A 57,671-nucleotide genomic window follows, 5' to 3' on the forward strand; every position below is an offset into this window, starting at 1 on the left:
TTCTTTTTGCAGCTCAGGCAGAGCTGATTATTCGAAGAATAAAAGTTCACCGCCATCCGATTCCGCATAGTCCCTCAACAAGGACTGAATCATTTCAGCAGCTTCCTTCAAACCTTCTTTTCCATTGTAACCGTTGACGATAGCAAGAATATGAGTCGTTCCGATATCCATCTTCGTACGTTCATGGTCGCTTGTAGGCGTTCCGATGCCGCCAAAAGAATCACGATAGACGGGCAGTCCTTCGATATTCAAGATTCCGCGTCCGATACCTTCGAAAGGTTCTTCCGCTTTGCCGATACCAAGTTCGAGATGCGTGCCTTGTATCTTATCGGCATCGAAACCGCCGATAGAGTGTCCTGTGCGGAGAGACACCAGATTGATAAGGTCTACCAACGTATCAATCTGATATAAAGGAATTCCACGCATCAGGCGGCGGCGCAAAGCCTCTGCCGACGGGCGGTAACGTCCCGGGTCTTTCCCGCAACGCTTGTAGGCTTCGCGGGTGGCCGCAATCACCGGCTGACGTTTAATGTCTTCCATTTGTGTGGTGGTAGTCAGTTGTCCGGTGAAAGCATTGATTTCCTTCCAAAGACCTTCGCAGTAAGCGGTGTTCTTCACTGCCGCATATACGGCTGCTCCGGCAAAAACCGGGCAGGCATTCTTTATTTCCTGAGATACTTTTATTTCAAACATAACTTGTCATAAACTAATTACCGGCGTCAAAAGAACAAGGGTTGCAGACATCGAATCTTACTTTCTAATCATGATTCCCGACAATATGCGACCGGAATTAATACCCAGCCTGCGTGCCGAAAAGAATTCATCATGATGAATATAGGTGCAAATACCCGCCACTTCAATCTGCCCGGCAGGAACTCCCGCATCAAGCAGTTCAATCCGGTTGGCTTCCCACAAGTCGATATGATATTTGCCTGTCTCCTTCTTTTTAATAGAGATGGCAGACATATCGAAGCCGTTTTCTTCAAAGATTTCATAAACCTCATTGCCCACTTCAAAGGATTCAAGCGAAATGCTCGGACCGATGCAGGCTACCAAATCTTCACCCCGCGTATCGAAATTCCGTTTCATAAGCCGCATCACATAGCTGACAATACGCTTCACTGTCCCTTTCCATCCGGCATGGACGGCGGCTACCACCCGGTGCTTTCTGTCGTACAGCAGTACAGGCACGCAATCCGCAGTCGTGACACAGATACAGAATCCGGGCACATCGGTAATCAATGCGTCCATTCCTGCCAAAAGAGCCCGTCTCGTTTCCAACGAATTATTCCTTAGAAAAGATTCATCGATTATCAGACTATCGCAACCATGTATCTGTTCCGGAATAAACAATTCCCTAATCTGATGTTCCATATGTTGGAATAGCACAAACTGATTGTGATTGACGTTCATACACGAGTCATTCGTATAAGGCGAGCAATTGAACGAGGCATACGTCCCTCCACTGATACCGCCATGACGTGTAGTGACGAAATGAGCTACTTCGGGGTACGCTTTCAGCAGCTCATACCCCATCAGCACCTTGTCTTTAGTGAGTGAAATCATTTATCTTCCCAATCTTCTTCTTCGTATTCATAGTCGAAATCATCGTCATCACTGTCAACATCGTCGTCATATTCATAGTCGATGTCTTCATCTTCGCCCATGTCCTTGAGTTCCTGTTGCAGGCGGGTCACGTCCTTCGGACGGTGAACGATTGCTTCTATCTTGTTACTTTCCTTGTTCAGCTCCGCCCACAGGATATCTTTCAACTCGGAGATTCCCAAACCGGAAACAGAAGATATGAATATATGAGGTATGCCTTCCGGCAATGTAGGTTCAATCTCGTCCATCAATTCCTGGTCGAGCATATCGCTCTTGGTGATAGCCAGCACACGTTGTTTGTCCAGCATTTCAGGATTGAAGGTACGCAGTTCGTTCAGCAGGATATCGTATTCTTTACGAATATCGTCGCTGTCTGCCGGAACCATGAACAGCAGTAATGAGTTACGTTCGATATGACGCAGGAAACGCAGTCCCAAGCCTTTACCCTGGCTGGCTCCCTCAATAATTCCCGGTATATCCGCCATCACGAAAGATTTTCCGCCGTGATAGGAAACGATACCTAAATTCGGTTCTAGAGTAGTAAACGGATAATCGGCTATTTTCGGTTTTGCCGCCGAAATGGAAGAAAGCAATGTAGACTTTCCCGCATTTGGGAAACCTACCAGGCCGACATCGGCAAGCAGCTTCAACTCCATGATAACGGTCATTTCCTGCATCGGTTCTCCCGGCTGTGCAAAACGCGGAGCCTGACGGGTTGCCGTTTTGAAATGGCTGTTACCCTGACCGCCGCGACCGCCTTTGAGCAAGATCACTTCCTGTCCGTCTTCCGTCACATCACAAAGATACTCTCCGGTTTCGGCATTATAGACCACCGTTCCGCAGGGTACTTCTATTATTTTATCCGCGCCGTCTTTTCCGAAGCTGCGTCCTTTACTTCCCGATTCGCCATGGCCTGCCATTGCGTGACGGTCATACTTCAGGTGAAGCAATGTCCAGTAGTTACGGTTACCGCGCAGGATGATATGACCTCCTCTTCCGCCATCGCCCCCGTCGGGCCCTCCGTTAGGACAATATTTCTCGCGCCTCATGTGCGTAGAGCCTCTTCCGCCCTTACCCGAGCGACAGTATATCTTTACGTAATCAACAAAATTCGATTCAGCCATATTCTTTTAGTAAGTTAAAATGGTCAGTAGCCAAAGCAAGATACCCCGGCCACTGGCCTATCTGTTTATTATTACAATTTGTCTACTGCTTCGCAGATTTCTGCAAAGATACCTTCCATAGTACCCAAACCGTTGATGTGCTGGTATTTCTCTTCGTTCTTGTACCAGTCAATCAGCGGGGCAGTCTGTGAATGATATACATGCAGACGTTTTTTAATAGTCTCTTCGTTGTCATCCGCACGGCCAGAGTCTTTGCCACGTTTGATAAGACGCACCATCAGTTCTTCTTCAGGAACATCGAGGTCTACCATAACAGAAACATCCTGTCCTCTTTCAGCCAACATTTTCTTTAATGCTTCCGCCTGTGCAATTGTTCTCGGGAAACCGTCGAAAATTACACCTTTGCTATCTTTGAAGCTATCGAATACGCTTGCCAGAATATCAATCATCAGTTCGTCAGGAATCAATTGACCTTGGTCGATGTATCCTTTAGCAGTTTTACCCAGTTCTGTGCCGTTCTTGATTTCTGCACGCAATACATCTCCTGTCGAGATGTGGTTGATTCCATACTTTTCTACAATACGTTCGCTCTGTGTTCCTTTTCCTGAACCCGGAGCACCGAAAATTACAATATTCAACATCTTTTTTACCTAAAAATTAATTTGTATTTGAATTTAATCTACTACTGTATAAATGTCGGGATAATTACGTCCGAAGCCGTCATAGTCCAGTCCGTAACCTACGATAAAGTCATTCGGAATCTCCATCGCTACATATTCAATATTCAAGGCTACTTTTAGTTTTTCCGGTTTCACCAACAGGGAAGCGATATGGATTTCGGCGGGATTGCGTGTTCCCAATGTATCCAACAGGCGTTGCATAGTCAGTCCCGTATCCACAATATCTTCTACAATGACAACCGTACGTCCGGCAATGTCCTCATTCAGGCCGATTACTTCCTTAATCACTCCGGTGGAAGTGACTCCCTGATAAGAAGCTAATTTCACAAATGATATTTCACAAGGGATTGTGATGTGCTTCAGCAAATCGGCAGTGAACATAAACGAACCGTTCAACACACTAAGGAAAAGCGGATTCTTACCTGCTAAATCGCGGTTAATTTCGTTCGCTACACGAATCACTTCTTTCTGAATATCTTGTTCCTTGATAGAAACGGTAAACTGCTTGTCTTTTATCTGAATGGTATTCATAACCGGTAATTTTAAAAAAGTTGTCGCAAAAATACAATTTTTTATTCTACCCCGTGCATCATCTTCTGTAATTTCTTCGAAAGAAGGAACAGAATCAGTGAAGCGACACCCGACATTACGACGAATACCATGAAGAAGTCATACATTGTTGCAATCTGATAACCCAGGATTGTTTTCACCTTTCCATCTTCGGGATAAAGCCCGCTCAACATACCTGCAAACTTGTTGGCTGTGGCGGTAGAGAGGTACCAAATTCCCATCATCAGGGATGCGAAACGCAACGGACTCAATTTGTTAACCATAGAAAGTCCGATAGGTGACAGGGCGATTTCACCCATCGTATGAATAAAGTAAAGCCCGGTCAGCCAAATCATGCTTACTTTTACTCCGGGAACGACATCTTTCACTCCAAAGCAAATGAAAAGGTATCCCAAAGAGAGCAGTAAAAGACCGATGGCTTGTTTGGTCGGAGAAGCCGGTTCCATCTTTCGTTTGCTCAGGAAGCTCCATACGCCCGGCATGATATAAGCCAATACAACCACGAATAGCGGATTGAAAGACTGGAACCAGGAAGCCGGCATTTCCCAACCGAGAATATCGCGGTTGGTTTGCTCAGACGCAAAAAGTGTCAAGGATGCTCCTGCCTGTTCGTAGGCCGCCCAAAAGAATATGACGAAAAAGGCTACGATATAGATTACGAAGATACGGCTGCGTTCTATCTTAGTCAACGAGCCGTCCAACAGGATGAGTACCGGGAATACGATACAAGCCGTGAAGATACCTACACTAATCCAGTCACCGCTAAAGATGTAGCCGAAGAATGACAGCAGGACGGCAGTTAATATCGTTATTATGACGGCGTTGCGGACTTTAGTCCGTGTGTCCATTTTCGGGTGGGAGATGTGACCGGCTTTATCTTCTTTCTTTTCACGCTTGGCGTCGGGGATAATGCCGATAGGTTCTCCGGACGGTGAGAAAAGGTATTTGTTCTTTTGAGTTTCGAAAAGTACGACGGTAAACAGTGTCATGATTCCGGCTGCAAGGAATCCCCATTTAAAATCGTGAGGATCTCCCGTATCTCCCAAATAACCGCAAATCAACGGAGCGGCGAAAGAACCGACATTCACTCCCATATAGAAGATGGTATATGCCGCATCCAACCGCTTGTCTCCCGGCTCATAGAGTTGTCCCACCAAAGAGGAAACGGTAGGCTTGAAACAGCCGTTGCCCAAAATCAGAAATCCGAGTCCGCCGTACATCAGCCAATGCGCCAGTCCGGTATTATTCAGTGTGGAAGCACTCATAAACATAAGGAACTGCCCCACTGCCATCATCATCGCTCCCCAGAAAACGGAACGACGGATACCCCAGTATTTATCGGCAATGTATCCGCCAATCAAGGGGGTCAGATAAACTAATCCGGTATAGCTACCGTAGATAGATGCCGCAGCTTCCTTGTCAAACAATAATGCCTGCGTCAGGAAAAGAATAAAGATGGCACGCATTCCGTAATAACTGAAACGTTCTGCCGTGCTGGTCGCGAAAATCAGATAAAGGCCTTTCGGATGCCCTTTCAATGCACTCATGGATTTATGTGTTTTAGTAGTTTATGAGGCGCAAAGGTAGGAAAAATAGAGAACATGCCAAAAGTCTGTAGTGATGACTTTTGACAGGTTTGTAGATTTAAAAATCTTCGTTAATTATAATGAAAGAGTTAATTACAATCAGTATCCCAATAGAGGCTTTACTGATTCCAACCTTTACCTGGAATAAAGGTACAATATTGAATTTCGACTCCCATAATGCCACCGGATGTACTGGAAATATTTCTAACTACATAAATGCCTGTATAACGTTCCTCTTGTACGCCATTATAGTTATATATATATTTGATAATATATGCATACCCTGGTTTACATGCTACTTTATTTGCCCATCCACTTTCTGCAATCTTATTCGTATCGATAGAACCTAAACCATTTTTTTCACCGAGAAAATGACGTGGAACCGAACTTTATCACAACTTGAGACTCTGGAATGCCCTACTAAACAATAAAGTTAAGCCCACGTCAAGAAACGCAGGCGTTATAACTCTCCATCCTTGTTCAGTAGTGAATTTTCCAGATTCCAAGTTGCAAGAATAAAAGCTAACGCTTTTTATAAATATGTCTTTTTAATTGCTTCTTTTTAATTTACCATAGGCTATTACCTTTAGATTGTTCACCACAAAAATATAAAGAGTAAGTATTGATTGCAAATATTCGACTACTTTATTAAAGTACAAGAGAAAGAAAGCAAAAAACAACCCATGTACCGGCTCGTTTTATAATTCACAGAATGAATATCAAGAGAAAAGAATGAACTACGAAAAGACTAGTAGAAGATAGGGAATAATAATATTTCAGGCGCAAATACTCCTACATATCCACCTCATTAAATTTTCAACAACGTAAATAATCAAGTGGAGTTCCACCTTAAATGTAAACTAGTCGTCACTTTAGCCAAAAGTAAATTCGACATTTTCGATACTGGCAAAGAGCATTCCTTCCCTTTTTCTCAGAAAAACTTTGCTTTCTCTAGCCAGCCAACCGATAGCAAGAGCTACGTCTTCAAAGGTCAAACCTAACTCACGGCACAAATCGAACATCGAAAGTTCACCTTTTTCATTTAAGATGCGCCATACTTTTCCAGCATTCAAACCAATTCTAGTCTTTTCCATAATGCAAACTTTTAAAGATTAAACAATCTATTATTTATGATTTAATCATTGTGAGCATAGGAAAATAATGTTATTCGCATTACCTACTTACAAAGATAACATTTTTCTCGAAAAATACAAATAATCAAAAGCTTACGTCGCAAAAATTTGTCCATTTTTATAGGGGTAAGAAATAAAACGATGTGTAGATGAACTTGTTCAAACCAGTACTGAAGTAAATAGAATGATATACTTGACTTGCTCAAGTCTCCTACATCTTTTCATTGAGTTTAGTACTTGTTCCACTCAAGTCTACTACTAAATAGTAAAAGAACAAAACGCTTTCAGCTTTCAGTTCTTCAAAAAAGCCCCTTTTCATCGAAGGTTTTGCCTGAAAGCAAACCTGAATGCAAAAGTGTATAATTTTAGTTCCTCTTTTGATGCTATATCTACTTGTAACAAAGGTTCTGTTTTAGCGAAACGGAGCTTGCATTTCATTAAAACAGAGCCTCTGTTTCACCAAGATAGAGGCTCTGTTCGGTTCAGCCCACGTCCCGATAAGTTTCAGCCGACAGGTAAGCAACCCTGAGTCCACGTGCCATCCACTTTTACCCGCGTGATGAATCTATATCCCCCGCTTGTTGAACATATAGAACCAACGCGGTGAGTATATATACCTACTACGCTGAATATATAGATACACCATCTAACTTGAAAAACAGAAAGCACTGAAACCGGATTATAGCATGACTATTCAAATAGTTCCTTCCCGATAGAAGAATTTAACCTTTCCATCCTCTCATTAATCAAATAAAAGAAGTATATTTGCTTAATTATTAAACTGTAAGCAATATGACTATCATCGCCAATCCCATTTACGACGCCGTCTTCAAATTCCTGATGGAAGACAAGAAAGTCGCCAAGATATTTCTTTCCGCATTGCTCAAAAAGGATATCATAGACCTTGAAATGCGCCGCCACGAGTATACTTCCATGGAACATACGCGCATCTCACTCTTTCGTATAGACTTCTCAGCAAAGATTCGTGAAAACGACGGTTCGGAACACCTTGTCCTCATCGAACTGCAAAAGACCTGGCTCATCACTGAAACCTTGCGCTTCCGCCAGTACCTGGGCACACAGTATCTCAACAAGGAGAACATTATCGAAGAAAAGAACGAGCATGGACAAAGACGAACCTACGGTTTGCCCATCATCTCTATCTACATTCTGGGACATCCCTTGGGTGACCTTACCGAGCCAGTTGTTTATGTACGTCGCCGCTATCTGGATTATGACGACAATCTTCTTCCTTCTCCCGATCCCTTCATAGAGAGTCTGACTCATGACAGCATCATCGTACAGATTCCTTTTCTCACCGGTCGAACCCGTAACCGCCTCGAACGTTTGTTGAGTGTATTCGATCAGGAATATCGGCAGGCTGATAGCGAACACTATCTGGAAATTAACGATGAGCATCTTGATGATGAAGTGAAGTGTGTTGTTCATCGCCTGCTGAAGGCTGCCGCCGCACCCGACGTGCGTCGTGCCATGGAGATAGAAGACGAGATTCTTTCTGAAATTGAGGACAGGGATACAACAATTATGATGAAGAATAAGGAAATTGAGCAGAAAGAGCAGGAAATTGAGCAGAAAGAGCAGGTGATCGAGCAGAAAGAACAGGTGATTGAGCAGAGCAAGCAGGTGATCGAGCAGAAAGAACAGGTGATTCGTTCAATGGTCAAGATGCTCTGCAACAATGGGACATCGGTTGAAGAGATATCCAAACAATTGTCAATACCAGTGGAGCAAATCAAACAATACATCGATTAATATATTATTCTCCTCTGATAAAGATACAAACGATATAAAAATAGGGGCAAGCTACTCTTGCAAACAAGAGTAGCTTGCCCCTATTTTTCCTATTATCGTAGTAACACTATTCTACTTTTCTCATTGTTTGAGTTGATAATTCACATAGCAGAATTAGCTCAAAAGCATAACGGACATGAACTAAGTATTGATTTGTCTAGTCTACCAATAGATAAATAATAACTTATCAGCAATATCCCATGCCCTATCCAACCATGATTAACAAGTTTTCTTCCCACAACAAACGGGAAAAGTCAGAAGAATCATGTACATTTGTAGTTCGAAAACTAAAAGAACATTGTAATGAAAATATTTCCAAGTAGCAGTATCAAGAAATTGGACGCTTATACCATTGAGCACGAACCGATTGCATCAATCGACCTGATGGAACGTGCGGCAACAGTACTAACCAAAGCTATCACGGACAGATGGGGGACGGAAACACCCGTCACTATCTTTGCCGGGCCGGGGAATAATGGCGGAGACGCCCTTGCCGTAGCCCGCATGATGGCTGAAAAAGGATATAAAACGGAAGTATATCTCTTTAATACAAAAGGAAATCTTTCACCCGACTGTCAGACAAATAAAGAATTGGTGGAAATGATGGAAGAAGTTACATTCCATGAAATCAGTACACAGTTTGTACCGCCCGTTCTGACACCCGACCATTTAGTGATTGACGGGTTATTCGGTTCGGGACTGAACAAGCCGTTAAGCGGTGGGTTCGCAGCCGTGGTGAAATATATTAATGCTTCTCCTGCCATGGTAGTAGCCATCGACATTCCTTCCGGGCTGATGGGAGAAGAAAATACATTCAATGTAAAAAGCAATATTATCCGTGCAGACGTTACTTTCAGCCTGCAACTGCCGAAACTTGCTTTCCTTTTTGCAGAAAATACTGAATTCGTAGGCGAATGGGAATTATTGGACATTCAGTTGAGCGAAGAGGGAATCGAAGAGACGGAAACAAACTACGAAATGTTGGAGATTGAAGAAATCCGTTCGCTTATCAAGCCCCGCAAGCAATTCGCCCATAAAGGGAATTTCGGTCACGCGTTGCTAATAGCCGGTTCGAAAGGGATGGCGGGTGCATCCGTATTGGCTGCCCGTGCTTGTCTGCGCTCCGGTGTAGGATTGCTCACCGTGCACGCTCCGATATGCAACAACGACATTCTGCAAACTTCCGCACCCGAAGCAATGGTAGAGACAGACGCTAGTGAGAACTACTTTGCCGTACCTACCGACACTGACGATTATCAAGCGGTCGGCATCGGCCCGGGACTGGGACGGAATGAAGAAACGGAAGCTGCCCTTATCGAGCAATTGGAACATTGCCAAACTCCCGTTGTACTGGATGCCGACGCACTGAACATTCTTGCCAACCACCGCCACACACTTACACACCTGCCGAAAGGCTCTATCCTCACTCCTCATCCGAAGGAGTTGGAACGCCTGACCGGCAAATGCCAGGATTCTTACGAACGTCTGATGAAAGCCTGCGAACTGGCTCGTGCAGCACATGTCCACATTATACTGAAAGGTGCTTACTCTGCCATAATCACTCCTGAAGGCAAATGTTACTTTAACCCGACAGGAAACCCGGGAATGGCAACCGGTGGCAGCGGCGATGTTCTGACCGGGGTTATCCTTGCCTTACTGGCACAAGGCTATCCCACCGAAGAAGCTGCTAAAATTGGTACTTATATCCACGGACTAGCCGGAGATATTGCCCAAAAGAAGCAAGGAATGATCGGACTGATAGCAAGTGATATTATCACCTGCCTGCCCACAGCCTGGCGACTTGTAAGCGAATAAAAGTTAAGAACTTACAGTTTTTTCAATAACTTCATTAACTTTGTTTTCAAAACCAGTTAAAAGAGAACCGAATATGAAAAAGTTGATTATAGCAGCGGGCCTACTTATGGCAACTTCCGCTTATGCACAAACCGAAGTACTGACAGGCGTCACCCGTGGAAAGGACTATGGAGTCGTATACAGCCTTCCCAAAACTCAAATAGAACTAGAGATAAAAGCCAATAAAGTCAACTATACTCCGGGTGAATTCAGCAAATACGCAGACCGCTATCTGCGATTGAACAATGTATCCGCTGATCCTGAAACGTACTGGGAACTGACCAGTGTAAAAGTGAAATCGGTAGGAGTACCGAACAGCGAAGCTACTTACTTCGTAAAGTTGAAGGATAAAACAGTAGCTCCTCTCATGGAACTGACCGAAGACGGCATAGTGAAATCTATCAACGTGCCTTACAGCCAAAACAACTCCACGAAGAAAAGTTCCCCGACCGCTCCCGCTCTCCAGAAGAGCGCGAATCCCCGCGACTTTCTGACCGAGGAAATACTGATGGCAAGCTCTACCGCCAAGATGGCGGAATTGGTTGCCAAAGAAATCTACAATATCCGTGAAAGCAAAAATGCCTTATTACGCGGACAGGCAGACAATATGCCGTCGGACGGCGCACAGCTTAAAATCATGCTTGACAATCTGAATGTGCAGGAAGATGCCATGACCAAAATGTTCTCCGGCATACAGGACAAGGAAGAAAAGACATTCACCGTTCGTCTCACTCCTGACAAGGAGTTTAATAATGAAGTGGCTTTCCGCTTCTCCAAGAAGCTGGGTGTAGTTGCCAACAATGACTTAGCGGGAACTCCGTTCTATATCAGCCTGAAAGACTTGAAGACTGTCAAGATGCCACAAGAGGACGGAAAGAAAAAGAAAGATCTGGACGGGATTGCTTACAACGTACCGGGACAAGCAATGGTTACCCTGACTGATGGGAAGAAGAAGCTATATGAAGGGGAACTTCCTGTCACTCAATTCGGTATAATTGAATATCTGGCTCCGGTATTGTTTAATAAGAACTCTACCATCAAAGTGTATTTCGACCCGAATACAGGCGGATTGCTTAAAGTGGACAGAGAAGAAGGCAAATAAAGAACCTTTAAAAAGCAAAGAATATGGGCGGTGAAGGACATATGCTCGACATGATACGCCGGTTAAGCGAAGGGCGGGAAGCATCCCGCCTACGGCGCGAACGCACCAGTGAGAAGTTGAAGCATATGAACCAGGCCAACGATCATTACTCACTGCCCGACACTACCCCGGAAGAAATGGGACGCATCATCAAAGACTCCGAAAAGAAAAAGGAGAAAGACAGTAACTATTTCGTATGGGGAACACTTATCATCATGGGTGCACTGATTGCAACTGCCGTAATATTGTGGGCTGTATTCATCAAATAAATGATATTTTTTTTGCAGACAGAATAATAAATTTCTTTTTAGACAGAAGAACATAAGAACAAAAAATGAAACAGTAGTAGTTTAATGACCGGCAGAAATAATTTTCCAAGCGCAGTTTTTATGTTCTTTTGTTCTTATGTCTAAATTAAATTTCCATTCATAAGACTGGCGTCATCAATTTTATAAATCCATCTTTCTGCATCTGAAAAAGATAAGCAGATATACGCGACTCGTAGCCCGCTTCATTCTGAAAATGGTCTGCGAGTTTTTCTATAATCTCACGAACCGTACGCTTCCCGTCTATCAGTTCCCATACAGCCGTACCGTGTTCTTCCAAATGCACATAATGATCTTTCGACATTCCTTTCGGCACAAGGAAACGTTGCATCCACGGATACTTGAAACGGGGAAAGGAGAGCACAATAATCTCCCCTTCCCGTTCTGCTGTAATATGTTCACTGCGACAGGGAATAACCTCAAGCAGGTTTATTTTCTCTTTGGCAGCCATCGTTTTTATTACTTCTGAATATTTGCTTCTTCCAAACCATAGCCTTTCTTCTTGTTTTCTGCTTTCAGCATCAAAGCAACAATCAAAGCCAATACACCAAAGAGAGCAAAAATACTCATGGGCAGCGTATAATCATAGGTTTGTGCGCCGTCTATCACCGGGCCTTTGCAGTAAGAGTTCAACACCCATCCGATCAACAAAGGTACACCCATCAATCCCCAGTTCTGTACCCAAAAGATCAGAGCGTAAGCCGTACCCAACTGTTTTTCCGGGATAATCTTCGGAACAGAAGGCCACATAGCCGAAGGCACTAGCGAGAAGGCAAAACCCAGGATAATCATAATAATGGTAGCAAACCACCATATATTCAAAATAGGCAAAGCAAACATCGTATGCACGAAAATCAACATGACAGAACCAATCACCATCAACGTAGCTCCCTTACCGATACGGTCGTACAGCGAACCGAACAACGGAGTCAATATAATAGCGCCAATCGGCAACAGTCCGGGGATTGTTCCCGCCAACTTCGGATCTACATTATATTTCTGCACCATCAAATCCGCCGCATACTTGATAAACGGAAATACTGCCGAATAGAACAATACGCACAATAACGCAATCAGCCAAAATCCCTTATTCGTGATAATATAGACAATATCCTTCATACGGAACGGTTCTTCAGGCTCCAGACCCTCTGCATCCAAAGACGCATCCAGCTTCTTGTCATAGAAAGTATAAATGAAGAAAGCAATCGTACCTACACACAACATAATCAGACAAAACAGAATCGGAGCAGGAATATTGGTATGGAACGCACCACTCTCGTCCGTATATCCGAAGAAGTCTGCCAAAGGTACTGTCATCACCATTGCCAGGGTTGTTCCGATACGTGCCGTAGCCATTTCAAGTCCCATGGCCAACGCCATTTCCTTGCCTTTGAACCACTTCACAATAATCTTGGAAACAGTGATACCCGCAATCTCCACACCAACTCCGAAAATAGCATATCCCAATGCCGCCAAAGTAACCTGCATCTTGAATCCGAAAAGCATAGCTCCTTCCGGGAATGTAGTCGAAACCGCATAATATTTTAATCCGCAGCCCAGTACCATCAACAGACAAGCTCCCATTCCGGTGAAACGGACACCCATCTTATCCAAAATGATACCACCCAAAATAAGCATCACCAGGAATACATTAAACCAACCATAAGCACTTGTGAAGAAACCGTAATCAAGGCTGTCCCATAATAATTCTTTCTCGAGCATGGGCTTTAGCGGAGACATTACGTCGGTGAGGAAATAGCCGCATAACATAGTAAACGCGACCAATGCAAGAACACTCCAGCGTAGCAGAGCGGAGTCATTCAACTTCTTTTTCAATTGTTCTGTCATTGTTATATTTAAAAAGTAATTAATAATCTTATACAGCCAACAAAGGTAGTTAAATCTTGTTTGTTTTCATCACAAAGAGATTGTTTTTACAAGAAAAAGTTAAATGCGGATTACACTGAGTACGCGGAACATTGAAAATCCGTGTAATCTGCGCAATCCGCACTTAAATATCAGAGAAGTAAGGCATCAGCCCATCTTCCCTTAAATGGTTTTACCCAAATAGTCTTACAGTATCCGGAGCGATTTACTCTGCTGCAGGAGCAGGAGTTTCAGCAGCCGGTGCCGGAGTTTCTGTAGCAGGCGCGTTAGTAGCAGGAGCTTCAGATTGAGGCGCAGCCGTACCTGCGGGTAAGTTATACGGGTTAGTTTGTTGTTCTTTCTGTGCTTGTTCCAACACTGCGTCTGTAGCAACAGCCGAACGGGGAACAACATAAGCGGTAGCAATACTCATTACAACCATGAAGATAGCCAGACCCCACGTTGCTTTCTCCAGAAAATCTGTAGTTTTGCGTACGCCCATAATAGCGTTGGATGAAGAAAAACCGGAAGCAAGACCGCCCCCTTTTGAGTTCTGAATCAACACGATGAAGCACATCAACAAGGCTGCAATCACCATTAAGATAACGAATAATAAGTACATCTTTAGTTATTTTGAATTAGCGTTAATAATCAATTTCTCCAAAAATCTGATTTGGTCTGCAAAGTAAGCATTTTTTTTTGGATATTTCAAGCTTAATTTTTTAATTATTTCAAGAGCTTTTGAATATCGTTGCTGTTTAACATAGATTTTTGCCAAAGTTTCTGTAAAACAGCTGTCATCATCCTCTTCTTCCGCGCTTGTTTCGGCCGAAGGAGTAGCGGATGCTTCCGCTTCTTCCCGAAGAGGTTTCATGTAGAGAGGAGAGTCGCTTTCGCTCTTTTCGATGAAGTCGTCAATCAGTTCAAAGCCTTTCAACTTGGGCGTTTCCTCTCCCGCTTCGTCCGTAGCGGGAGTCTCTTCGAGCAGATAAGAAGTATAGTCCATCGAGTAGTCAAATCCGGTCTGCGCAGTCACCTCTTCGGGAGCTGTGGATAGGAAAGCATCAATCAATGCCAATGTGCGGTCTACGGATGGTTCGTCTTTCAGCACTTCCGTCAACGCCACTCCCTTTTTCCGGGACTGAAGGTCGAAACGGCTGCCTTCGATCAATTGGAACAACTTCCGCCGGTCGGCAATGTAAAGGACGGCTTTCCGCAGTTCCCCGCCGAAATTAATATCATGGAGAATATACAGGTTTTTGAGATACAACAGGCGGAGCGACTGGAAATACGGATATCTCGCAAGAAGATTGCGCAGTTCGTACAAAGTATCCCTGTTCAGCGTTTCAGGATGCTGAATCCATTGTTGAAAGTTAGCGGAAATCATTTATATTACCAGTTTGCTACGGTTGCATTGAATATTTGGTCGGTTATCTCTTTAGACATTTCGGCAATCAACCCATCCTGCACGGCTGTCAGCAACTGACTGGAGTCGTAGGTACGGAAAGCGGAGAATTGTTGTTCGAAGTCTTCGGCATGATTTGTGTTGTTGACAAAGCGTACATTGACTGTTATGGTCAACTTCGTTTCCGAAGAATAACCATCGGCGGATACTGCCTGGTTGTACTGATTGTATCCCGTGATTTCTCCGTCAATCTGCAAGTCCGCATTCTGATTCGGTTTCAGCAATTGCAGGCGGGTCTGACGGATAAATATATCTTTCAGGTCTTCATTGAACTTCGTCGCCAACGGAGCATATACGTACTCCGACTTAATCGGGAAGTCGGCAATGGAGATTGTCTTCACCTTATCATAGTTGATGGATGAACCGTTAAACTTATAGGAAACAGTGCACGCTATGACCACTACCGGCAAAACGACCAGTAACAGAGGGCGTGTTATCTTCTTAATCCAAATCATATTCTTTTATTTTTCTATAAAGCGTACGCTCTGATATATTCAAATCTTTTGCCGCACTCTTCCGTTTTCCATGATGTCTCTCAAGTGCCTTGCGTATCATTTCTTTTTCTACTTCATCTAAAGACAGCGGAGTTTCTTCTACATACTCTTCCGTATCCTGTATATCGTCATCGTCCCTGCGAACAGCCGGTTGAGGTTGTTGCACGGTATGAATGATGGCAGGTACGGAAGGTTGATGGGTTGTCGTCACCACCGGAGTGGCAACCACCGCTCCTACCTGACTTACCTGTCCGGCACGTTCAGCCATCAGGTTGTGTACCATCTTCTTCAGTTCGGCCACTTCCTGACGCATATCGAACAGGACGGAGTAAAGGATTTCCCGTTCGCTTTCAAAACCTTTACTTTCACGCGTTCCCATCAATGCCGGAAGGCGTTGCATATTTTGTGTCGGAAGATAGGTCTGCAAGATAGCAGCGTTAATCTCCCTGTTCGTTTCGATAATCGAAATCTGTTCCGTGATATTCTTCAACTGGCGTACATTGCCCGGCCATGAATAAGCCAGCAACTCCTTCTTCGCATCCTCCGTCAACTGGATAGCCGGCATCCGGTATTTCTCTGCAAAGTCCGCCGCAAACTTTCGGAATAGCAGAAGCACATCTTCTCCCCGCTCACGCAAAGGCGGTATCTGAATAGGCACGGTGTTCAACCGATAATATAAATCCTCACGGAAACGCCCCTCTGAAATAGCCTGTACAAGATTGACATTGGTAGCTGCCACAATACGCACATCCGTCTTTTGTACCCTTGACGAACCTACTTTCAAAAACTCACCGCTCTCCAGTACACGAAGCAAACGCGCTTGGGTAGGCATCGGCAACTCCCCTACTTCATCGAGGAAAATAGTACCGCCGTCGGCTTCACCGAAATATCCTTTCCGTTCGCCGATAGCACCGGTAAACGCGCCTTTCTCATGCCCGAACAGTTCGGAATCAATCGTACCTTCAGGGATAGCTCCGCAGTTGACAGCAATATACTGTCCGTGCTTCCTCCGGCTATATTGATGAATGATCTGTGGAAAACTCTCCTTTCCGACACCGCTCTCTCCGGTAATCAACACGGACAAATCGGTAGGAGCTACCTGAATAGCAACATCGATGGCACGTGACAATGCTTCGGTATTACCAATAATACCGAAACGCTGTTTCACTTGTTGTATCTCCGCTCTTGTCATCACTCTTTTAATCCTCGTCTACTATATCCAGTTTCAGTTTATCACTATCGTCCCGTTTCTCGTAATATTGTTTCCGCAACGGATTCGCACGGGCTACTTTCTCCCGCTGGCGATTACGGAACACATCAATGGCAACGTAGATTGCCTGACGGAAAGAATCTTCACTTGCCACTCCCTGACCTGCAATGTCATAGGCAGTGCCATGAGCCGGAGAAGTGCGCACTACCGGCAGACCTGCCGTATAGTTCACCCCGTCGTCCATTGCCAACGCCTTGAACGGAGCCAGTCCCTGGTCGTGATACATAGCCAGGATACCATCGAAATGAGTATAATTGCCCGAACCCATAAAGCCGTCGGCCGCATATGGGCCGTAGCAGAGGATTCCTTTTTCTTCCATTTCCTTCATCGCAGGAATAATTATTTCCTGTTCTTCCATCCCCAGCAAACCACCGTCTCCGGCGTGAGGATTGAGAGACAACACTGCAATGCGCGGGGCACCGATACCGAAATCCTGTTTCAGGCAATGATGAAAGATCATCAACTTCTCCTGAATCAGTTCCTTGGTAATCGTAGTTGCAATCTCCCTGACCGGGATATGTGTCGTTACCAAAGCCACGCGGAAATCATTCTTCATCAGAATCATCAATGACTTGTCGCCATTGCCCAAGCGTTCTTCGATATATTCTGTATGTCCGGGGAATGAAAACTCTTCCGAATGGATGGTATGTTTATTGATAGGAGCTGTCACGATAACGTCAATCAGACCTTCACGATATTCTTCGATGGCACGTTCCAATGCTCCCAAGGCAGCTTTGCCCGCTTCGGGATCAGGTTTGGAAAATTCCACTTTCACTTCATCGTCCGTACAGTTCACTACGCTCAAACGGTTGTATCCCGCTTCGGAAGCCGTATTGACAATACTGAAGTTAGTCTGAATATCCAATGCTTTCCGATGGTAAGCAGCCACTTTGGGTGAACCGTAAATAATCGGAGTACAAAGTTCCAACATGATAGGATCTGAGAATGTCTTTAAAATCACTTCATAGCCTACCCCGTTTATATCTCCCTGGGTGATGCCGATTCTTATTTTGCTATCTTCCATTTCTTTACTTATTAGTTTTTTCCGCTTCCTTAGATACACCGCCCAATGGAATCTGGTTCTGCTGAACTTCATTCGGAAGTTTCAGCGTGTAAAGAGATGCTTCCATCTGGCGAACCAGGTTGCGTTTCATTTTATCAGGTGAATAAACAAATATCTCTGCTGTAATAATCCGTTGGTTTTTCTCGTCCAGGCGAGTGTGTGATACATACGGGCCACCCATGAAGTCACCCTTCATGCGCCATAGTCCGCGTGCTTCCAGTGTGTAGCTGTTTTGCACATTGATTGGGCGTACATCCGTCAACAGACTGTCGGTTGACATATAAACGCCTTCCTTGAATCCGGGGATATTGGCCTGCATCACAGAGTCACGTTTGTGAACGAAGTATTCTTTGGTGAAGGTGTCCTTATCGGTATAAGGATAAGAGTACATTACGAAATTCTGGTCGGCAGTACCTGTGTTGGTAGAAGCCCAGAAGAAATCTTCACCGGTCTTGGAGTTGGTCAACTCGGCAGGCAGCCAGATGTTACATCCGAACAGGCTGTCCACCTTCTGTGAGATGAAGTTGCTGTGCTTCTTTTCGAGGAAAGTGATCTGACGGTTCATTTCCGCACGGGTAAAGAAATCGACAATCGTCTTTTTATTTTCTTCCACAAACTTCCCGAACTCTTCTTCATTCGGAGCCTGGATAGTCAGAATCATCTGCGGATTGGCATATACATCTTTCGCATACTTGAAAGAAGCTTTCGTATATATATCCTGTATGTCTACAATAATAATGTTACGTATCAGCTTCAGCGTAGAATCATAATCTTTCGGTGAAGTGTACATGATACGGAAAGAAGGTTCCGATTGCGGCAAGCCGGGCACGTCAGAATCAAGTGCATCATGCAAAGCCCTTCCGGCCGCACGATCCCAAACACCGTGATCTACTACTACCAAAAGCTCGTATGCACGTCCACTAGAAGTGTGGTTTCCTTTCAGACCACAAGAAGCAACGACAAAGGCTACCAAAGCGATGCTCAAATAAAAAAAGTACTTTTTCATGATGTTCGGTTTTATATATTAACTCTGATTATTTTCCTCTTGCTTCGCTGTCGACAACATGCCGCAAGCCGCAAAAATATCTTCTCCCCTTGAAGAACGGATCGTAGTGAAAAGCCCGTGCGACGTCAGATAGTCACGAAAACGGGTCATCGTATCCATATCCGCCCCTTCAAGATTGACTCCCGGTATGGCATGGAAACGAATCAGATTCACCCTGCAATCCAATCCGCGAAGAAGTTTCAGCAACTCTTTGGCATAGACTTGCGAGTCATTAAGCCCCTTAAAAACAATATATTCAAACGAAAGTCGGCGCTGTTTACTAAAATCATAGTTTTTTAACAGTTCCACCATTTCAGTGATGGAGAACGCCTTTTCCGCCGGCATAAGTTCGGAACGTTGTGCAGTCACCGGAGAATGCAGGCTGATAGCCAGGTGACAGTCGCTTTCTTCGATAAAACGCTGCAATCCTTTCCGTAGGCCGACCGTAGAAAGAGTGATGCGCTTCGGACTCCATGCATATCCGTAGGAAGCGGTCAGTATCTCCAATGACTTCAATACTTCGTCGAGGTTGTCGAGCGGTTCGCCCATGCCCATCATCACCACATTGGTCAGTTTGTCACGTTCGGGCAATGAATGGATTTGGTTGATTATCTGATTGGCGGTCAGGTGTGCTGTAAAGCCCTGCTTTCCGGTCATACAGAACTTGCAGTTCATCTTGCAGCCTACCTGTGAAGAGACACAAAGCGTCGCCCGGTCATCATCGGGAATATAAACCGATTCTACAAAATGACTATCACCAACCCTGTACAAGTACTTCACCGTACCGTCCACAGAGCGCATTTCATCGACCGGTGTCTCTGCTCCTACCTCATAGTTCTGCTTGAGCAGCTCCCGGTTCTTCAATGACAAATTAGTCATTTCATCAATCGAGGTTACCTTCTTCCCGTAAAGCCATTCCACAATCTGCTTGGCGGTAAAGCCGGGCATTCCCAGTCTTTTCACCAACGATTGAAGCTCCACAAGGTTCATTCCTAAAAGAGGATATTTAGACATCATTCTTTCCGTTCATGGTTTATATTTGCAAATGTAAGGAAATAAAGTCGATTTCCGTATAGCGATAATGTAAAAGTTAACAAAAAAGGTCGTTCCCGAAAGAGGAACGACCTTTTACAGTTATCGTTTATACGATTAATTCTTAGAAGAACAGGAAGCGTGTATCTTTCACATTTGCTTTCAGATACAAGTCGTTCATCAGACGGCTGGCGAAACGTGCGTGCATATTAGCCAATGTAGCTTCTTCTGTTTTTGCATCGAATGTTTCGTTCAGTTTGTCTTTGCCATATACTTGCAGAACAAATACTCCGGCGTTACCTTTGATAGGAGCGCTCAACTTGTTCACTTCAGAAACAGAAGCATAAGCGCCTACCAGCGGTTCGCTGCTGCGCAATGCAGATACGTAAGCAGGAGCTGCGAATGTAACCATCTTCAAAGAGTCGCTTACAGCGTCAGTCATAGACTTATACTGGTCGAATGAAGTTGCGTTGGCAGCCTTCATGTCAGCCATGATCTTTTCAGCTTTCTTATCTTTTACGATTTCAGCTCTCAACTGCTCCTGTACGGCTTTCAGCGGACGGTATCCTTCCGGTTTGATGTTTACCAAGCCAACCACAATCATGTGATCGCTTTCGCCGCATTCGTATAAGCCGGAAACTTCACCCGGTTTAGCTTTATCAAATGCCCATCTCAAAGCTTCTTTTGTACCTCTCACACCACCGATACCATGTTCAGAGCTATTCAAGTCAGCCCTATCCAACAGTCTGTATCCGGCTTCTTCAGCATTAGCCACCATCTTCTCAACAGAAGGATTAGCAGCGATAAACTGGCTGAAATCATTGTAAGCACGGTTGTAAGTTTCTTTACTGAACTCTACCTCACGCTTGATAACAGCTACTTTATATTTGTCTTTTACGGCTTTCTTGTTAGTCACCTGAAGAATTACGTTAGCTTGTCCCATCGGCAAGTTTACCAGTTCGTTCACACCTGTGCTGTTGATAGCAGAGATGAATTTCAGGTTATCACCATCGATCTGCGCACCTTCATATTGTGCGGCAGTCAACCAGTTAGAGTCACCTGTCTGACCGTATTTCTTAGCCAGGTCTGCGAAGTTTGCACCACCTTTAAGAGCATTGTAGATACTGTCTGACAAAGCCTTAGTCTTCAATGCATCTTCAGCATACACCTGAATCTGACGGAATTCCACAGAGTCGGCAGCAGCAGCTTTAGCTACAATCTTGAAAGAGTTGATAGTATTATCACCACCATTGTAGTAAGGGCCGTAAACAGTACCTACGGAAGCAGAGTCCAAACGAGCCACTACATCCGACGGGAATGCCGTCTTGTTATAGAACAGGTCTACATAAGGAGCTTCAGAACCTACCGAGCGAACAAACGATGTATAATCATCTGTTGTAGTAGCCAACTGTGCAGTTGCTTCATCTACTTCTTTTTGGATAGCAGCTCTATCTTCAGCGCTTGCAGTCACCTGAACATCAATGTATTTGATGTCACGAGTTTCCTGATATTGCTTGAACTGTTCTTTCTTCTTGTTGTACAGGTCTTTCAATTCCGATTCTTTCACTACGATAGTAGAGTCTACTACTGAAGAGTAAGGAACGCCTGCCAGCAATACATTGTATTGGTTCACACGCGCGTCGAAAGCATCCTGTGCTTCTACCGGATTAGAAATAAGAGCCTTGGAAACCAACGCCTGGTATTTTTCAGCCAAACGGCTTTGAATCAATGTCTTCTGGATGAATGACCAGTATTTATACATGTTGTTGTATTGTTCTGCATACTGTGCCGGCATCTGTGATTCGCTCATCTTCGCATATTCAACGAGGAATTTGTTCAACATATCCTTGTCAAAGTTTCCTGTTTGCGGATTCTGGAAAGGAGTCTGACGCAGCAAAGGATGGACTCCAGCCTTCAGGATATCCTGAATTTCAGCATTAGAAACAGTCAGTCCCAGTGCTTTAGCTTCTTTTTCAATCAGTTTATTGTTTACGTAGGAACGCCATACTTCGTCGCGCACCTGGTTGGTCTGATCGTCGTTCAAGGCGGTCACTCCACGCATGAGTTTCACCACTTCGGCATATTCTTCTACCAAATTCTGATACTCTTGAGCGGAAAGAGCGTCTCCGTTCACCTCACCTACGTCATGTGCCTGATGCGGCTGCATCACCTTCCATGCGTCACCCGCAATGAAAGCAAACAGCGCCAAGCCGATAACAATCACCAATAGAGGTCCTTTCGACCTAATGTTTTGTAACGTTGCCATTTTGATTAATACGATTTATGTTTATTATTATTTCTTTCTTTTGTCGTTTTAGCGCACGAAGATACAAAAAATGCTAATATGCATCTATTTATTAGCCAAAAATTTCTTGATTATCGCTATTATTCCAAGACTTTCAAGCGCACAAGTTCTATTTTTGTCGCCGTGACCTTGATTATCTTGAACTGATAGTGCCCTACCTGAATGATTTCATGCAACTTCGGGAAACTCTGATATTGATTGAGAATCAACCCGCCCACCGTCAGATATTCGTCCGACTCGGGCAAATCCAGCCCGAATGTTTCATTCACTTTCTCTATTTCCAAACGAGCTGACAACACATACTCGTGTTCCTCAATCTGCTTGCAGATATAGGAAGTGTTGTCGTGTTCGTCTTCTATATCGCCAAAAATCTCTTCTACCAAATCTTCCAACGATACTATGCCGGATGTCCCACCAAATTCATCCACCACCACAGCAATCGTTTTCTTCTGCTGCATGAACAGTTTCATCAGTTTGTGGGCAGACATCGTTTCAGGCACAATCGGCACCTGTTTCACATTATCATGCCAGTTCTTCGGAGCACGAAACATTTCCGACGAATGAATATAACCAACCACATTGTCGATGTTGCCGTCATATACGATAATCTTGGATATACCGGACTCTATGAATCGACTTTTCAGTTCGTCCAGCGAAGTAGTCAGGTCAACCGCCACCACTTCCGTACGCGGAACGATACAGTCACGGATTTTTATATTCGAGAAATCAAGCGCATTCTGAAAGATTTTCACTTCCGTATCCAGTTCTTCTTCGTTCTCAGCATTGTCGATGCTACTTTGTACGAAGTAATCCAGATCGACTTTTCCAAAAGCAATATCGGACGCGTCCTTGTTCACTTTCATTCCGAAAAGACGAAGGAACAAACAGGATACACCGGAAGCGAACTTGGATATAGGATATAAAATGACATAACAAACAATAAGCGGAACGGCAAAGACATTCAAAACCAGATTTGGATTGATCTTGAACAATGTTTTCGGCAAGAACTCTCCGGTCACCAATATAATCAAGGTAGAAATAATGGTCTGCGCCAGCACCATCAGAAAGTGATTCTCCATGAATCCTGACAACAAGTTATCACCGATTATCTGCGCCATCAGGATACCGTAGATAACCAGCGCGATATTGTTCCCCACCAACATAGTAGAGATAAATTCATTCGGATTCTTGAAAAAGATAGAAAGGATACGGGACGTTATTCCGCCCTTGCGTTCCATTTCAAAACGCAGTTTATCTACTGAGACAAAAGCGATCTCCATTCCTGAGAAGAAAGCGGAGAAGACCATGGTGATTATAAGAGAGATATAAATATTCATAAGTTTTGATTTACGATTAGACGATTCACGAGGTACAATTGATATTACTTCGCCTATTTCGCAGCATCTTTATTCACAGAATCCGGCAGTGCTTTTGTTTCCGGTTGGGGCGGACCACCCGCTTCATCGTCCACATAGAAAATGCCTTCTATATTATGAATGGTATAAACAGTCATTTGTTGATTGGAGTCGAAGCCATGTCCGGTAATAATTCTATCCGGTTGTTGGATACGTATGAACTTGTCTGAATATACTTTTTGGGTGGCTTCGTTCCAGTAAAGCAGTTCCGTATTAAAACGTTCGCCTTTCCGATTTTGTATATCTACATTCCCTATCAGCTTCCAAAGCCTTTCTTTGTTATAATAATAGGCGGTATCCGCTTTGATACTGGCTTCTACATGAAAGATAGAATCGAATTGTTCCAGATATATTCCTTTTTCAAATGCCCAATAAGGTGGAACTTTGCGGTCGTACATCGACCATTCTTCCGTATTCACCCTATAACGCGTTACTCCGGAATCGGATATAAGAGTAGTGACCCCCAATGTACGCATTGCCGGAAGAGAATCGCGTTCGGTGATAGCCTCACCCACTGCTTTCGTCTTACCGCCGCATGAGGGAAATAAAAGAAGCATAACAATTGTCCCAAGGACAATTGTTATGCTCATGCTTTTATGCAACAAACGTTTACTTCGTTTTCGCAACATACATTTATCGAATCGTTGTAGTCTCTCCGATCCAACCGCCGATAGTGATGCGGTCGCCTTGCTTGTAACCTAACATAAAGAGGTCCTTAGCCTGCGGAGTATGCCCTGAATATCTACCGATTAAGCTGTTAGCTTCTTCAGCTACACTTGGGTCTACTTGTTTTGCACGTTGCAATTTGTCGATTACTGCAAAATATGTACACTTGTTCAAAGCGTTTTCGTCACTCCAGTTAGGACTCATTGCATAAAGGTTAGCAATCAGAATGTAAGGAGCACCATAGTTTTCGTTGTAGCTGATAGCTTTCTGACAGTAAGCTCTGGCTTGAGACAACTTCTTGGCAGAAGCCAATACTGCTGCCGCAGCATACGCCTTTTCGGCTTTCTTCACATTATCAGTTTCCAGGTTTATTGCTTCGTCAAAGAACTTCACGGCGCCGTCAATGTCACCTTTCTTGAACGCCTGATAAGCACAACCGGTAGCTGCTTCTGCTGTCGGCTCAATTTTGTATGAATAGAAAGATGCCTGTTGATAAGCGTCACTTTCAGTACATCTCATCATTTTCATGATGTCGATTACTTTCTTCAAGTATTCCAAATCCTTTTGGTTAGCTTCCACTTTCGGGCCATAGATACTTTGCAGTGATTCGCAGTCAGCAGTTCCACTGTTTACAAACAGAGCAACCAGGTTATCTTTAATACCTTGCAGATTTTTCTTCTTTGCTTCATTAGTTTCAGCAGCGATAGCACCGTCAGCATATTCAGAAGCAGCCAAGTAATCCTGGATGAATTGTTCTTTATGGTTAGGGTCTGCTTTCAGTTTATCCAATGACATTTGCAGGAAATAGAACAAAGTGGCAGCAGCCGATTCAGCTTTCACTGCATTTACAGACTGGCTCAGCCATTGATAAGCCTGATTTACGTCAATCTTCGGAGCCAAAGCAATATAGTCTACCGCTTTGATACCCAACGCTTCCTCAGGAGAAGATACTTTGGTTCCTTTAGCCAGGAAATCAGGCGTGTATTTGATACGCAAATCATGCGTATTCATCAGTTCATCAAAATATTTTTGGTATTCCGGATTATTCTTGTCCTTGATTTGAGCCATCAAGCCTTTCAGAATTTTATATCCGTCAGTAAAGGTATAGAAACGAAGCGTCGGACAGTTTTCCAACACAGCTTTCCAAGGAGTATACGCATCTTTAAAATTACCTGCACGCACAGCTTCATGCGAAATACTACTGTTTGAATTACAGTTTGACGCATCCTGTGCTATTGCAGTGGTTGCCCCTGCTGAAAGGACCAACATAGCCACAAGCGTTTTAATCTTCATTGTATTTAAATTTTAGTTGTTATTATAAAGTCGTCTATTCTCTCTCACTTTGTTTCAACTTAATTATTCTACCCTGCGTTTAAAGAACCAACGCTCGTTGAACGTCAATCCGATACTCACACGGAAGATATTTTCATTCACAAAATTCGTTTCCTGTCCACTCACACGGACAAACTGTCCGCTGATGCTAAGGATAGAACGTGAACGGGGTACAGGCAAACCGAAACCGGCAGTTACGCCATATTCGCGGGCAGCCTTTTTACCGTCAATCTTATAATACGGAGTCGTATAATAAGCTCCCAAACGGTATTTGATATGGGATAAGTAAGAACGTCCTATTAAATTAGGAATGTATTCCGCACCCACTGATATTTTATGACGGTCATTATAAGCATAAGTTTCCTCAAACTCTGCACGCGTAGCATCATCTGTGGCAGCTACACCGAATTTAGCCTTAGACCATTGTTGCAAACTATAATCCACGCCGACTGTCAACCGCCTGTCATAATTGTATGTAAAACCGACTCCGAACATATTCGGAAGTTCCAGCGTAGCATCCAAATCATTACTGTTGGTCGTACTAGCCTGTGTCGTTATAGTATAATCATTATTCAGTTTATGCTTTGGAGAGAATACTGCTCCAATAGTCACTGAATGTTTTTTACTTAATTCCTGCGTATATTGTGCACCGAAATCCAGTTTATAGTCCGAAACAGAAACCCCTATCTGCTGTACATAAGAGTAAGATTCCGATGTCGCGGGATAAATAATGGTACGTGCACGGGTTATATCTCCCCAAAAATAAGAAGCATTCACTCCCAGTGAAAGATTCTTCAGTACTTTTACACCGATACCACCATAAAGCTGATGCAATCCCCCATCTCCCGTAAAACTCCGGGTCTGACTGACTCCGTTTTCATCTTTACTGTCAGATACAGAATATCCCACATTCGAGAATGGCAACAAACCTACACTCATCGCTATCCTGGGATGCAGACGAAACTGCATAGCCAGGTAGTCGAAACTAGAGTTCTTGGCGTTCAGTTTCACACCGCCGCCACTAACATTCATATTTTGCAGACTGACACCCCCTTCAAATAGGAAAGTCAACGAGTCAATGGCTGTATACGAAGCAGGATTCAATGGATTGATCTGTGCTCCATCCCGGAGTCCAAAAGCAATTCCTCCCATCGCTTTGCTATTTCCGAAACTTTGATCGGACAAGTCGCCATAGCCATATCGTGTATAAGGAGAGTTTGTATTATTTTGAGCAATTGCCATTCCGGTAACCATCGTGAGCAAAAGCGCACATAGTGTGTGTTTAAATCCTACCATTATTATAGTTTAAAATTCTATTTAATCCTTTCAACACTAAAAATCTATCTGCAAAGATGATACTTTTTACGCTGCTATCAAAAGAAAAATCATCTCCGCCCGTTAAAAAAACCAAAAGTTCAGGATATTTATGCTTCATAGACTCAATATAACCTGAAATTTCGTATTCCATGCCTTTCAACACTCCGGCGCGTATAGCGGTTTCGGTGTCCCGTCCCATCGGGAGTTTACGCCCGTTGGAGTCAATCAGGGGCAAGCGTCCGGTGAACTGGTGAAGTGCCTTGAAACGCATCTGCATGCCGGGAGAAATATTACCACCATGATACTGCCCTTTCGAGTCAATAAATTCATAAGTGATACAAGTTCCTGCGTCAATGACCAATATATCGTTGTGAGGAAACTGCTCATTAGCACCTACCACAGCAGCCATACGGTCGTACCCCAGCGTTTCGGGAGTTTCGTACAGATTGACCACCGGTAAGGGCGTTTTGTAGTTGAGCCACAATAGAGGAAACGGCAAAGCTGCCAAATCGGCAAGTATCCGTTCGCTTAAATCAATGACAGTAGCCACAATTCCCTGCTCTATCGGGTATTTGGAGCAAAGAGCTTTCAAACAATCCAATGATTGATTGGATTCAGTCAGCACTTCCACCATCTCCCCATTATTGAAGAGGGCGACTTTCGCCATTGTATTTCCTATGTCGATAATTAAATTCAATGCATTTTCATCTTTAGCGGGCGCAAAGGTAAAGTAAAAAAAGAGAAATTGAAGCATATAGAGGGAATTATCTTGTTTTTTCATTTTAGAAAATCCGGTTATTGCGAAAATCGAACTATCTATTTTTAAATAGATATTTTATTATTTATTGTTTATAATGTGTTACGCAAAGCGTTACGCACGTTATTTTTCGCCACATACAAACCATTAATTTACAATGCATTGCAATGCAAATTCAGTGTTACGCAAAGCGTTACGCTACCAGTTTACAAATATCCCCTCAAACAGAGGCTCTGTTGCATCCAAACGAAGCGTCTATTTACCCCAAACAGACGCTCTATTCAGATAAAACAGACGCTCTGTTTCCCGAATCCAACAATTCTTTGTATATTCGCCGCAAAAATAAAACGAGCCTACTAATGAAACGGTCTTTTTTATATTCAATCTTTTCTCTTTTTCTGTTGCTTCTGCCCTGCGGACAAACAACTGCCAACAGCAATGACTCCATCCGTCTCAGCCTGCTGACCTGCGCTCCCGGAGAAGAGATATATTCCTTGTTCGGACACACAGCTATCCGTTACGAAAATCCTTCACAGGGTGTAGACGTTGTTTTCAACTACGGCTTATTCAGCTTCGATACTCCAAACTTCATTTTCCGTTTTTCTCTCGGAGAGACAGATTATCAACTGGGAGCCACCAATTACTCCCATTTTGCAGGGGAATATGCTTTCTTCGGACGTAGCGTGTGGCAACAGACCTTGAACCTGACTAATGAAGAAAAAATCGACCTAATCCGGTTATTACAAGAGAATCACCGCCCTGAAAACAGGGTGTACCGTTATAATTTTTTTTACGACAATTGTGCTACCCGTCCCCGTGACAAGATAGAGGAAAGCATTGCAGGCAAAGTGATTTATCCCACTGAACCGCAGGACGGTTCCCGTTCATTCCGTGATATTGTACATCAATATTGCAAAGGACATCCGTGGGCACGTTTCGGCATTGACTTATGTATCGGAAGCGAAGCAGACCAACCTATCACGCAACGACAGATGATGTTTGCGCCTTTTTATCTGATGGATGCCTTTGCCGGGGCACAGATTAAGAATGACTCCATACAACGCCCGCTTACAGAAGCCAGTGAATTGATCGTTGACGCAACTCCCGAAGAGGATGAAAGCGGATGGATACCCACTCCTCTGCAATGTGCGTTACTCCTATTTATATTAACGGCCGGTACTACCATCTACGGCATCCGGCGAAGAACCGGATTATGGGGTGTCGATCTACTTCTCTTCGGTGCGGCAGGTATCGTGGGATGCGTTCTTGCCTTTCTTGCCCTCTTCTCTGAACATCCGGCTGTCAGCTCCAATTTTTTATTGCTGGTGTTCCATCCGGGACAACTTCTTTTCCTGCCATATATCATTTATTGTGACCGAAAAGGGAAGAAATGTTGGTATTTAACCCTGAATCTAGTCGTTTTAACACTTTTTATAGTGCTTTTTCCACTAATTCCGCAGAGATTTGACTTTGCTGTTGTACCTTTGGCACTCTGTTTGCTGATACGTTCAGCGAGCAACTTAATAGTGACATCTAAAAAGAAATAATGAAAGGACTACTAACTTCCCTCATCACCGTACTCACCTTCACAGGACTGCAAGCACAGTCGTTACCTACCGCGCCTAAACTTGTGGTAGGGCTGACTATTGACCAACTGCGTACGGATTACCTGGAAGCATTTTCGTCACTCTATGGCGAGAAAGGCTTCAAGCGCCTTTGGAAAGAGGGAAGAGTGTTCTATAATGCCCAATATACTTTCAGCGGTGTAGACCGTGCCTCGGCCATAGCTGCCATTTACAGCGGTACGACTCCTTCCATGAACGGAATCATCTCCAAACGATGGATGGACGCATCTACCCTGCGTCCTGTCAACAGCACGGACGATACGGCCTTCATGGGTTACTATACCGACCAAACGTGTTCGCCCGGCAAATTACTAACTTCTACCATTGCCGACGAGCTTAAAATAGCGACGCAGGGCAAAGGGCTTGTATATGCCATCGCCCCTAAATGCGACGCGGCTATTCTTGCTGCCGGACATGCCGGAAACGGTGCTTTTTGGATGAATCCCAATACGGGAAAATGGAGCGGAACCACTTATTATGGAGAATTTCCCTGGTGGGCAAGCCAGTACAATGACCGCCAAGCTGTCGATTTTCGTATTGCAAACATAACTTGGGAGCCTGTTTTTCCACGTGGGATGTACACTTTCCTGCCAGATTGGCGGGACATGGTTTTCAAATATAAATTTGACGATGACCGTAACAATAAGTACCGACGTTTCATCACAAGCCCTTTTGTGAACGATGAAGTAAACGCTCTTGCCGAAGAAGCACTGAACAAAAGTTCAATCGGCATGGATGACATAACTGACTTATTGGCACTGACCTATTATGCCGGTAACTATGCACATAAATCCGTACAGGAATGTGCCATGGAAATGCAGGATACGTATGTACGTCTCGACCGCAGCATTGCCAACCTGCTCGAATTGCTCGACAAGAAAGTAGGTCTGCAAAATGTACTTCTTTTCGTCACTTCCACCGGATATACGGACAGCGAATCAGCCGATTCGGGACTTTATAAGATTCCCGGCGGAGAGTTCTATCTCAACCGTTGCGCAGCTTTGTTGAATATGTACCTGATGGCTACGTATGGTGAAGGCAAATACGTGGAAACGTATCATAACCAGCAGATTTACCTCAACCATAAGCTACTGGAACAAAAACAACTGAACCTGACGGAAGTACAAGAGAAGTCCGCCGAATTCCTCATGCAATTCAGCGGAGTGAACGAAGCGTACTCCGCCAACAGGCTTTTATTGGGTTCATGGACACCGGAGATTTACAAGATACGTAACGGATACCATCGCAAACGTTCGGGCGACCTGGTGATTGACGTCCTTCCCGGATGGACAATGGTGGACGAAAACACCAGTGAAAGCAAAGTAGTACGCCATTCTTTTATTCCTTCACCGCTGATTTTCATCGGTCACTCGGTGAAACCGGCTATCATACAGACTCCTGTAACTATTGAACATATCGCGCCTACACTGGCACATTTCATGCGCATCCGGGCTCCCAATGCCTGTTCGGCTGCACCCATTACCGACTTACGGTAAAAGTTTACTCACAAAAACAGGGTGCAAAACATTAATAAATCAGCATTTTAATGTAACTTTGCGCAAGAATTCTTAAATAGATAAATAATAAACATACTTATATAACATGGGATTTAATGAAATTTTAAGCTCGATTTTCGGAAACAAATCCACGCGAGACATGAAAGAAATCAAACCCTGGGTAGAGAAAATTAAAGCTGCTTACCCGGAGATTGAAAAACTGGACAACGACGCACTCCGTGCCAAAACGGAAGAAATCAAAAAATACATCTATGAATCGGCTTCCGCCGAACGTGCGAAAGTGGAAGAATTGAAAGCGGGTATCGAAAGTATCGAACTGGAAGACCGCGAAGAAGTCTTTGCACAAATAGACAAGACAGAAAAGGAAATTCTGGAAAAATATGAAAAAGCGCTGGACGAAGTTCTGCCCGTCGCTTTCTCCATCGTGAAGTCAACTGCCAAACGTTTCGCAGAAAATGAGGAAATCGTAGTGACTGCTACGGATTTCGACCGTCAGCTTGCTGCTACAAAGGATTTTGTCCGCATCGAAGGTGACAAGGCGATTTATCAGAATCACTGGCTAGCCGGCGGCAACGACACGGTGTGGAACATGGTTCACTATGACGTACAGTTGTTTGGTGGTGTCGTTCTGCACAAAGGTAAGATTGCGGAAATGGCAACCGGTGAAGGTAAGACGTTGGTAGCTACTCTCCCGGTATTCCTGAACGCATTGACCGGAAACGGTGTGCACGTGGTAACCGTGAATGATTATCTGGCAAAACGTGACTCCGAATGGATGGGGCCTCTTTATATGTTCCACGGTTTGAGCGTGGACTGTATTGATAAACACCAACCGAACTCTGATGCCCGCCGCCAGGCATATATGGCTGATATTACGTTCGGTACGAACAACGAATTCGGTTTTGACTACCTGCGTGACAATATGGCTATCAGCCCGAAAGACCTGGTACAGCGTCCGCACAACTACGCTATCGTCGATGAGGTTGACTCCGTATTGATCGATGACGCACGTACTCCGTTGATTATCTCCGGCCCTGTGCCAAAGGGTGACGACCAACTGTTCGAGCAACTTCGCCCGTTGGTAGAACGCCTAGTAGAAGCACAGAAAGTTCTAGCAACCAAATATCTGTCAGAAGCCAAGAAGCTGATCGCATCGAATGACAAGAAAGAGGTAGAAGAAGGATTCCTTTCCTTATATCGTAGCCATAAATGTCTGCCGAAGAACAAGGCTTTAATCAAGTTCCTGAGTGAACAGGGCATCAAGGCCGGTATGCTCAAGACGGAAGAAATCTACATGGAGCAGAACAATAAGCGTATGCACGAAGTTACTGACCCGTTGTATTTTGTTATCGACGAGAAGCTGAACAGTGTAGACCTGACAGATAAGGGCGTAGACCTGATTACCGGTAATTCTGAAGACCCGACCTTGTTCGTTCTTCCCGATATCGCCGGACAACTCTCGGAACTGGAAAATGTGCCGAACCTGACTAATGAAGAGAAACTTCAGAAGAAGGATGAGTTGCTGACTAACTATGCGGTTAAATCGGAACGCGTACACACGATCAACCAGTTGCTGAAGGCTTACACGATGTTCGAGAAAGACGATGAATATGTAGTTATCGACGGACAAGTGAAAATTGTAGACGAACAGACCGGCCGTATCATGGAAGGTCGCCGTTACTCTGACGGTTTACATCAGGCTATTGAAGCTAAGGAACGTGTGAAAGTGGAAGCTGCTACGCAGACTTTCGCCACGATTACTCTGCAGAACTACTTCCGTATGTATCACAAGCTGTCCGGTATGACCGGTACCGCCGAAACGGAAGCAGGCGAACTTTGGGACATCTATAAATTGGACGTAGTCGTAATCCCGACCAACCGCCCGATTGCCCGTAAGGATATGAATGACCGCGTTTACAAAACTAAACGTGAAAAATATAAAGCTGTAATCGAAGAAATCGAGCGATTGGTTCAGGCAGGACGCCCGGTACTGGTAGGTACTACTTCGGTAGAAATCTCCGAAATGCTGAGCAAGATGCTTACCATGCGTAAGATTGAGCATAGTGTGCTGAATGCGAAGTTGCACCAGAAAGAAGCTGAGATTGTAGCGAAAGCCGGTTTCAGTTGCGCGGTAACGATTGCTACCAACATGGCAGGTCGTGGTACCGACATCAAGCTGAGTCCGGAAGTGAAAGCTGCGGGCGGTTTGGCTATTATCGGTACGGAACGTCACGAATCACGCCGTGTAGACCGCCAGTTGCGTGGTCGTGCAGGACGTCAGGGTGACCCAGGTTCTTCCGTGTTCTTCGTGTCACTGGAAGATGACCTGATGCGTCTGTTCTCTTCCGACCGTATCGCGAGCGTTATGGATAAACTCGGTTTCCAGGAAGGCGAGATGATCGAACACAAGATGATTTCCAACTCTATCGAGCGTGCACAGAAGAAGGTGGAAGAAAACAACTTCGGTATCCGTAAGCGACTGTTGGAATATGATGACGTAATGAACAAGCAACGTACCGTTGTTTATACGAAACGCCGCCACGCTTTGATGGGTGAACGTATCGGTATGGATATCGTGAACATGATTTGGGATCGTTGCGCCAACGCTATCGAAAACAATGATTTCGAAGGCTGCCAGATGGAACTGCTTCAGACGTTGGCTATGGAAACTCCGTTCACCGAAGAAGAGTTCCGCAACGAGAAGAAGGATAAGTTGGCTGAAAAGACTTTCAACATCGCCATGGAAAACTTCAAGCGCAAGACTGAACGTCTGGCTCAAATCGCCAATCCGGTTATCAAGCAGGTATATGAGAACCAAGGACATATGTACGAGAACATCCTGATTCCTATCACGGATGGCAAACGTATGTACAATATCTCCTGTAACCTGAAAGCGGCTTACGAATCGGAATCCAAAGAAGTGGTGAAAGCATTCGAGAAGTCAATTCTGCTTCACGTCATCGACGAGGCATGGAAAGAGAATTTGCGCGAACTGGACGAACTGAAACATTCCGTACAGAATGCCAGCTACGAACAGAAAGACCCGCTGTTGATTTACAAACTGGAGTCTGTGACTTTGTTTGACGCCATGGTTAACAAGATTAATAACCAGACTGTATCTATCTTGATGCGCGGACAAATTCCTGTACAGGAAGCTCCGGACGAACAAGCTGCACGCCGTGTAGAAGTACGTCAGGCCGCTCCCGAACAACGTCAGGACATGAGCAAGTATCGTGAGAACAAGCAGGATTTGACTGATCCTAACCAACAGGCTGCTGCCAACCAGGATACCCGCGAACAGCAGAAGCGCGAACCGATCCGCGCGGAAAAGACAGTAGGACGCAATGATCCTTGTCCATGCGGAAGCGGTAAGAAGTACAAAAACTGTCACGGTAAAAACGTTTAAAGAAATTGAGAATTGAAAATTAAAAATTGAGAAACAAGAGGTTTCTATTTCTTAATTCTCTATTTATAAAAGAAAGTCTCAAACGGTTAAAAACTGTTTGAGACTTTCTTTTATTCTTTCAAAATAGTACTTTTGTTCAAATTACTAAAGAGAACAAAACTATGGCAAAATCTTATTCACTGGCTTTCGTTTCTTTGTTCCTGTTGGCATTGAGTAGTTGCCAAAGCCTGGAGCAGATTTCCATTGACTACCTGCAACCGGCAGACCTTAGCTTCCCACCGCAACTTCGAAAAGTGGCAGTTGTGAATAACACCAGCAATGCGCCGGATAACAAACTAATAACGCAATCTGATAAAATCAAAGAGAACTCGCCGATAGTAAGCCGCGCAGCGGCTTATGTGAATGGAGATACTAAAGTCGCAACAGAGTCGCTGGCTGAAGAGATTGCGCATCAGAACTACTTTGATGAAGTGGTAATTTGTGATTCTGCTTTGCGGGCAAACGACAAGTTGGCTCGTGAAAGTACGTTGAGCCAGGAAGAAGTCCGCAAACTAGCTTCGGATTTAGGGGTGGATTTAATCATTGCCGTAGAAAATCTACAACTCAAAGCGACGAAGACTGTCCGTTATCTGGATGAGTTCAATTGTTTTCAAGGGGCTGTGGATGTCAAGGCTTATCCTACTGTCAGAATTTACCTGCCCGAACGGAGCAGACCGATGAATACGCTTCACCCTAACGACAGCATCTTTTGGGAAGAATTCGGTGCTTCGGCAGTAGAAGCTGCCACACATATGATTTCCGATAAGGAAATGTTGCAGGAAGCCGCCGAATTTGCAGGAACGATTCCGGTGAAGTATATTGTTCCGGTGTGGAAAAAAGGAACACGGTATCTATATACCGGCGGTTCGGTACCAATGCGGGACGCAGCCGTTTATGTACGCGAAAATTCGTGGGATGACGCATACGAACTATGGCGCCAGGCTTTCGAAGGTACGAAAAGTGAAAAGAAGAAAATGCGGGCTGCTCTTAATATTGCGGTTTACTATGAAATGAAAGACAGTTTGTCCCAAGCGCAGGAATGGGCTGAAAAAGCACAGCAGTTAGCCAAGAAGATTGAGAAAAAAAATGTATCGGATAATATGCATGCCACCATTGACGATGTGCCGAATTATTATCTCACCAGCCTGTATTTGGCGGAGTTGAAGGAGAGAAATAGCCAATTACCTAAGTTAAAGATGCAAATGAGTCGATTTAATGACGATTTTTAAGAAAATCGTGTATCAAATCTTATTTTTTTTATACCTTTGAACTAACAAAAAGAAGGAACCCATGAAATTGAGCCAACAATCACAATCTATTATCGAAGCGGCTATCCAAAAGGCAGTCGCTAAATATACATGTAACTGCGAACAAACTATTGTTACTGACATCCATCTTCAACCGGACCAAGCTTCGGGACAACTGACTGTTTGCAACGATGATGATGAAGAATTGGCAAACATCATGATAGAAGAATGGACTACATATGACAGTGATGATTTCCTGGAAAACGTGGAACCTTCCCTGCGCAATATCCTTTGCAGGATGAAAGATGCGGGTGACTTCGACAAGGTTACGATTCTGAAACCTTACTCGTTTGTGCTAGTGGATGAGGATAAGGAAACGGTGGCTGAGTTATTGCTGGTGGACGATGATACGATACTGGTGAATGACGAGCTACTGAAAGGATTGGATAAAGAGTTGGATGATTTTCTGAAAGAGTTGCTGGAAAAATAATTTTCTAAAACTTTCGAAAGAAAGAACATCAGATTTCCATATAAAATGATAATCGGAAGCAAACAGGATTTCACTCCTACCTTTGCTTCCGATTATTTTTTATATGGAACCTATCAATCACTATATAGACAGTTGAGTACCGTGAATTCGATATAAGTTTAAATGTAACTCACTCATATTGATAAGTTTTCGCAATTCTATTATTTTCCAATCTTCTCCGCCCAAGCTCTCTCCATTCCATAGAAATTAATCGCCTCACCGGCAGATTTACCGTCCAGTTCCTGTTGTTTCTGTTCAAAGAAAACTTTCCAACGCGGATAATACAAATCTTTCAAAAGACCACTCCATTCACGATGAGAATAATCATGCAAACCACCCTGATTGGAAGCGATGCTGTCTCCCCACACTGTGATTAACGCGGATGCATTCCATTCGTAGAGTTTCTTTTCTGCGTCGGTAGTACCTAAAGAACGTGCGGCAGCCAGCCAAGAAGATACGGAGAACTCTTTCCGGACAGACAATAAACTGTCTTGCGACAAGATGAGCTCAAGGAATTGCTGTGTCTGCTTCCGGAAATTCTCTTTGTCTTTACGGTCATAACTTTGGGAGATGTCTTCGAGCAATGCATTACCTTTATCTGTATTACTCTGACGTACGATATCCACCAGATCATATTCAAAGTTGTTGTTTCCTTTATACCGGTCGGCTACTGCAAGTAATAGATTGGCAGCCTTTGCCGTGGAATCGGGAGAATAGAAAAGTTTTGCCGATCCCCATGTCGATGTCCTGTCGAGGTGAAATCCCGGACGGGCACATAGCAAAGACTCAATAGTGCCTTCTCCCTGAATGTTTTTCGGGGCATTATAGACTGTATGTTGTAAGGTGCGCCAAGCTTCCGCCACTTCCGGCAGTACTTCACCACCATAACGGGCTTGCAGATATGCTTGCAGCCATTTGTCGGAAGAGAACCGCTGTTCACGCCAGGGCAACTCATAAAGAAGTTCAAACATCACCGGGTTGTTTTCTATTCCTTCGGGCACTGTACCTACCCCACGCATTGTTTTTCCATTGGCATGTGCGCGGGCATCGTAGTATCCGTTGACGAGTTGGTCCATCCGGCCATGCAAGCCCACATTTCCACCGAAGTTGAGCAACATACAATAAAGCCAGTCATGCTTGCCGAAACCTTTCTCCCGACACCACTCCGAATCAGGATCGCCCCATTGAGGACGTTTCTCGCTATATAAATCGAGCACTATCATATCGCCGGCATTCAAGGTATCAATCATCGCCGGACGTGGATTGACTTGCCAAGCCTGAATCACCCACACGGCTTCGGGATTCGCCTTTTTCATAGCTGCCATGATAGAGGTACCTGTTTTCGCCAAATCCACCCCTTCCGTATTGCCACCTTCATGGAAGGGATCCATGCTATAATAGTTGGCCTTTCCATAGAGTTTCTCCAACTCTTCATAGTACATAGCTGCAAAGGAATCGAAGTGTTCGTCTTCTGTGGAGAGGAAAGCCGGACGAGGGAATCCGCACCAGGTGCCCGGATCGGCAATCTGATAACCCAGTTTCTCACCGATGTTACGAGGAACCATTCCTGAGTATCCGGGAAATACAGGTTCGATGCCCAGTTCCCGCATACGGGATACGATCTTCTTTTGAAGTGCTTCCTGTTGCCGATACCAATTGTCGGGGTTAGGGCCACCCCACCCTTCCAAATTATTCATCTGCCACCAAGCCATAAAGGCGGGACCGGAAATGAATTTATTAATCTCTTCCGTGGTATATCCCACCCGTTTCAAGAGGTTATACCATACCACTTCCATCCCTGTGACACTCAAAGGCATATTGATTCCGTGCATGGCCATCCAGTCGATTTCTTTCTCCCAACGTGCCCAATCCCAAAAGGCTGTAGAGTAGGAATAGGTGCAATAGTTCAGATAGTAACGGTGCTTCATATCCGTCTTCTGACGGATATTCTCCGTGGGAAGAGGCAATGCTTCCGGTAACTTTTGCGTTGGATTATTCCAGGAAAGGTGGATGCCCGCCACATACTTCAAATACCAGTTTAATCCCGTTGCCAATGACAGGTCAGAATTTCCGGTTATCAGGACTTTGCCGTCTTTGGGAGTTATCTCAAAATAGTCTTCAGACAGATTATCCTGTTGCGGTATCACCTGAAAAAGAATCCGATCTTTCGAAGTTCCTTCCGTTACACGCTCCGCCAAAGAATTTACAGGCAACTGCTTAGGCCGGCAGCTACAAAACAAAGTCACTCCAATTAATAAGGTTATCAAAATACGTATGTTCATAATCGTGTTTTTTTAGATTTGCCAAAGATAGCAAATAGAAATCATATTTCTCATCTCATGTACATTTTTAATCTATGAAACAAGTAAATCAATGAAACAAGAAGAATTGCGGACGACCATATACATTTATCTCTTTTACCTTCCCTGACAAGAAAGAACCTTTACGGACTTTGAAACGAAGAGCTGATATTTTATAGATTTCCTTTAAGTCAATAATGATACAGTGTGGCTGTCCGGATTCCGTTGCCGGATCAGTATGCCAGAATGAAGAAATATCCCCGTCGAACAAGTTCTCCACCACGCCCAGATTCTTATCTGCCTGCTCGCTGCTTACATAAACAACTTCCCATTTGGTCTTATCAACCGGTTGCCCCTTGTCATCCAACAAGTCAACTTCCGAGATGCATGCCTGGTTGTCTTTCGTATATGAAGAAAGTGTTTCAATGCAGAAATGGCGCAAAGTGCTCACAACCGGCAAATCAAATTGCTGCCAGTCGTTCGTCTCCGTTAAGGTGGTTTTCAGCAAAATATCTCCTTCTTCCAGAATCGGACTGCCTGTCTGGTTGCGTAGCTGTTTCTCCGGCTTGTTTTTATCCACGCCCAAACTGTCAAGGATCGGTTTATCCAATCCCCGTAAACTCCTCTTTCCCGTATCTTCCATTTCGAAAACAACAATCTCATTCTCGCCTGTTTTCAGCCAGGGAGCAGGTATATAGAGGGTCTGTTGAGGGCCGACATTCCAGAAACGTCCCAACGATTTACCGTTTACCCAAACAGCCCCTTTACCCCACTGGCTCATATCGACAAAGCAATCGCCTTCTTTTTCTATCATGAACGTTCCCCTGTGAAATGCCGGAACGCCTTTGATTTCTTTTCCGAAAGCCAGAGAAGATACCTCTTCTTTATAAAGTGGAAGCGGGGTGATAGACCAGCCTGTCAATTTTTCATTTCCCCAAAGCACCTGACTTGTAATCCCTTTACGGTTAAAAAGGATATCGGGGCCATAATTGACACGTCCGGTATTTTCAACCAGAATTTCGAGCGTAGCGGGAACTTTATGAATGTCCAGTGTCGTGCTGTTCTGATTATAACGGCGGTCAAGACTGGACACTTGTCTGCCGTCTATCAGGATAACGGCATAATCACGCAAATCCTGAATAATCAGCTTCTGTTTTCCCGGTGTATTGATTGTAGTCTGATAGTGGATATATCCGAAATCGGCTCCCACGTCTTCCATTGACAGTACCTCTTCCGATTGTGTAGTCTGATGAAAAGCGGTAGTCAAAGGAGCACTTTCCTTTAATTCGACTGTAGCGAAAGTGGTGGTCGGATTATCGGCAGGCACTTCCGGCAATACAGTCCCCTCGGGCAGGTATTTCTGAATCACTTCTCTGAATGCATGATATTTCGGATAGCAGTTACCCCATTCTCCAAGCGGAGCGTCATAATCGTAACTGGTAGGTTGGGGACGGAATCCTCCGCTAGTATTAGCACCGTTTATGTACCAGAAATTTGTTCCCCCGTGGAACATATACATGCTGACAGATACGCCATGGCTCAACATCCAATCCAATTGTTCGGCAGGACGCTCATAGGCAACGGATGAATGGCGTTTTCCCCATTCATCAAACCAGGCCGGATAAAACTCCGCCACAAAGTACGGCCCCCCCGGATGATATTTGTCTACAATCTTAAATATATCCTCGCCGAATACACCGTTCAAAGTAGGCAATGCACCGTCAATATGTCCGGCTTCCACTTGTCCGCCACCGTCACAGGTGAACAACGGAACATTGAATCCGGCTTCCTGAAGCATATCACGGATAGCCGTGAGGTATTCTTTATCTGCCGCATACGAACCGTATTCATTTTCTACCTGCACCATGATAATATTACCGCCATTGTTGATAGTCAGAGGGGACAATTGCTTGCCGAGTTCCTTGATATATCGCTCGCAATAGGACAAGAAACGCGGGTCTTTGCTGCGATAAACCAGATCCTTCTCTTTCAGAAGCCATGAAGGATAGCCGCCGAAATCCCATTCCGCACATACGTATGGGCCGGGACGAAGAATGACATACAAACCTTCTTCTTGTGCCGTACGGATAAATTCGGCAATATCCGCCTGCCCGCTGAAGTCAAACTCACCCGGCTGCCGTTCATGGAAATTCCAGAAGACGTAGGCAGAGACAGTGTTCAGCCCCATTGCACGTGCCCTGTGCAAACGGTCACGCCAATACTCGCGTGGAATACGGGGATAGTGCATTTCTCCGCAAATCAGTTGCACATCTTTCCCGTTGATATTAAAAGTGCCATTTTCTATTTTAACCTGTTCCGTGGGGGCGGAACAGGCAGAAATAAAAAATGATACAATTAAGTTAAGTATAATAAATACCTTATTTCGATTTTTATTCATCTTCATTCAAACTATATCATAAATATTAAATACTCCGGTCGGCCTCACTAAAGTTTATCCGTCCGACCGGAGTATTCATCAATCTTTATCAGAATGTAACCTCACCAAAAATATTCACGGCATACTTTCCTGCATCATCATACCAATGAGTCAGTTTCTCTGTCAGAGCAAACTTTATGGCATAAACCGGATTGTATTTCAAATCGTCAACTTTCTCCGGCATCCAGATTCCTACCTTATATGTCCCGCTCAATCCGGCAGCCGTACTTCCTTTTATGGAATACTCCGCCGCCTTATTCGGTTCTTCATTGGTAGAAGGAATCCAGTTTTTCGGCTCTACATCCAGTTTTATCTCTTTTACCACCTGACCGTCACCGGAAACAAGCACTAAATAAACCTCTTTCGGGTTAATCACCGTAGCAAATCCTGTATTGGTTATCGTCAGGTCATATTCCAGATTACCATCCTTTGCCTCTACTTTCGATTCACTTTGGAGATTCAGACGATAGCCCAAATGGTCGCGCACAAATTCATAGAATGAACGGACTACGTCATTGCCTTCGGCATCCTTAAAGTAACTCTCATCAAAGAGAATGTTATTATCATTCAATAAAGACGGATATACTTTCACTTGCTTCCAGCTCATGATATTCAAAGCAAAATTCTGTGTCACATCAAAAGCCGAATAACGGTGCTCACGCAAAATACGCAATGACTTCATCGGAGTAATCAGTGCGGACAATCCCCATTCAGTATCTTCATCATAAGGGATTTCACCACTCATATAGAAGTTATTCGCTTTTACTTCTTCTGTTATCTGCTTATAATCATCCGTATTAGGAACAAAATCATTGCCCGGTGCGTGAGAATGTTCACCGGCCGTAAAATAATCGTTCGCATAACCGATACGTCCGCGATATTCTTCTTGCTCCAATGTCAGTGCTTTCTTATGGTTCGGATAACGCATTTCTACACAATACGGAACAGGCAAAGCCCTTAGCAACGCACTGACAATTGCATTTTTTGCATCCTGATCATTCACCAACGGAGACGTATGCCACTCTCCCCAAGCACCGATAAAACCAACTTGCACCGTAGCGATCTGACCGATATATTCATTCAACAAAGGAGTCAGTTGTTCAATATGTCTGAGAATCCATTGTTTGGATTCACCACCGGAAGTATTCAATCCCGCATGATTGTATGCGAAACGAAGGATTGCCTTATATCCCTGCGCTTTCATCAACTCAAACACCTTGCGGATATTATTCAAAGCCTCATCGTCAAGGTCTTTACTCACCCACTTTGTTAAATAGATATATTGCTGTACAAGAGTCAGATCATCACCTTTCGCATCGAACTGCTCTATTTTCTTCGTATATAAGTCCTCACCGTAGACCTCATATTCATTATACGGACTCTTCATCTCATCGGCAAGTAGATTGCATTCCAAATGAAATCCTCTATCGGGATTTCTCAATGGATCGATATGCATGATTTTACCTACAACTTCCGGAGTTTCCGGTTCATTCGTACCCTCTTCCTCTCCATACTGTCCTGCATACACATCTATCGTATCAGAGCAAAAGCTACACATAATACCTAATAATAAGGTAGATAATAGGGTCATAGTTTTCTTTATATTGATTAACATGATTGATATACTTTTAATTTTCACCTGATTAATTTTCATTGAAGATAAAACGTGCAGGAGCTCCCGTTGTCCAGGGAGTCCACAATGTCGCCCCTCCGTCATGAAGCATACATCCATGCTCCGCATTATCAGTCACCAACAAATAACAATATTGCGTGGTATGATTATTAACATTCGGTTCCACCCACTGACCGGAAGCGCACAAATTGAATTTCCAGTCATTCAGATGAGCCTGCCCTTTCACTGACTCATAATATTCAGGGTCTTTCAATACATTCCATTGCCCTTCGGCCATCCCAGCTTCGATAAACAGAGTCTTATATTCCTGCATAGTCGGTAGACGCCATCCTGCAGGAGCTATCCTGTCGCGAATGTCATAATGATAATGAACTCCGTATGCTTTCACCCTTCCTTCTCCAAGGGATGCCGGTGTATCCTTATAGTTATTTGCTTCAATGTCGGTTCCGTCAGGATACTTGGTCGTCCGCAGATTATCCGCCAGCCAAACCAGTGAGGTCCCGTCACTATAAGGAATACGTGCCACACGATAGGTTATTTTCTCATCACCGCGAACGTCAATGAAGCGCATCATTTCCGTCATATTCAATACTCCGGAAGAACGTGACACCAGTTGTCCGCCGTCAGTCTTCACATTCCAGTATATAGTGTTGGATGTCCAACGTTTGATAGAAAGTTCATCGAGTAATGTCTGAAGTTCTTCGTGCGTCAGAGAGGATTTGCCTTTTACGACACCTATACTTTGCTCGGCCACAGTCTGTTTCATTTCAGGATCAAGTGACAGACAGAGCGAATACGAAGTTGATTCCGGCCTTCCTTCCGTATCCCATTCAAACTGTACGGCAGTTTCCGGTTTATCTTCAGCCAAAGCAATCTCTGTCATATCCTCAGGCAGCAACAATTTGGTAGACATACGTTTTACATGAATCGTGCGTACATCTGAAGCGGCAGCCGTAGTATTTCCCGTCTCTTTGACAGTCCAATATAATAGCGCTTCCTGACCGGCTTTTATTCCTAACCGGGAGAAATATTGATCGGCAGCCAATACGGACATGGTAAAAGAAGTCGATTTACCTGCATCGACCTTCACCGGATTTTTAAAGTCTCTTGTAGCACAAAGAATTAGTTTTGCACCTTTCTCCAAAGACTTATCCCAAGAGAAGTTATATTCATCAGTTGATAAATCATTCAAATCAATAGTCGTTCCATCCTGAGGCGCACTCAGATAAATATCCGACATGGGAACAATCACATTATACTTGTCATCTTTGCATCCGGCAAGTAACAAAATACCTACCAGACTATATAATAAATGTTTCATAATACTATCCATTTTTTAATAACCGGGGTTTTGAACTATAAGACCTTGTCCTTCAGTAATCAAATGAGTAGGCAACGGGAACTTCTCATATTTATATTGCCCGTCCACTTTCGTTTCGATTTTACCTGTCGGCTGACCGGCAAATCTTGCTTTGGCAAGTGCCGCTTCTATGAATTTGCCATGGCGGATCAAATCCTGTCTACGTACACCTTCAAAATAGAACTCATGCCCACGCTCTTCCAACAACTTGTCCAGGAAATCATCTACGGAAGCGAAATCACTCAATTGATAAGCTTTCAGTCCTCCATGGGTTACACGTACCTGATTCAATAAACCAACCGCTTCTTGGGTGATACTATTTCCATTGCGGACAATTGCTTCCGAAAGCAAGGTCAATACGTCAGCATAACGGTAGATTGGCATATCTATTTCACACAGCTCTCCTATCACTCCTTCGATTTTATACTTCACCGGGATTGCGCCATAAAAGAGTACACCAGTTGTCCCCCCGTCACGGTCGGTAGCCCGACTATGATACACACCTTCCGTACCGGTATACTCGCCGATAATTCTTTCCCGTCTTTTATCTTTAGGATCAAATGATTCGTAGGCAGGCCATGATATTTTGTATCCTCCCCATGCCGTCACTGCCATTCCGGCTGGAACAGGATAATCAGATGTCAATACGTGTGCAAACCATTTTTGCTCCATTACACCAGCTTCAGCTACACAAGAAAAGATGACTTCCGAATTCTTTTCTCCGGATAGAGAAAACAAAGAATGATAATCGTTTACCAGTTTATAACCGTATTCTGATTTGGTCAGTTCACGTCCTATTTTCTCCGCTTCGTCCCACTGCCTGGTCATCATATAAAACTTCAACAACAGTGTGTTGGCAAGCCCTTTCGTGAAACGTCCGTAATCCGTATCTTCATATTTATAAGGTAATATGTCAGCCGCTTCCTTCAGATTAGTAACAATGTATTCACGCATCGCTTCTTCAGACAAGCGGGGGATGACAATCTCCGCTTCCGGTTTCTGCAACGTTTCCAAATCGGCAATAGGTATCGGACCATACATGTCATACATCAGGAAAGCAAGAAAGCCGCGTCCGCATTTCAACTCTGCCATATAACGCGCTTTCAGTGTTTCATCCATATTTACATTCTTGATACGTTCCATCGTCAGCGTCATGGAAGCCAAGTATTGGGAGTAGTCATACACGCGGCGGTAATCTCCGTCGATGTGCCAGTCGTTGGCTTCGTATGAATTGTATACGGTAGTCCATCCCCATGTATTCTCCACATAATCGGTCACCATTTCCGAAGTCGTCACATAACCTGCCGCCACTTCAAAAATCCCCCACGGGGAGAACACGTGATAGGCGCTCGCATTGACCAGCGCATTTACATCTTCAGCGTTTTGCGGGAACATTCCCGGGTTTATTTTATTGTAGACTTCTTGTTCCAACGTACAAGACGAAACAAGAAACAAGAGTGTTGCTATTGCTGTATAAATTATCCTTTTCATATTTACAACTTATTAGAAAGAGATTGATACACCGAAATTATAAGAAGTCACATTCGGATATGCGAATGTTCCGTTATCCGTTTCAGGATCCAGACCTGTCCAGTTGGTAATCACAAACGGATTGTTCACATCTACGTATACCCGAAGATTGTTCACGAACTTTTGACTGATCGGCACTTTATATCCCAATGTTATACTTCCGCAACGAACATAATAGATAGATTTCACATAATAATCGCCCCAACCGTTTCCACCTCTTACATAAGTAGGATCTGTAGCAGAAAGGTTGTTGCTGTTGAATGCTTTCAATGCATAAGTAGAAACGTTGATGCCGTTATCCATGCGTGTCCATCCTTCGTAATAGCTGGTTCCGCGCTTCCTGCCCGCTTCACCGTAGAAGTAAATATTCAGGTCGAAGTTTTTGTAGCGGAACGAGTTGTTCAGACCATAAATGATTTTCGGGTCGCCATTACCCATATACACTTTATCTTCATCTCCCAATACACCGTTTCCATCTTGGTCTTTCAGTTTCATCATACCCGGTACCAAGTCTTTTTGTGCTTCGGGAGCCTTTTCGCCCGGTTGCAGGATGCCGATTGCTTCATATTCCCACCACGCACGTATCGGGTCGTCTTCTTTCTCATAAGCTCTCGGTTTCCAGTTCGGGTCGCGTTTCAGCCAACGGTCATTATAATGTGACAAGGTCAATGTGGTATCCCACTCAAAATCTTTTGTAACAATATTCACTGTATTCAGAGTGATTTCCACACCCTGACTTTGCGTGGCTCCTATATTTCCGGCGATTTTGTTTATCTCGTTATAGAAAGGCAATGGCTTGTCCGTTCGGAGCAGGTCTGTTATCTTACGTTTGAAGTATTCGGCTGCCAACTTGAAGCGGTTGTTGAATATTCCGAAGTCCACTCCGAGGTTAAATTCCGTCGTTGTCTCCCATGTAATGCTTTTGTTTCCCAAATCCGAAGCATATACTCCCGTCGACTCCGCTCCGCCTATAATAGAGTTCTTGCCTACCTCATAATAGTCATAAATACGATAACCGACGTTGGAATTACCAGTTTGCCCATAAGAAGCTCTCAACTTCAACATAGAGAGCCACTTGGAAGCCCCTTTCATAAAGTTTTCTTCGCTAATCATCCAACCTGCCGATACAGAAGGAAAATATCCCCAACGGTTTTCCGGTGCAAAATTGGATGCGGCATCGGCACGTAACGTAGCTTCGAGCAAATACCTTCCCTGATAAGAGTAGTTGGCACGGGCAAACAGCGAAGCAATACTATTGATAGAAGCCCATGAACCTACGGAAGGTTTCTTGTAATTGCCCGAACCTAAGCTATTGTAACCAAACCCGTCTACCAAAAAATCCGAATTGCCGGCACTAAAACCATCATTCTTAAATTTCTGGAACGAATAGCCACCGATCACTTTCACATTATGTTCGCCGAAACTCTTCGCATATTGGGCTGTCAACTCCATCAGATAAGTAGTGTTGGTCGATTGCGAAATATCCGCTCTTCCGTTCTTATTGGCTCCTTGCAAAGTTGTTTTAGGCAAGTAGCTGGAACGTTTCTGAAAACTGCGGTCGGCCCCTAATTGCAGTTTCACTTCCAGTTCTTTCAAAGGTTTCACTGAGACGAATGCCGAACCCATCAAACGGTCTTTCACCGTATTGTCTTGTATTTCCAACAACGATACCGGATTGGCTACAAACGGTCGTTTTGGATCGATATAATAGTTTCCTTCCGCATCATAAATAGGAATAGTGGGATTGGATTGAATGGCACCGGTCAGCACGCCGGAATATTCATTCTGTCCATCGCCCAAGGGAACATTATCGTATCTGTTCTGTGTGTATGTGGCAGTCAATCCGAAAGAAACGTATTCATTCAGTTCCTGATCCAAATTCAAACGAGCGGAAAAACGGCTAACGCCATTATTCTTCACAATACCTTCTTGATCCATATAGTTGACGGAAGCCAGATAACGGGTTTTCTCCGTACCGCCATTCACGGAAAGATTGTGTTGCTGCGTATAACCGTTGCGCATCACTGCATCCAACCAATCGGTACCGCTTGCCAACAAAATTTCGTCATTATTGAAAGCCGGTTTATATTGAGTCGGTTTTTCCGGCTTCGCCACGTATCCTTCGTAAATGCCCATACCGTTCAGCTTCATCCATTCTTCATACTGCTGTTTGTTGTACATATCCATGTACATACGAGTATCAAGCATCTTGTAATTGGAACGTGCCACCTGCACAGAACCCATCCCCGAATAAGTCACCCTAGGTTTCTGGCTCTTACCGCGCTTGGTAGTAATCAGAACAACTCCGTGACCGGCACGTGCTCCATAAATGGCTGTAGAAGCAGCATCTTTCAAAACAGAAATCGATTCGATATCATCCGGGTTCAAAGACTCCAACACATTATCAATATTGCCGGATTCATAATAACCATTGCCTGAATCTAAGTTACCCGAAGAAGAAACAGGAAACCCGTCGATAACAAACAAAGGGTCGTTGCCCGCTCCAGTGGAAGCCTCGCCACGGATACGAAACTTGGCCTCACCGCCCGGCTGTGCGGAAACTTGATTCACACGGAATCCTGCCGCTTTACCTGCCAATGCACGAGATACATTCGGTACGGTATTCATTTCCACATCTCCCATATTTACCATAGAAACAGCACCGGTCAATGTCTTCTTGCTCTGCGTGCCATACCCCACTACCACCACTTCATCCAGTTGCTTGGAATCTTCCTGTAAAGTGATTTTTATATTCTTGCCGGGTTGCACGGTAACAGTCTGCGGTTGATAACCGATATAGGAAATATCCAATTGTGCTTTCGATGATGAAACGGAGAACTTGAAGTTACCGTCAATATCCGTAATCGTTCCGTTTCCCTGCACTCCTTTTTCCAATACACTAGCTCCAATTATCGGCTCACCGTGAGCGTCCAGCACCATACCCGATACCGTTACTTTCTTTTCCTGCTGCGGTGACTGCACCTCAACAGACAATATAATTTTCTTATCCAACACTGAATATTTCACATTCGTACCGGCAAAGACTTCTTGTAATACATTAAAAATATTACTTTTATCAGCCGAGACGGACACACGGCGATTCAAATCAACATGCTTGTTGTTGAAGAAGAAGTCAAAGTCCGACTGTGCTTCAATCTCTTTCAGAATATCCTCTACACGCTGATTGCGGACATCGATACTAATCATAGCCTTCTGAGCGTAACTATCGGCCGCATAGCTTAGTCCGATAGAATATACCAGGAATAAAACCAATAGTCTCATAAATAATGGGATTTTTTTTGAGGTTAGCCAAAGCGACTTTACCACCCATAAAAATTGGATGCTAAAATAATTTTGCATAAATTTGTGATGACTTAAAGTTAATAAAAAGTTTATCTAGGCTTGTCGCCAAACAAGCTCAAAAAGATTTACCGATTTTCATACGGGAAGATACGCCAATATCATCCCGTATGTTTTTTGTTTAAGGGGGTCTGTCTTTCATTGCATTTCTGTATTAAGGTTATTCAATCAATATATTTCTATCTTGCTCTTTTCATCTGTTATATCTGGGGAATCAAGATAACGCCAACGGATTTGAGAAGAAAGCTGGAAGTATTCAAGAATGCGTTCCAGGCGTTGGTTGGTGAATGTACCTGTAAAGGAGTCTCCTTTCAGCCTGTTGTTTTTAATGATAAATTCTACGTTATACCGTTTCTCCAACATTCGCAGCCCCTCTTCCAGGGGAGTGTTTCTGAATATAATCTTCCCTTCTTTCCAGGCTATTTCCGATTCGCCCGAAGTGGCATAAAGTTGTACTTTACTGTCTTTCGAGTCATAGACCAGTTTTTGGCCGGGAGCCATTAGTACTTTCTTCGAAGCATTATCGCATTTGTAGATAAAACCGATTTTCCCTTCTACCAATGTAGCTGAAACTCTATTTTCTTTTTCGTAAGCTTCTACATTGAAGTGAGTTCCCAGTACTTCTATCTGCGACTGATGGGAAGTGGAAACGATGAACTTCTTTTCCGGATTCCTGGCTACTTCAAAATAAGCTTCTCCCTGCAAATTTACGTTTCGCGTATCTCCGTCGAAGCGTGAGGGATAACTTAATGTAGATTCTGAATTCAGGAAAACGAGTGTGCCGTCGGGTAATGTCAATGAGGTCATCATTCCGGGATTGGTCTTTATCTCCATCATTTGTGCCAATTCTTTTCCGCCGTCTCCCCAATGTTGCACCATCAAAGTAACGAGGAGTGGAATGAACAGAACTGCTGCCGCACGTTGTGCCCATTCCCACCACATCGTTTTCTTCTTACCTGTCATCCTGCTTTTTACCCTTGACAATGCCTTCTCCGTATCAACTTTCTTCATTACATGAATGGTGTCCGTAGCCAGATAAAGCGCATGAATCTGTTTTGCCGTCCGTCGATTCTCTTCCGATTCATCTATCCAAGTTTCGACCAGCAGACGTTCTGCTTCCGTCACTTGTCCTTCACAATAACGGGGAAGCAGTTCTTCTATCTTATTTTTATCAATATTATCCATATGCTGTTTTTATTGCCTTTTATTATAAGACAAGGGAGAAGCGGAAGACTCCTAAACTAAAAACCATTTTTTTTCAGAAAATCTTTGTTTTCTCATAAAAAAGCTATATTTGCAGTTGAAATACAGGACTAATACATGAAAGAAACCTATCAATCAGACAATGATTTTCTATTATCAGCCGTTCAACGCGGAGATCAGAAAGCGTTCGATACACTGTTTCGGAGATATTATCCGATGCTGTGCGCTTATGGTCATCGGTTTGTTGACTTGGAAGATGCAGAAGAAATCGTGGAAGATTCTCTTTTATGGATTTGGGAAAACCGGGAAACACTGGTTATCGAGTCTTCTCTTAATTCCTATCTCTTCAAGATGGTGTACCGCAGAGCGTTAAACAAACTTGCGCATATCGACGCCACCCAACGGGCCGATACACGCTTCTACGAAGAAATGCAGGAAATGCTGCAAGATACAGACTACTATCAGGTTGAAGAGCTCACCAGACGGATTGAGGGAGCTGTCGCAGCACTACCCGAAAGTTATCGGGAAGCTTTCGTGATGCACCGATTCCGGGATATGAGCTACAAAGAAATTGCGGAAACACTGGGGGTATCTCCCAAAACAATAGATTACCGTATCCAGCAGGCGTTAAAACAACTGCGTACAGATTTAAAGGATTATCTTCCGTTACTACTACCACTCTTATTTCCTTGAAGCAGGCTGATTATATAAGTTCTCTGCCGGACATTGTCTTGTCTACTACTACCTGTCTCTCAAAGTATTAATGAATAACCTTCATTGTATTAAGGGTAAACTTGCTTTCCCTTAATACCAAACTTCATCTTGACCTAACGCAAACTATAAATGCAACTTCTGATTATATAATTGCAAGTTTTGTTTTTATAAACGCAAGTTGCATTTATAAAAACAAAGCTTGCAATTATAGTTTGGGATAAAGCAAAAACAACTTTGCCATTAAAGGAAAAGAAGTTTGCATCAGGGAGACAATAACTTATCTATTAATAGCTTATGGGAAAGTAAAGGGTATCTGGCAAGTGGAATACCATGATTTCACTTGCCAGACACTTATGAGATAAACAAACTTGCTGATTTTATTCTTTCCGATAAGGCAGAGTAAACCAAAAAGTTGAACCTTTGCCTTCTTCGGAGTCCACTCCTATTTCTCCACCCAAGCGTTCAACAATCGTATGGCAGATGGAAAGTCCCAGTCCCGTGCCTTGTATGAAAGGATTGTATTTCACAAACCGTTCGAACACATGAGCACACTGTTCATGCGACATTCCACAACCTGTGTCCGACACATAAAAATAAATCATTCCGTTATCCTCCATACGATATCCCATACAGATACTTCCCGCTTGAGTAAATTTTATCGCGTTGATTGCAAAATTAGAAAGCAATTGCATCAGACGGTTCTTATCTATATAAAAGACACATTCCGGTAAACGCTCCGTAAATGTGAAAGTTACGGCATTACTTTTCAAACGTAACTGCATGCTCTGTTCGATTTCTGTCAGCGTCTGATTCACGTCAATTAATGAAGGACAGAAATCAAACGTTCCGGCTTCGATCTTCGACAAGTCCAGAATATCATTAATCAATTGGAGCAACAGGTCTGTATTGGTTTCGATGATATCCGCATATTCACGCATCTCCGCACGGTCTTCTATTTCGGGAAGCATGTTTGAGAAACCGACAATCGCATTTAATGGCGTACGTATTTCGTGGCTCATATTAGCCAGGAAAGCAGACTTTAGCTGATTGGCCTGCTCTGCCTTTTCCATAGCTTCATGCAGGCGGCTGTATGCTTTCCGGAGAATACGGATATAATAGGTAATGGCAGCGACCAAGATAAACAAGATGATAAAACCGGAAAGGATTTCTACACGGTATTGCTGGAAAAAAGTCTTGGGTTCATTGATGTAGACAGCATCCTTCGGATAACGGAACGAAGGGATATTATAAGATTTCAATACCGGATAACAAAGGTAAGCTTTTCCTTCCCCACCTACTCTGCCCGGGATATTCCGCGCCTGCTCTCCTTTTAAGACATGTTCAAGGGTTTCTAACAAAGCGTCACAGAAAGATTCTGTTGAGACATAATAGCCACCGGCATAAGTATTGTTCGACAGGTCTTCGGGAGAAAGCAGGAACAGGGGAGACGGAATGAAATTGGTGATAATCTCCTGAATATGGTCGAAAAGGTAGTTGTTATCGTTTTCGTTGTGCGATTCAAACCATGAATAATAAATGATTCCAGTATTCGGTTTATAACTGCGTAAAGTATCCAACAGCATTTCTGTCGACAAGTGTGTGGTAGAAAGAAGATCCAGTTTCAAGTCAGGGAAGTTTTTCTCCACCGCCTCTTTTACATCTCCACGGGTTTCCTCGCTGATATATCTGTCGTCCGAGATAAATGCCAGACGTTCCATATCAGGTATCAGTTGATAAATCAGGTCAATCGTTTCCTTTGCATAATAATGCTGCTTTAAAATTGTGATATTATATCCCCGTCTCCATTCTTCACCGGGAACGCTGTTCGCTTCCGTCAGTGGAGCATGAGACAACAGAACATCCAGGGATGCAGGCAGACGGTCGCGGGCATTTGTCACAATCACCGGGACATCTTTCCAAACGTCATCAAACAGTTCATGGCAGACAATCCATCCCGGATCTCCAATCAGCACAACGGCAGTGGGCGGCATCGGATACTTCCGGCACAAATGGTCGACTACGGCATTCGCTTCCATTTCGTTCGCCAAAGCAGGTACACTAAGTGATTCCGCCTTAGCGGATATACCTTTTTCCTGAAGGGCATCGTGCACATACCAATAGAAGTGTTTTGCCCATGGAAGATTGAAATTAATGGAGTTCAGTACCAATACTTCTTTATTTGAGCTTTCACCCCGAGCCGATACGGGGGACAAGGTTCCTTCGATAATAAGGAATAATACGAGAAATGAAATAATCCGCATCGTCTGTTTCATTTGCGATGTACTGTAAATAATATTAGTGGAAGCAAAGGTAGCATTAATTTCTTCTTCCAAAAAAGAAAGGCATCCCAAATCTAATTGAGATGCCTTATATTACATAAAATTAAGTATCAAAGAATTATGCTTTCTTCAAAGCGGCAATGCTTTCTTTCAAAGACTTGATGATACTTTCAGCGTCCGCCTGTTTCTTACGTTCCATTTCGAGAACGGCTGCCGGAGCATTGTTTACAAACTTCTCATTACTAAGTTTCTTCAATACGCCTTGCAAGAAACCTTCTTTGTGTTTCAATTCGGCTTCCATACGGACGATTTCCGCTTCCACATCAATCATATTGCCCAATGGAACGGCAAATTCTGTTGTTCCGATCATGAAAGAAGCGGCACCTTCCGACTTGCTTTCCACCACTGTAAGAGAAGATAGGTTACACATCTTGATGATAACCGGATTCATGTTCTCTACCGGATGATTGCCTACAACCTGCAATTCAAGCTGTTCCTTCATGGCGATATTCTTCTGCAAACGGATGCTACGAATATTACTGATAATTTCCTTAGCTACTTCAAACTCTTGCAGGAATTTCTCATTCACTTCATTCGGCTCAAACATTTGAGTCACCATCAGACTGGCACCCGGTTTGCGTTCACGCAGTTGTTGCCACAATTCTTCTGTGATAAACGGCATGAAAGGATGCAACATTTCGAGCAGACGCTCGAAAGAGCTAAGAACCATGTCGTAAATAAAGCCATTGACAGGCTGACCGTAAGCAGGTTTCACAACCTCCAGCAACCAGGAAGAGAATTCATCCCAGAACAGTTTGTAAACCAACATCAATGCTTCGCTCAAACGATATTTGGAGAAGAGATCCGCCACTTCAACTGCTGCCGCATCCAGCCTTTGGTCAAACCATTGAACTGCCAAATGTGCATCGGCAGGAATCTCAATAGTACCTTTGGCATTTGTCCATCCTTTTATCAGACGGAAAGCATTCCATATCTTGTTGCAGAAGTTACGTCCCTGTTCGCAAAGTGCGTCGTCAAAAAGGATGTCGTTTCCGGCAGGTGCCGAAAGCATCATACCCATACGTACACCGTCAGCACCGTACTTCTCGATCAGTTCCAATGGATCGGGAGAGTTACCGAGCGATTTGGACATCTTACGTCCCAGTTTATCACGAACGATACCTGTGAAATAAACATTCTTGAACGGCATCTGTCCTTCGTATTCATAACCTGCCATAATCATGCGGGCTACCCAGAAGAAAATAATGTCCGGGCCTGTCACGAGGTCACTCGTCGGATAGTAATATTTGATTTCTTCATTCCCCGGGTTGTTGATTCCATCGAACAAAGAGATAGGCCACAGCCAAGAAGAGAACCAGGTATCCAGGCAGTCTTCATCCTGACGGAGGTCATCCATTGTCAGAGCTGCGTTGCCGGTCTTTTCCTTAGCTTTCGCCAATGCTTCCTCGGGAGTAGTGGCTACTACATAGCCACCTTCCGGCAGGAAGTAGGCAGGAATACGATGTCCCCACCACAACTGACGGCTGATACACCAGTCCTTGATGTTCTCCATCCAGTGACGGTACGTGTTCTTATATTTTGCCGGATAGAACTTCAGGTCGTCGTTCATTACAGGCGGCAATGCCATATCCGCAAAGTGTTGCATCTTGAGGAACCACTGCATAGACAGTTTCGGTTCAATCACAACATTGGTACGTTCCGAATATCCTACCTTATTCGTATAGTCTTCCGTCTTTTCCAACAAGCCGGCAGTTTCAAGGTCTTTCTCAATCTGCTTACGGACATCGAAACGATCCATACCGATATACATGCCGGCGGCTTCGCTCAATGTACCGTTATCATTGAAGATGTCGATACTAGGCAGATTGTACTTTTCGCCCAACATATAGTCGTTTACGTCATGAGCCGGAGTCACTTTCAGGCAACCTGTACCAAACTCGATATCTACATAATCATCTTCAATCACCGGTATTGCGCGGTTTACCAACGGAACGATTACTTTCTTTCCTTTCAGCCATGCATTCTTCGGGTCGTTCGGGTTGATACACATTGCCGTGTCACCCATGATTGTTTCGGGACGGGTGGTTGCTACTACTGCATATCGGCCTTCCGCATCACCTTCCACTTTGTAACGGAGATAATACAGTTTTCCGTGCTCTTCCTTGTAGATTACTTCTTCGTCAGAAAGAGCGGTCAATGCTTTCGGATCCCAGTTCACCATGCGGACACCGCGATAGATCAATCCTTTATTGAACAGGTCTACAAATACTTTAAGTACACTTTCACTACGTTTCTCGTCCATAGTGAATGCTGTACGATCCCAGTCGCAGGATGCACCGAGTTTGCGAAGCTGTTTCAGAATGATGCCACCGTGCTCGTCTGTCCAGTCCCAAGCATGTTTCAGAAATTCGTCGCGGGTCAGGTCGGTCTTCTTGATGCCTTGGGCAGCAAGTTTATTTACGACTTTCGCTTCAGTGGCGATGGAAGCATGGTCAGTTCCTGGCACCCAGCAGGCATTCTTGCCTTCCATACGTGCACGACGAACTAAAATATCCTGGATGGTATTATTAAGCATGTGTCCCATGTGCAACACACCAGTGACGTTAGGGGGCGGAATGACGATGGTGTAAGGTTCACGACCATCGGGTTTCGAACTGAATAAATGATTGTCCAGCCAATACTGGTACCACTTTCCCTCCACGTCAGCGGGATTGTACTTACTTGCTAATTCCATATTGTTTTATGTATATGATAGATTGTATATTCAAAAATAACGGGTGCAAAATTAATAATTTAAATTCAAATCTTGCCACCCTCAGGCTGATTCTGTGCGCGGAAAGAGAATTTATATCCTTCGTAAACAGCGAATCCGTAGAATAATGCTGTCATGGATGCCACATTTTCCAGCATGATAGTAAATATCTCTCCATAATCCACTCCTGTCAAGGCTTCCCAGAATGACACTTCATAATCCCTGGAAATATACCCGATAATAGAGAAGAAATCTCCCAGCACACAACTAATCAGAGCCAATGCAGCACCCAAGATTCCAAAGATTGGACGTATCCCCTTTCCCCGGCGCATGGCAAAACCCACAAAGAATCCGATAGCGATGGCCATATATCCAATTTGATAACCGGTAGATACCGAAATCAATCCCCATGCCACTGCCCCTATAAGAGCCGCAGCAACTCCGCACATCAAACCTTTAGGCAGATTCTCTTCGGCAAGCAGCTCTTCTCTTGTCATATATACCGGAAAATCTTCCGGCTTTGGGGGAGCCCACTTTTCCAGTTCTTCGTCGTTTTCGAAGTTCTCGCATTCTTCTTCAAAATCGGGAAGTTCCCTAGTCCGATTACAAACTAATCCCTTTTCATTCACGAAATCGCGCGACAGGCAATTCCGGCAATATTTTTCAATTTCTTCTGTTGTAGCCATCTTTTATCCGGTTTATGCTGAATAATTTTCTCTATCAGATTGATTATAAAGTCTGTATTAACAGATTTTTTGCAAATATAGAGGTATTTTTTCGCGTAACGTCTATTAAATGCATATTTTTGTTGACCAAAATCTGAATGAATGATGAAACGGCGGTTGAAAAACAGACATATAGTATTGGGAGTATTGCTGCTTTTAGTGTGGATGACACAGTTGATTCCCGCTTTGGCAACCGTATATTCCCGTACGGTCTATCCCCTTATTTCTTATGCATTATCGGGCATCTCCAATTTATTCCCTTTTGCGGTAGGAGATCTTTTCATTTTCGTTAGTATCACAGGGGTTATTGTTTATCCTTTTTACGGTCGTTTCCGTAAGATATTGCCTTGGAAGAGAGTTTTATTACACGACGGAGAATACCTGTTATGGGTCTATGTGTGGTTCTATCTTGCCTGGGGACTCAATTATTCCCAAAAGAACTTTTATCAGCGGACTGAAATTCCTTATACGGCCTATACACCGGAGAATTTCAAAGGGTTCGTGAATGATTATATCACGCAACTCAATCGTTCCTACACTCCGGTCAACAGCATCAATCAGGATTTAGTGTGTGAAGAAACCGTACGAATCTATAATCAGTTGAGCGATAGTCTCGGTGTGCACCGCCCGCCACACGAATTCCCCAAAGTTAAGACCATGCTGTTTACCCCGTTTATCTCAATGGTGGGTGTGACCGGCAGCATGGGGCCTTTCTTCTGTGAGTTTACTTTGAACGGGGATTTGCTTCCCGCCAATTATCCGGCTACTTATGCTCACGAACTGGCGCATCTGCTGGGTATCACAAGTGAAGCGGAAGCCAATTTCTATGCTTATCAAGTCTGTACCCGTTCCAAAGCGATGGGGATTCGTTTCTCCGGTTATTTCTCGGTGCTCGGCTATGTACTACGGAATGCGCAAAGCCTGCTTTCAGAAGAAGAATACACACAACTTTTCAGCCGTATCCGACCGGAAATCATTGAACTGGCAAAAGAGAATCAAGCGTATTGGGCAGCCAAATACAGTCCGGTGGTGGGAGCTGTACAGGATTGGATATATGATCTTTATCTGAAAGGAAATAAGATAGAGAGTGGTCGGCAGAACTATTCGGAAGTAGTGGGGCTGCTGATTTCTTATCG

Annotated in this window: 43 protein-coding genes (1 of these 43 cut by a window edge); 11 read left to right on the top strand and 32 right to left on the bottom strand. The window is 44.1% G+C overall.

Features of this window, described 5'->3' with window-relative positions:
* Positions 1 to 27 precede the first annotated feature (27 nt).
* From AB5443_RS17650 to AB5443_RS17680, 7 genes are all read right to left on the bottom strand, one after another.
* The gene (locus AB5443_RS17650; protein WP_044654796.1) at positions 28 to 693 is read right to left on the bottom strand and encodes a B3/4 domain-containing protein; all 666 of its coding nucleotides are present in this window, start codon (positions 691 to 693) and stop codon (positions 28 to 30) included.
* Positions 694 to 750: 57 nt separating this feature from the next.
* The gene (gene pgeF, locus AB5443_RS17655) at positions 751 to 1,566 is read right to left on the bottom strand and encodes a peptidoglycan editing factor PgeF (RefSeq protein ID WP_195663686.1); all 816 of its coding nucleotides are present in this window, start codon (positions 1,564 to 1,566) and stop codon (positions 751 to 753) included.
* Positions 1,563 to 2,729: a GTPase ObgE gene (obgE, locus tag AB5443_RS17660; RefSeq protein WP_022137252.1), complete on the bottom strand. Its 1,167-nt coding sequence runs from the start codon at positions 2,727 to 2,729 to the stop codon at positions 1,563 to 1,565. Before obgE ends, pgeF begins: the two co-directional genes overlap by 4 nt.
* A gap of 71 nt (positions 2,730 to 2,800) precedes the next feature.
* Positions 2,801 to 3,370, bottom strand: coding sequence for an adenylate kinase (locus tag AB5443_RS17665; RefSeq protein ID WP_044655680.1), 570 nt, complete (start codon positions 3,368 to 3,370; stop codon positions 2,801 to 2,803).
* 33 nt (positions 3,371 to 3,403) lie between these two features.
* Positions 3,404 to 3,940, bottom strand: coding sequence for a hypoxanthine phosphoribosyltransferase (gene hpt, locus AB5443_RS17670; protein ID WP_277132445.1), 537 nt, complete (start codon positions 3,938 to 3,940; stop codon positions 3,404 to 3,406).
* A gap of 41 nt (positions 3,941 to 3,981) precedes the next feature.
* Complete coding sequence (locus AB5443_RS17675) at positions 3,982 to 5,526, bottom strand: peptide MFS transporter (RefSeq protein WP_277132447.1); 1,545 nt, start codon at positions 5,524 to 5,526, stop codon at positions 3,982 to 3,984.
* Positions 5,527 to 6,437: 911 nt separating this feature from the next.
* Positions 6,438 to 6,662, bottom strand: coding sequence for a winged helix-turn-helix domain-containing protein (locus tag AB5443_RS17680; protein WP_085959208.1), 225 nt, complete (start codon positions 6,660 to 6,662; stop codon positions 6,438 to 6,440).
* Positions 6,663 to 7,490: 828 nt separating this feature from the next.
* Here AB5443_RS17680 and AB5443_RS17685 point away from each other — a divergent pair.
* From AB5443_RS17685 to AB5443_RS17700, 4 genes are all read left to right on the top strand, one after another.
* Positions 7,491 to 8,471, top strand: coding sequence for a hypothetical protein (locus AB5443_RS17685; protein ID WP_277132449.1), 981 nt, complete (start codon positions 7,491 to 7,493; stop codon positions 8,469 to 8,471).
* A 342-nt stretch (positions 8,472 to 8,813) separates the two neighbouring features.
* Positions 8,814 to 10,325 carry a bifunctional ADP-dependent NAD(P)H-hydrate dehydratase/NAD(P)H-hydrate epimerase gene (locus tag AB5443_RS17690; protein ID WP_044654907.1) on the top strand — a complete coding sequence of 504 codons (1,512 nt, stop codon included), beginning with the start codon at positions 8,814 to 8,816 and terminating at the stop codon, positions 10,323 to 10,325.
* Between the two features lie 73 nt (positions 10,326 to 10,398).
* Entirely contained in the window at positions 10,399 to 11,466 is a 1,068-nt protein-coding gene (locus tag AB5443_RS17695) for a DUF4831 family protein (protein ID WP_044654908.1), read from the top strand.
* 23 nt (positions 11,467 to 11,489) lie between these two features.
* Positions 11,490 to 11,774, top strand: a complete 285-nt coding sequence (locus tag AB5443_RS17700) for a hypothetical protein (protein WP_073347864.1) — start codon at positions 11,490 to 11,492, stop codon at positions 11,772 to 11,774.
* Between the two features lie 157 nt (positions 11,775 to 11,931).
* Here the strand turns inward: AB5443_RS17700 and AB5443_RS17705 are convergent, their stop codons facing one another.
* The 15 genes from AB5443_RS17705 to AB5443_RS17775 all read right to left on the bottom strand — a co-directional run bounded on the left by AB5443_RS17705 (position 11,932) and on the right by AB5443_RS17775 (position 27,855).
* A complete protein-coding gene (locus tag AB5443_RS17705; protein WP_277132453.1) occupies positions 11,932 to 12,282 on the bottom strand; it encodes a PqqD family protein in 351 nt (116 codons plus the stop codon).
* An 8-nt stretch (positions 12,283 to 12,290) separates the two neighbouring features.
* Positions 12,291 to 13,679, bottom strand: coding sequence for an MFS transporter (locus tag AB5443_RS17710; protein ID WP_044656264.1), 1,389 nt, complete (start codon positions 13,677 to 13,679; stop codon positions 12,291 to 12,293).
* A gap of 244 nt (positions 13,680 to 13,923) precedes the next feature.
* Positions 13,924 to 14,319 carry a preprotein translocase subunit SecG gene (gene secG / locus AB5443_RS17715; protein WP_044656265.1) on the bottom strand — a complete coding sequence of 132 codons (396 nt, stop codon included), beginning with the start codon at positions 14,317 to 14,319 and terminating at the stop codon, positions 13,924 to 13,926.
* Between the two features lie 6 nt (positions 14,320 to 14,325).
* A complete protein-coding gene (locus AB5443_RS17720; RefSeq protein WP_277132457.1) occupies positions 14,326 to 15,084 on the bottom strand; it encodes a tetratricopeptide repeat protein in 759 nt (252 codons plus the stop codon).
* Positions 15,085 to 15,089: 5 nt separating this feature from the next.
* Complete coding sequence (gene lptE / locus AB5443_RS17725) at positions 15,090 to 15,617, bottom strand: LptE family protein (protein WP_044656267.1); 528 nt, start codon at positions 15,615 to 15,617, stop codon at positions 15,090 to 15,092.
* Complete coding sequence (locus tag AB5443_RS17730; protein WP_195408383.1) at positions 15,604 to 16,848, bottom strand: sigma-54-dependent Fis family transcriptional regulator; 1,245 nt, start codon at positions 16,846 to 16,848, stop codon at positions 15,604 to 15,606. Before AB5443_RS17730 ends, lptE begins: the two co-directional genes overlap by 14 nt.
* 7 nt (positions 16,849 to 16,855) lie before the next feature.
* Positions 16,856 to 17,950: a 4-hydroxythreonine-4-phosphate dehydrogenase PdxA gene (gene pdxA / locus AB5443_RS17735; protein WP_368113789.1), complete on the bottom strand. Its 1,095-nt coding sequence runs from the start codon at positions 17,948 to 17,950 to the stop codon at positions 16,856 to 16,858.
* A 4-nt stretch (positions 17,951 to 17,954) separates the two neighbouring features.
* Positions 17,955 to 18,995, bottom strand: coding sequence for a DUF4837 family protein (locus AB5443_RS17740; RefSeq protein WP_044656599.1), 1,041 nt, complete (start codon positions 18,993 to 18,995; stop codon positions 17,955 to 17,957).
* Positions 18,996 to 19,013: 18 nt separating this feature from the next.
* Positions 19,014 to 20,048 carry a 23S rRNA (adenine(2503)-C(2))-methyltransferase RlmN gene (gene rlmN, locus AB5443_RS17745; RefSeq protein WP_368113886.1) on the bottom strand — a complete coding sequence of 345 codons (1,035 nt, stop codon included), beginning with the start codon at positions 20,046 to 20,048 and terminating at the stop codon, positions 19,014 to 19,016.
* A gap of 142 nt (positions 20,049 to 20,190) precedes the next feature.
* Positions 20,191 to 22,332 carry a peptidylprolyl isomerase gene (locus tag AB5443_RS17750; RefSeq protein WP_368113788.1) on the bottom strand — a complete coding sequence of 714 codons (2,142 nt, stop codon included), beginning with the start codon at positions 22,330 to 22,332 and terminating at the stop codon, positions 20,191 to 20,193.
* Positions 22,333 to 22,451: 119 nt separating this feature from the next.
* Positions 22,452 to 23,708 (bottom strand): hemolysin family protein, encoded by a 1,257-nt coding sequence (locus tag AB5443_RS17755; protein ID WP_368113786.1) that lies wholly within the window; start codon positions 23,706 to 23,708, stop codon positions 22,452 to 22,454.
* Positions 23,709 to 23,761: 53 nt separating this feature from the next.
* Positions 23,762 to 24,376, bottom strand: coding sequence for an LPS export ABC transporter periplasmic protein LptC (gene lptC, locus AB5443_RS17760; protein ID WP_368113785.1), 615 nt, complete (start codon positions 24,374 to 24,376; stop codon positions 23,762 to 23,764).
* A 43-nt stretch (positions 24,377 to 24,419) separates the two neighbouring features.
* Positions 24,420 to 25,745: a hypothetical protein gene (locus AB5443_RS17765; RefSeq protein ID WP_044653368.1), complete on the bottom strand. Its 1,326-nt coding sequence runs from the start codon at positions 25,743 to 25,745 to the stop codon at positions 24,420 to 24,422.
* A 63-nt stretch (positions 25,746 to 25,808) separates the two neighbouring features.
* Entirely contained in the window at positions 25,809 to 27,080 is a 1,272-nt protein-coding gene (locus AB5443_RS17770) for an OmpP1/FadL family transporter (RefSeq protein ID WP_073347858.1), read from the bottom strand.
* On the bottom strand, positions 27,067 to 27,855 hold the full coding sequence (locus tag AB5443_RS17775) for a type III pantothenate kinase (RefSeq protein ID WP_073347857.1): 789 nt from the start codon (positions 27,853 to 27,855) through the stop codon (positions 27,067 to 27,069). The genes AB5443_RS17770 and AB5443_RS17775 overlap by 14 nt, the downstream gene beginning before the upstream one ends.
* Positions 27,856 to 28,217: 362 nt before the next feature.
* On the opposite strand from AB5443_RS17775, the gene AB5443_RS17780 reads away from it, so the two are divergent.
* The 5 genes from AB5443_RS17780 (at position 28,218) to AB5443_RS17800 (ending at position 36,182) form a co-directional block, all read left to right on the top strand.
* The gene (locus AB5443_RS17780) at positions 28,218 to 29,405 is read left to right on the top strand and encodes a DUF4105 domain-containing protein (protein ID WP_022137664.1); all 1,188 of its coding nucleotides are present in this window, start codon (positions 28,218 to 28,220) and stop codon (positions 29,403 to 29,405) included.
* On the top strand, positions 29,405 to 30,979 hold the full coding sequence (locus tag AB5443_RS17785; RefSeq protein WP_022137665.1) for an alkaline phosphatase family protein: 1,575 nt from the start codon (positions 29,405 to 29,407) through the stop codon (positions 30,977 to 30,979). The genes AB5443_RS17780 and AB5443_RS17785 overlap by 1 nt, the downstream gene beginning before the upstream one ends.
* A gap of 106 nt (positions 30,980 to 31,085) precedes the next feature.
* Positions 31,086 to 34,406, top strand: a complete 3,321-nt coding sequence (secA, locus tag AB5443_RS17790; protein ID WP_195408376.1) for a preprotein translocase subunit SecA — start codon at positions 31,086 to 31,088, stop codon at positions 34,404 to 34,406.
* A 161-nt stretch (positions 34,407 to 34,567) separates the two neighbouring features.
* A complete protein-coding gene (locus AB5443_RS17795; protein WP_368113783.1) occupies positions 34,568 to 35,674 on the top strand; it encodes a DUF6340 family protein in 1,107 nt (368 codons plus the stop codon).
* A 61-nt stretch (positions 35,675 to 35,735) separates the two neighbouring features.
* A complete protein-coding gene (locus AB5443_RS17800; protein WP_044656051.1) occupies positions 35,736 to 36,182 on the top strand; it encodes a hypothetical protein in 447 nt (148 codons plus the stop codon).
* Positions 36,183 to 36,382: 200 nt separating this feature from the next.
* Here AB5443_RS17800 and AB5443_RS17805 read toward each other — a convergent pair whose 3' ends face one another.
* From AB5443_RS17805 to AB5443_RS17835, 7 genes are all read right to left on the bottom strand, one after another.
* Entirely contained in the window at positions 36,383 to 38,503 is a 2,121-nt protein-coding gene (locus tag AB5443_RS17805) for an alpha-N-acetylglucosaminidase (protein ID WP_368113781.1), read from the bottom strand.
* 88 nt (positions 38,504 to 38,591) lie between these two features.
* On the bottom strand, positions 38,592 to 40,919 hold the full coding sequence (locus AB5443_RS17810; RefSeq protein WP_368113780.1) for a beta-galactosidase: 2,328 nt from the start codon (positions 40,917 to 40,919) through the stop codon (positions 38,592 to 38,594).
* An 88-nt stretch (positions 40,920 to 41,007) separates the two neighbouring features.
* Positions 41,008 to 42,573, bottom strand: coding sequence for a DUF4874 domain-containing protein (locus AB5443_RS17815; RefSeq protein WP_195663054.1), 1,566 nt, complete (start codon positions 42,571 to 42,573; stop codon positions 41,008 to 41,010).
* A gap of 28 nt (positions 42,574 to 42,601) precedes the next feature.
* Positions 42,602 to 43,912, bottom strand: a complete 1,311-nt coding sequence (locus AB5443_RS17820; protein WP_368113778.1) for a SusE domain-containing protein — start codon at positions 43,910 to 43,912, stop codon at positions 42,602 to 42,604.
* A 15-nt stretch (positions 43,913 to 43,927) separates the two neighbouring features.
* Positions 43,928 to 45,442, bottom strand: coding sequence for a RagB/SusD family nutrient uptake outer membrane protein (locus tag AB5443_RS17825; protein ID WP_368113776.1), 1,515 nt, complete (start codon positions 45,440 to 45,442; stop codon positions 43,928 to 43,930).
* A gap of 12 nt (positions 45,443 to 45,454) precedes the next feature.
* Complete coding sequence (locus tag AB5443_RS17830; protein ID WP_368113775.1) at positions 45,455 to 48,841, bottom strand: TonB-dependent receptor; 3,387 nt, start codon at positions 48,839 to 48,841, stop codon at positions 45,455 to 45,457.
* 168 nt (positions 48,842 to 49,009) lie between these two features.
* Positions 49,010 to 50,026, bottom strand: coding sequence for a FecR domain-containing protein (locus AB5443_RS17835; RefSeq protein WP_368113774.1), 1,017 nt, complete (start codon positions 50,024 to 50,026; stop codon positions 49,010 to 49,012).
* 135 nt (positions 50,027 to 50,161) lie between these two features.
* Here AB5443_RS17835 and AB5443_RS17840 point away from each other — a divergent pair, with 135 nt between their 5' ends.
* Positions 50,162 to 50,737, top strand: coding sequence for an RNA polymerase sigma-70 factor (locus AB5443_RS17840; protein ID WP_044653496.1), 576 nt, complete (start codon positions 50,162 to 50,164; stop codon positions 50,735 to 50,737).
* A 398-nt stretch (positions 50,738 to 51,135) separates the two neighbouring features.
* Here AB5443_RS17840 and AB5443_RS17845 read toward each other — a convergent pair whose 3' ends face one another.
* The 3 genes from AB5443_RS17845 to AB5443_RS17855 form a co-directional block, all read right to left on the bottom strand.
* The gene (locus AB5443_RS17845) at positions 51,136 to 53,031 is read right to left on the bottom strand and encodes an ATP-binding protein (RefSeq protein WP_368113772.1); all 1,896 of its coding nucleotides are present in this window, start codon (positions 53,029 to 53,031) and stop codon (positions 51,136 to 51,138) included.
* Positions 53,032 to 53,155: 124 nt separating this feature from the next.
* Positions 53,156 to 55,792, bottom strand: coding sequence for a valine--tRNA ligase (locus tag AB5443_RS17850; RefSeq protein ID WP_368113771.1), 2,637 nt, complete (start codon positions 55,790 to 55,792; stop codon positions 53,156 to 53,158).
* A 65-nt stretch (positions 55,793 to 55,857) separates the two neighbouring features.
* Positions 55,858 to 56,496: a hypothetical protein gene (locus AB5443_RS17855; protein ID WP_022137679.1), complete on the bottom strand. Its 639-nt coding sequence runs from the start codon at positions 56,494 to 56,496 to the stop codon at positions 55,858 to 55,860.
* A 141-nt stretch (positions 56,497 to 56,637) separates the two neighbouring features.
* Between AB5443_RS17855 and AB5443_RS17860 the strand changes: the two genes are divergently transcribed.
* On the top strand, positions 56,638 to 57,671 hold the 5' portion of the coding sequence (locus AB5443_RS17860; protein WP_368113769.1) for a DUF3810 domain-containing protein. 19 nt of this gene lie beyond the right edge of the window; the window shows 1,034 of its 1,053 coding nt (coding positions 1-1,034); the start codon lies at positions 56,638 to 56,640; the stop codon falls past the right edge of the window.

The sequence above is a fragment of the Bacteroides sp. RTP21281st1_H5_RTP21281_210402 genome (assembly GCF_040918965.1).
Classification (GTDB): Bacteria; Bacteroidota; Bacteroidia; order Bacteroidales; family Bacteroidaceae; genus Bacteroides; species Bacteroides congonensis.

Excerpts from the sequence above, each read along its gene's own strand:
- AB5443_RS17855 (WP_022137679.1), bottom strand. The coding sequence starts at position 56,496 with ATGGCTACAACAGAAGAAATTGAAAAATATTGCCGGAATTGCCTGTCG.
- AB5443_RS17675 (WP_277132447.1), bottom strand. The coding sequence starts at position 5,526 with ATGAGTGCATTGAAAGGGCATCCGAAAGGCCTTTATCTGATTTTCGCG.
- AB5443_RS17820 (WP_368113778.1), bottom strand. The coding sequence starts at position 43,912 with ATGAAACATTTATTATATAGTCTGGTAGGTATTTTGTTACTTGCCGGA.
- AB5443_RS17850 (WP_368113771.1), bottom strand. The coding sequence starts at position 55,792 with ATGGAATTAGCAAGTAAGTACAATCCCGCTGACGTGGAGGGAAAGTGG.
- AB5443_RS17740 (WP_044656599.1), bottom strand. The coding sequence starts at position 18,995 with ATGAAAAAGTACTTTTTTTATTTGAGCATCGCTTTGGTAGCCTTTGTC.
- lptC (WP_368113785.1), bottom strand. The coding sequence starts at position 24,376 with ATGAGCATAACAATTGTCCTTGGGACAATTGTTATGCTTCTTTTATTT.
- hpt (WP_277132445.1), bottom strand. The coding sequence starts at position 3,940 with ATGAATACCATTCAGATAAAAGACAAGCAGTTTACCGTTTCTATCAAG.
- secA (WP_195408376.1), top strand. The coding sequence starts at position 31,086 with ATGGGATTTAATGAAATTTTAAGCTCGATTTTCGGAAACAAATCCACG.
- pgeF (WP_195663686.1), bottom strand. The coding sequence starts at position 1,566 with ATGATTTCACTCACTAAAGACAAGGTGCTGATGGGGTATGAGCTGCTG.
- AB5443_RS17825 (WP_368113776.1), bottom strand. The coding sequence starts at position 45,442 with ATGAAAAGGATAATTTATACAGCAATAGCAACACTCTTGTTTCTTGTT.
- AB5443_RS17710 (WP_044656264.1), bottom strand. The coding sequence starts at position 13,679 with ATGACAGAACAATTGAAAAAGAAGTTGAATGACTCCGCTCTGCTACGC.
- AB5443_RS17845 (WP_368113772.1), bottom strand. The coding sequence starts at position 53,031 with ATGAAACAGACGATGCGGATTATTTCATTTCTCGTATTATTCCTTATT.
- AB5443_RS17750 (WP_368113788.1), bottom strand. The coding sequence starts at position 22,332 with ATGGCAACGTTACAAAACATTAGGTCGAAAGGACCTCTATTGGTGATT.
- AB5443_RS17780 (WP_022137664.1), top strand. The coding sequence starts at position 28,218 with ATGAAACGGTCTTTTTTATATTCAATCTTTTCTCTTTTTCTGTTGCTT.
- AB5443_RS17810 (WP_368113780.1), bottom strand. The coding sequence starts at position 40,919 with ATGAATAAAAATCGAAATAAGGTATTTATTATACTTAACTTAATTGTA.
- AB5443_RS17765 (WP_044653368.1), bottom strand. The coding sequence starts at position 25,745 with ATGAAGATTAAAACGCTTGTGGCTATGTTGGTCCTTTCAGCAGGGGCA.
- AB5443_RS17840 (WP_044653496.1), top strand. The coding sequence starts at position 50,162 with ATGAAAGAAACCTATCAATCAGACAATGATTTTCTATTATCAGCCGTT.
- AB5443_RS17730 (WP_195408383.1), bottom strand. The coding sequence starts at position 16,848 with ATGACAAGAGCGGAGATACAACAAGTGAAACAGCGTTTCGGTATTATT.
- AB5443_RS17700 (WP_073347864.1), top strand. The coding sequence starts at position 11,490 with ATGGGCGGTGAAGGACATATGCTCGACATGATACGCCGGTTAAGCGAA.
- AB5443_RS17665 (WP_044655680.1), bottom strand. The coding sequence starts at position 3,370 with ATGTTGAATATTGTAATTTTCGGTGCTCCGGGTTCAGGAAAAGGAACA.
- obgE (WP_022137252.1), bottom strand. The coding sequence starts at position 2,729 with ATGGCTGAATCGAATTTTGTTGATTACGTAAAGATATACTGTCGCTCG.
- AB5443_RS17705 (WP_277132453.1), bottom strand. The coding sequence starts at position 12,282 with ATGGCTGCCAAAGAGAAAATAAACCTGCTTGAGGTTATTCCCTGTCGC.
- AB5443_RS17815 (WP_195663054.1), bottom strand. The coding sequence starts at position 42,573 with ATGTTAATCAATATAAAGAAAACTATGACCCTATTATCTACCTTATTA.
- AB5443_RS17830 (WP_368113775.1), bottom strand. The coding sequence starts at position 48,841 with ATGCAAAATTATTTTAGCATCCAATTTTTATGGGTGGTAAAGTCGCTT.
- AB5443_RS17720 (WP_277132457.1), bottom strand. The coding sequence starts at position 15,084 with ATGATTTCCGCTAACTTTCAACAATGGATTCAGCATCCTGAAACGCTG.
- pdxA (WP_368113789.1), bottom strand. The coding sequence starts at position 17,950 with ATGGAAGATAGCAAAATAAGAATCGGCATCACCCAGGGAGATATAAAC.
- AB5443_RS17795 (WP_368113783.1), top strand. The coding sequence starts at position 34,568 with ATGGCAAAATCTTATTCACTGGCTTTCGTTTCTTTGTTCCTGTTGGCA.
- secG (WP_044656265.1), bottom strand. The coding sequence starts at position 14,319 with ATGTACTTATTATTCGTTATCTTAATGGTGATTGCAGCCTTGTTGATG.
- AB5443_RS17805 (WP_368113781.1), bottom strand. The coding sequence starts at position 38,503 with ATGAACATACGTATTTTGATAACCTTATTAATTGGAGTGACTTTGTTT.
- AB5443_RS17650 (WP_044654796.1), bottom strand. The coding sequence starts at position 693 with ATGTTTGAAATAAAAGTATCTCAGGAAATAAAGAATGCCTGCCCGGTT.
- AB5443_RS17835 (WP_368113774.1), bottom strand. The coding sequence starts at position 50,026 with ATGGATAATATTGATAAAAATAAGATAGAAGAACTGCTTCCCCGTTAT.
- AB5443_RS17685 (WP_277132449.1), top strand. The coding sequence starts at position 7,491 with ATGACTATCATCGCCAATCCCATTTACGACGCCGTCTTCAAATTCCTG.
- AB5443_RS17800 (WP_044656051.1), top strand. The coding sequence starts at position 35,736 with ATGAAATTGAGCCAACAATCACAATCTATTATCGAAGCGGCTATCCAA.
- AB5443_RS17775 (WP_073347857.1), bottom strand. The coding sequence starts at position 27,855 with ATGCTTCAATTTCTCTTTTTTTACTTTACCTTTGCGCCCGCTAAAGAT.
- lptE (WP_044656267.1), bottom strand. The coding sequence starts at position 15,617 with ATGATTTGGATTAAGAAGATAACACGCCCTCTGTTACTGGTCGTTTTG.
- AB5443_RS17695 (WP_044654908.1), top strand. The coding sequence starts at position 10,399 with ATGAAAAAGTTGATTATAGCAGCGGGCCTACTTATGGCAACTTCCGCT.
- rlmN (WP_368113886.1), bottom strand. The coding sequence starts at position 20,048 with ATGTCTAAATATCCTCTTTTAGGAATGAACCTTGTGGAGCTTCAATCG.
- AB5443_RS17755 (WP_368113786.1), bottom strand. The coding sequence starts at position 23,708 with ATGAATATTTATATCTCTCTTATAATCACCATGGTCTTCTCCGCTTTC.
- AB5443_RS17785 (WP_022137665.1), top strand. The coding sequence starts at position 29,405 with ATGAAAGGACTACTAACTTCCCTCATCACCGTACTCACCTTCACAGGA.
- AB5443_RS17770 (WP_073347858.1), bottom strand. The coding sequence starts at position 27,080 with ATGGTAGGATTTAAACACACACTATGTGCGCTTTTGCTCACGATGGTT.
- AB5443_RS17690 (WP_044654907.1), top strand. The coding sequence starts at position 8,814 with ATGAAAATATTTCCAAGTAGCAGTATCAAGAAATTGGACGCTTATACC.